The following is a 57,671-nucleotide window of genomic DNA, read 5'->3' on the forward strand; positions in this document are numbered from 1 at the left end:
GATGATGGGCAAAGTAACGCTATGAATACTAAGCAAAAACGTAAGCTGGATAAGATAGATCTCAACATTCTGAAAACCCTGCAGGAAAATGGCCGCATCAGTTACGTCGACCTGGCGGACATTGTCGGCCTCAGTACCACCCCCTGCATGGAACGGGTTAAACGGCTGGAAAAAGATGGCCTGATTCAGGGCTACTATGCCCGCATCGACCCTCAGGCAATGGGTTATGGGATGCTGGTATTTGTCGAGATATCACTCTCCTACCAGTCACCGGATGCCTTTCTTAAGTTTAATAAAGCGGTTGCATCCCTGCCCTACGTGCTGGAATGCCATCTGGTGTCTGGCGATGCTGACTTCCTGATTAAGGCACGCATTGCCGATATGTCTGAATATCGTGCGCTACTTGGCGAGATGTTGCTGACCCTTCCCGGCGTAAAAAATTCTAAGAGCTATATCGTTATGGAAGAGGTGAAAGAGTCACTCAGTCTGCCGATCAATCCAAGCCAGCCCCGATAACCGGGTTGCAGTCAGACCCAGACTGGCTATCTGCCGATCTTAATCAGGCTGCACATAAACACAGCTCACATCAATAAAGCATCCAGAGCGATCTATGGGTCATATTATCGATACACCGCTGGGACAAACGCTCAGTGCAGGTACACCAACACTATGGCTAAACCCTGACTATCAGGCTGACAGTCAGGGGCTTGAACACAAGCTTAGCCTCAGTGACATCCATCAGGCTGACCAGCGGCTGCGGCGTTTTGCGCCGCTGTTAGAAACCCTGTTTCCTGAACTGCATGAGAGTCACGGTCTGATTGAATCAAAACTCCTCTCAGCGTCTGCTCTGCACCGGCAGCACTATCCGGATCTATCAGGCAGGCTGATGATCAAGGGAGACCATGCTCTGCCAGTGGCCGGTTCGATCAAAGCCCGTGGGGGAATCCATGAGGTGCTCTGTCACGCGGAACAACTGGCACTGCAACATGGCCTTATTTGCGGCCCGGATGATGATCTCCTGAAGCTCCTCAGCCCAACAGCGAAAGCCCTCTTTAGTGCCTATGAAATTGCGGTCAGCAGCACCGGCAACCTGGGGCTGAGTATCGGTATTATCAGTGCAGCACTCGGCTTTAAAGCGGTGGTGCATATGTCAGTGGAAGCCAAACAATGGAAAAAACAGCGGCTACGTGATCGCGGCGTAACGGTGGTTGAACACCGCGAAGATTATAGCGCCGCCGTCACCGCTGGCCGGGCCGCATCGAACGCCGATGCCAACAGCTATTTTGTCGATGATGAAAACTCCTCCAGACTGTTTTTAGGCTATGCGGTTGCGGCTTTACGCTTACAGCAACAACTGCATGAACAGCAGATCCAGGTCGATGCCGAACACCCGCTGTTTGTCTATATACCCTGCGGGGTTGGCGGTGCTCCCGGCGGTATCAACTTCGGCCTGAAACAGGTTTTCGGCGCACATGTGCACTGTTTCTTTGCCGAACCGGTTCAGGCGCCCTGCGTGCTGATCGGCATGCAGGCAGACCATAAAGATCAGCCGGAATCGGTCTATCAGCTCGGGCTTAACGTCGACACAGAAGCAGATGGGCTGGCCGTCAGTCTGGCATCCGCCTGGGTATGTTCGGTCATAGAGCCGCTACTCAGCGGTGTTTTTACCGTCACCGACGATGAACTGTTCCGTCATCTTTATCTGCTCAGCCAAAGTGAAGGTATTGAGATTGAACCGTCGGCAGCAGCTGGATTTTCCGGCCCGTTCTGGCTGACCGGTACAGAACCGGGCAAAGCCTATCAGCGCCAACAACAGCTTGAAGCGGTGCTGCACAATGCAACACATCTGCTATGGACCACCGGCGGCTTGTTTGTGCCGCCAGCGGAGATGCAAAAGTTTCAACAACGCGGTGCGCAGCTCGCGCGGGCCTGAAACCTGTCATTCTCAACCGGCCCCGTGCACAGACGGAATGAAGCAAGCCCCCACCTCTTTTACGACGATTGTCGAAAGAGCCCGAAAAACCCGAACACTACCGGAGTCAGCAAGAAAAAATCTAACGACTGTTCTATCTGATCCACGATTTCCGACTACACTTTAATCTGAAATTGAGCAGGAACAGGTCGATGACAGAACTAGGACAGCCAGCAAAATTGTCATCTGAGAGGATACGGCGGGTCAGCCCCGATTTTACCGCCCGCTATCTGCCAGAGCTGGCCCAGCTGGAACAACTCATCCATACCCATGCGCAACAGTTAAAGGTCAGGACTCTGGCCGTTATCGAGCATCAAACAGTCAGTCAGACCAGCAGTCAGCGGTATAAGCTGCCCATCTATAGTCTGCGCCTCGGCTCGGATAACCCAGACCTGCCAACACTGGCATTTGTCGGTGGCGTGCATGGGGTCGAACGGATCGGCACCCGCTTGCTACTCACCTTTATCAGCTCTCTGCTGCAACGCTTGCAATGGGATCGAGGGCTGAATCATGAACTGCAACATTTACGACTTATTTTCTGCCCTCTGCTGAACCCGGCCGGGATGGCTCTGGGTCAGCGCAGCAATGCCAATGGCGTCGATCTGATGCGCAACTCACCGGATAATGCCACCGACAAAGTGACCTGGATGGTCGGGGGTCAGCGGCTAAGCAACCGCCTGCCCTGGTACCGCGGAGAGGAGCACAGCCCGATGGAAGCTGAGGCCCGGGCGCTATGTGACTGGGTCCATGATGAGCTATTTGGCTCACCGCTGAGCATTGTGCTGGATTGCCATTCAGGTTTTGGACTGCGTGACCGCATCTGGTTTCCGATGGCAGGTTCTCGTGAACCGCTACAACACCGGGCGGATATCGCTGCGCTGATTCATCTTTTTGAAACAACTAACCCCCATCATAATTACATTATCGAACCCCAGCACCACAGCTATCTCACCCACGGTGATCTGTGGGATTACCTCTATCATCAGTCGCTTAGCCTGGAAGATAAGGTCTTTCTACCACTGACACTGGAGATGGGGTCCTGGAGCTGGGTGAAGAAAAACCCCCGACAGTTGATCTCATTTATGGGCCTGTTTAATCCCCTGGTGCCGCATCGTGAAAAACGCACCATGCGCCGTCACCTGTTACTGCTGGAGTTTCTGATCCGCAGCAGCTGTGCTTATGAAGCCTGGCTGCCGGCAACTCCGATGAGCCGACTGCGCTACGAAATGGAGGCTAAGCAACGCTGGTATGGCTGAACAACACTGGATATTACTGCGTGGACTGTGCCGGGAAAGCCGGCACTGGGGTTCATTCCCGCAACAACTACAAAAACGGCTGGCCAATACCCGGGTCAGTTGCATCGACCTGCCCGGTAACGGTAAGCGTTATCAACATCACACCCCCACCTCAGCGAGCGAACTGATCGACGATCTGCATCGCCGTCACCGCCCGGAGCAGCCAGTATTTTTGCTGGGTCTGTCGCTGGGAGGAATGGTCGCCTACCACTGGATGCAGGAGTACCCGGATGACCTGCAGGGGATCGTGATGATCAACAGCAGTCTGTCTCCCTGGAACCCGCCTCACCAGCGGCTACAACCCGGCGCGCTGCCTAAACTGATGCGGGCGATGCTCACCAAAGGTTATCCACGGGAGAAGACTATCTTCGATCTGACCTGTGAATCCCAGCGTTACCGCGGAGAAACCCTGTCATTCTGGCAGATGTACCAGCTGGAGTATCCGGTGAGCTTCGCTAATTTCCGCCGTCAGCTACAGTTAGCCATCGCCTGCGGCGGACAACCCTATCCACCCAAGAAACCAGTACTACTGCTCAGCGGCGCTAAAGATAAGCTGGTCAATCCGCGCTGTTCGGAACAACTGGCGGACGCCTGGCGCATGCCTCATATCCGCCATCCGGAGGCAGGGCATGACCTGCCCCACGATCAGCCGGAATGGCTGATACAGCAGATCAGTCAGTGGCTAATGAATTAAAAGGTTTACTCACGCGCCTTGAATATGTGCGTTCAGCAGCTCCATAAACAGATCCCGGGGCTTATTCAGCGGCCCGGAACGACGACTGATGGCCGCCACCTGAAGATTGTAGAACCGGCTTGTGGGCAGCAAAGCCCGCATCCGCCCCTGTGTCACCCACTGCCGGGCAAACTTCTCAGCCAGAAACCCCACATAGACACCGGACAGAATCATGGTCGCCCGGGTTTCATAATAATAGGCTTCGGCGGCTTTATTCATCTCCGCCAGCTGCAGACTCGCTTCCTGACTGGTCAACACCCCGGCATGTACCAGTTTGCACTGTTTCAGAGACGCATTCAGCAACTGCTCATCCTGCTCATGAAACAGCGGATGCCGGTCACCACAATAGAGCAGCGATTTGTCTTTATATAGCAGCAAAAAATCAAGCCCCTCGATATCCCGGTGATGGGGAATAAAGCCGACATCGGCCTCACCATTGATCACCCGCCGTTCAATCTCACCCAGAGGAGCCGTGTCAAAGCTGATATAGACATCCGGTGCCAGTGCCGCAAACTCGGCCAGCACCTCATCCAGACCACAGCGTTCATCCAGACTGATGGTGTCGGAGGTGAGAATACGCACCTCACCGGTCATCTGCTGATGCAATGCGTTAACGGTAGAACGAAACTCGGCCAGCCGGGAAAACAGCTGCCGGGTAGCGTTATAGATGGTCAGCCCCTCCTCCGTCAGTGCAAAACCGGAGCGGCCCCGCTGGCAGAGTTTCAGTTTCAATCGCGCTTCAAGGTTGGTCATATGTACTGAGATAGTTGAACGGCTGACATTCAGCTCGACCTCTGCCGCGGAGAAACCACCGCATTCGACTACTGTTTTAAAAACCCGCAGCAGACGGATCTCGTAATCCCCCACCTTGCCCATGCTTTGCAGCGCTTTGCCTGCCATCTGACCACCTCAACTAAGTTTTACAAACATCAAAGTAAGCATTCAATGTTTATCATTTATAAGACTTTAACACTGGCGTTACTATGACTCCATAAGGCCACTGTTTAAACGTTACCGTTCTATGTTGAGCTAACCTCAGCAAGCGGCCATTACTGATAACTTCAACAGGATTTTCCCATGAGTACGAACATCAATATGGATGCGTTCTGGATGCCGTTTACGGCAAACCGGGACTTCAAAAACCAGCCACGTCTTATCGAGCGGGCGGAAGGTGTGATGTATTACACCAACGAAGGTCAGGAGATTCTGGACGCCACCGCAGGTCTGTGGTGTGTTAACGCGGGCCATGGTCGCACTGAGATTGCGGATGCGGTAAGCCAGCAGCTGCGTCAGCTGGACTATGCTTCACCGTTCAACTTTGGCCACGAGATCGGCTTTGAGTTTGCTAACCGGCTGATTAAGCACACCCCCGCCGGGCTGAACAAAGTGTTCTTTGCTAACTCCGGTTCCGAAGCCGTAGAGTCTGCCCTGAAGATCGCGCTGCAATACCAAAAGTCCCGTGGCAAAGCAGGCAAGACCAAGTTCCTCGGTCGTGAGATGGCCTACCACGGGGTTAACTTCGGCGGCATCTCTGTGGGCGGTCTGACATACAACCGCAGCGGTTTTGGCCCGCTGCTGCCGGTTGATCACCTGCCACACACACTGGATATCGCGAACAACGCATTCAGCAGAGGCCTGCCTGAACAGGGTATCGATAAGGCTGAAGCACTGGAGCAGCTGATCCACTTTCACGGTGCAGACAGCATCGCTGCCGTTATCATCGAACCGATGAGCGGTGCTGGCGGCGTTATCATGCCACCTCAGGGTTACCTGAAACGGATGCGTGATATCTGTAGCCAATATGACATTCTGCTGATCTTTGATGAAGTGATCACTGGCTGGGGGCGTCTGGGTTCAGCTTTCGCCGCAGAGGAGTTTGATGTCATACCGGATATGATCACCTCAGCTAAAGGTATCACCAATGGTGTTATCCCTCTGGGGGCCGTCTTTGTTAAAGATGAGATCCATGATCAGATCGTCAATAACGTGGCTGTCGGCGGTATCGAGTTCTACCACGGCTATACCTACTCTGCACACCCGGTTGCCTGTGCTGCCGGTCTGGCAACCCTGGATATCTACGAGAAGGAGTGCTTGCTGACCCGCGCCAGCGACGAGATAGGGACACAGTTCGAAAATAAACTGCACAGCCTGAAAGACGCACCAAAAGTCATTGATGTGCGCAACTACGGTCTGGTCGGAGCCGTCCAGTTTGATGCATCGGTTGCCGCTAACGGCCCCGTTGGTCTGGACTTCCAGAAAGGCTGTTTTAAGCGCGGCGTGATGGTGCGGACGATGGGCAATATCGTTGCCTTCTCCCCGCCACTGACCATTGAAGCCAGCCATATTGACCGTCTGGTGGATGTTCTGCGCGATACTGCAGAGGAGATGTTCGGCTAAATCGAACCAGATAATTGCACCTTATTACCGCGTCAAACCTGCCGGAACCGGGATGTCCCCCCAGACAACCCGGTCTCTTTATACGGACCTTCTGGCAGGAGGTCCGTTTTTTTATCATTCAGTGCGATACTAACCACGCCGTACATTTAGTTATCTGAATGCGCAGGACCGCCCTGCTCACGCAGCAACTGTTCAAAATCTCCCCGGCTGACCGGTTTAGAGTAGAGATATCCCTGGCCATAATCACAACCCAGCTCCTGTAGCAGCCACTCCTGCTGCTCAGTTTCGATCCCCTCCGCAATCACTTTTATACCCAGGTTATGAGCCATCATAATGATCGCTTTGCACAGAGTGTAAGCATCAGATGTCAGCGAAAGATTGCGCACAAAGTACTGATCAATTTTGAGATAGTCAATATCATATTCACTGATATAGGCAAGGCTGGAATAGCCAGTGCCAAAATCATCCAGCGAAACCTGCACCCCCGCATCTTTAAAGGCGATCATTTTTGCACGAACTTCTGCAGAGGAGGTCATCATCATCCCCTCGGTAATCTCAGCAACAATCGAATCTCCGGACAGCCCCATCGACTCAAGCTGCTCCAGCCAGTCAGAGATATTGCTATCGAGACTATCAAACTGAATCGGCGACACATTCACACTGACCTGAAAGCGCGAATCATAACGACTCTGCAACATCTGCACGGTCTTTGCTGCTTCTTCCAGCACCCAACTGCCAATCCCGGTGATCAGCCGGGTTTCTTCGGCAATGGCAATAAAATCGCCTGGCAACACCAGTCCTCGTTGCGGATGCTGCCAGCGAATCAACGCCTCAGCCTTACGGATAGAGCGATCTTGCAGTGAAACGATGGGCTGATAGTAAAGCACAAACTGGTGCTCTGTCAGGGCCAGACGGAGATCGCTGATCAATGACATCCGTTGGTTGGCGTCCCGCTGCATCTCCCGGGTGAAATACTGAAACCGGTTACGCCCCTTCTCTTTTGCAACATACATCGCCTGATCAGCGGACTTGATCAGATCTGCTTCAGTCTCTGCATCGTCGGGATAGAGGGTAATGCCAATACTACTGGTGATATATGCGGTTTCATCCTCCAGCTGATAAGGTTCGGCTAAGCTATGCAGCAACTCCTCACAGATTGAATCAACTACATGGGGATTTCTAACCTGGCTGAGAATAATAGCAAACTCATCCCCGCCCTGCCGCGCCACCGTATCAACTGAACGAACGCAGTGAGAGATCCTTACCGCCGCCTGTGCCAGCAGCTGATCACCATAAGCATGGCCCAGTGTATCGTTGACCTCTTTAAACAGATCAAGATCAAGAAACAGGATCGCGGTCGGCAATCCACTGCGATCAGTGTGCTGCATCTCCTGTCTGATCCGGTCATTCAGCAGTTTCCGGTTAGGTAAACCTGTCAGCGAATCCAGATTTGCCTGTCGCCAGATCAGATCTTCCGCATTTTTCTTCTCGGTAAAGTCAATAAACATCGCCACCCTCTGCTGTGGATTGCCACGATTATCGTAAACGGTATTCACGGTTAACCACTGCGGGTAGATCTCGCCATTCTTGCGACGATTATAGATCTCGCCCTGCCACTGACCGGTAGTATTCAGCTGATCCCAGAAAGCTTTATAGAACTCAGAGGACTGATGCCCGGATTTCAGTATTGACGGAAACTGACCTTTTACCTCCTCAAAGGTATATCCGGTCACTGTCGTAAATGCCGGATTTACCCCAATAATATGTCCCTGAGCGTCGGTCACCATCACCGCTTCACTGATCGAACTGTAAACAATAGAGGAGAGCTGCAGCGACTCCTCTGCCAGTTTTTCCTCGGTAATATTTCGCACAACCATAATAGTCTGAGTGCTTCCGGCCAGCGGACACAAGCGTGCTTCAAACTGCTTCACCCCATCAGGAAACTCAAGGCTGTACTCCCAGACCTGATAATGTTCGCCCTGTTTCAGCCGGGTGAAATGGTGACGGAAAGTCTCCCAAACATGGGCAGGCAAAAGATCCTGAATAGCTTTTTTCAAAAACTGTTCCGGCTGAAGGTACAGATCAGCGCTCTCGCGCGCTCTGTAATCGATAATCAAACCGTCATTATCAAGTCTGAAGTAAATATCAGGTAATGCGTCAAAGATTGAATTAAGTTCTTCGTTTCTGGCTATCGCAAGCTGCTCTGCAGCCAGACGTTTATGGGCCATATCGACAAACTGATTCTGCAACTGCACCAGTTCACCAGCCCCCTCCACTTTGGAAAAGCTGGTCAGATGTCCTTCTGACAATGATCGTGTTGCCCGGGCAAGCTGGGAGAGTGGATTAAGGACGCTGCTATTCAGCCCCGTTATCGCCAACAGCAGTGTCACCGCCATTAAACCCGATACCAGCAATAGAGTAAGATAAAACTCCTGATTTGCTACCGCGATGGATTCCCCTACCGGAATACCAACACTCATAGAAAGCGTCCCCCCCGCGGAGGTAACGTAAAGCGGCGCGGTCAGAATCACCCGCAGGACACCATCGTCGCCCTTAACCAGCTGATCACCTGTTCTTTGCCCTGTGACATCGCTCAACAATGATGAGGAGTGCCCCAGCAAATCATGATTGGGGGGATAATTAGCAATGACATTTCCATCGGTATCAGAAATAACCGCTACGGCGTTATCCGGCAGCTTTACTTTAGCCAGCTGAGCGTTCCACCAGTCAAGAGACACAACAGCGACAACAGCACCCACTACCTTACCCTTGTCAGCAACCACCGGATAGGCAAAGTTGAGGCTCTCTAACGAGGCGGCTCGGTCATTCTGAAACTCACTGATTGCGAATGTGCGATTATGAATAGCTCTTTGAAAATAACCTCTGTCAGCCACATTGATCGCCGCTTTTAAAGGCGAGGCATTGCACAATAATTCGCCATCGGTCTTGGGGACACCCAGATTGGCATAAACGGAACTTAATTTAAGAACATCGGCTAAATATTCCGAGCAGGCGGGGTTCTCAGGGGTCTGCAACACCTTGTGCTGAGCCAGTTTAATAAGGTAGACGCGGGTATCTTCAACCAGCTTCTGCTGATAATCAACAATATGCTCGATAATTGCCGCTGCGTGCTCTCGCCTGTATTCAATAACATGCTCGCGTTCCTCTGCTGCATGATAAAAAACCACAACAATGCCGGGTAGCATTACCAACAGAATCAAACCAAACAGGCGGTTTCTGAGTGAATTGAATATTGACAGTCTTTTCATCTTTAGCGAGCATTTCTCAACACAGTTTTCAGGTACATTTTTTTCATTCAAGTTTTTCTAAAAAAGGTTAACTAACGTTCACTATCCATGTAAGGATAGGAGCTATATGCCGACAGGGTGACACATTTCACAGAGCCTCGCTAATCTTGTGATCTATATCACGGCATAGCGATATGAAAACCCGACAAGACAGAAAAACGTCAGTAACCACGGGACATCCCATGAAACGCTATTTTGAAAACCTGGCGAAAGCGCTGCTGGGGCAGAGCTATAATTCGCTGGCCGAAAACGAGCAGAAAGTCATCAACAGCATTGCCGAACACACCACGGTTTCTGAAAACGTCAACACCGCCTACAGTGACAGCCTGACGAGCGGACAGAAAATCGCAGATATGGTCGCCCGTTTTGGGGGTTCCTGGTGGTTTATCTGCCTGTTTTTTCTATTTATCGTCGTCTGGATTATCACCAACAGCTACCTGCTGATAGATAAACCTTTTGATCCCTACCCTTACATACTGCTGAATCTCGGGCTATCAAGCCTCGCCGCATTTCAGGCACCGATTATTATGATGTCACAGAACCGTCAGGCGGCAAAAGACCGTATCAAACAGGATGCCACCTATGAGATCAACCTGAAACTAGAGCTTCAGATAATGCGTCTGCATACCAAGCTGGACGAACTGAGTTCCACCATCGCCACCACCGCCGCTCAGACCCCGGAGACTAAACCGTGATGAAATACCTTATCGTTATAGTGCTGATTATCACCTATGCCATCGCACTCCGTTTTATCAACCGGAACATCAACCGGCTGGGTGAACTCAAAGGCACCGATCAGTACCGCATCAAATACATCGCCAAAACACTCAATATCGCCCTGACACTGCTGTTTTTTACGCTACTGGCGCTGCTACTCGGAATCCACTACACCCAGCTATCGGTGTTTCTCTCGTCAGTGTTTGCAGTGATTGGCGTTGCGATGTTTGCCCAGTGGTCAATTCTGAGCAATATCACCGCCAGCCTGATAATTTTCTTCGGCTTTCCCTACCGGGTTGGTGACTATATAAAAATTGTGGAAAAAGATGAAGATATCAGTGGAGTCGTGGATGAGATTACCCTGTTTCATGTCATCATCCGTCGTCAGGGGGAGATCATCACCTACCCGAATACGCTGATTCTGCAAAAGCCGGTGATTAAATTTGATGGCAACAGACCACCTGTGAATACCATAGCAGCAGAAACACCTGCCGCCGACAAACCTTTGGCCAACCCTTAACACACTTAGTTCAGGCACAGGGCTGATTCAAAAACGCCTTAAACTGAGGGGTTGGCGCTGATTATTTCGCACACTTCATCAGAGATATTACGAAAGCGATGGGGCCGGTTACTGTTGAAATAGTAGCCGTCCCCCGCTTTCAGGTGATACACCTGAAAACCAACGGTCAACTCTATCTCACCACTGATAACGACTCCGCCCTCCTCCCCCGGGTGCTGTAACATCTCCGGCCCGGTTTCTGCACCCGGCTCATAACGCTCTTTCAACAGATCCATAGAACGCCCCTTATTACGGGCACCGATCAGCTTCAGGCTGAGATTATTAGAGCCGATCTCGGGCATCTCTTCGGCCTTATAGACCACACTTTCCGGCTCGATCTCCTCGATCTCCAGGGTAAAGAAATCACCGATAGAGATGGGAATGCCCGATAACACCTTCTTGAGCGAGCTGACCGAAGGACTTACCCCGTTCTTCTCGATCATAGAGATAGTACTGTTAGTCACACCCACCCGCTTAGCCAGCTCCCGTTGAGAGAGCCCCTTCATCTTGCGAATCGCTTTTAAGCGCTCACCCACATCCATCTGTTCCACACCGATTTCCGCCGTCTTGTTTCGTTATTAGAATAATCGCCTGCACCAGAACACTACCAAGTGTGCGAAATATTTTATAGAAAGAACCGGAGGGAGTAAAAAGAATCGCGAGCGGGAGCGCGGCAGAGCAGTGCGTTTAAGGGGCGATGCGAACCACGAGCGACGGCTTTGAAATCAAGCCGTCGCCTCAGTTAGTGCTGTCAGGTTTTACATCAACCCCAACATCTTGGGGAAAAACAGCGACAACTGCGGTACTAAGCTGGTGATAATCATCACCGGCAGGCCGACAAATGCCATCAATGCAATAGCCGGCATAACCGCTTTATGAATTGGCACCTGACCAATACGACAGGCCATATAAAGAATGGGAGCAACCGGTGGACTGTTAGCTCCGATCACCACTGAGCAGGCAACAATCGAGGCATAATGTATCGGATCCACACCACTGGTCACCATTAGCGGCATAAACAGCGGAGCAACTACAACCGTCACAGAGACATCATCCATAATCATACCGGCGATAATCAAGAAGATGTTCACCGCAATCAGAATCATCAGCGGATCTTTCACCAACCCGGTAATCACCTCGGTCAGCTCCTGAGGAATTCGCTCAGATGCCAGTATCCGGCCAATCATGAAACTAAATAGCAGGATAAGAATCACCGTCCCGGTCGTTTCTGCTGCCGCAATCACACTCGCACTTAAGCGCTTAATGGTCAGATCACGATAAACAAAAAAACCGATCACGATAGCCACGAAGGCAGCAATCGCGGCCGCTTCGGTCGGCGTACAGATCCCGCCATAGATACCGCCTAAAATAATCACCGGCAGCGAGAGTGCTGGCAGTGCCTGAAATGCAGCAACGCCTTTCGACGGCAGTTTTTCCAGACCATCCTGAGCCCCGGCAGAGACCTCCTGAAACAGGCGTCCAACGCTAAACCGGTTCGCCATTATCAGACCCGCGATCAGCAGTAAAGCAGGCCCGATTGAGGCGGCAAAACAGGCTGCTACCGACTGCCTTGTTACCACCGCGAACAGAATCATGGTGATCGACGGAGGGATCAAAATGCCAAGAAGTGAGGAGATCCCCAGCAACGCAGAGGAGTACCCTCGCGGGTAACCGCGCTTCTCCAGCGGGCCGATCATAATGGTGCCAATCGATGCAACAGCGGCGGTGGCAGTACCGGCAATCGCGCCGAAAATACCAGACGCCAGGACCATTGAAGCCCCCATTCCGCCTTTGCGTTTACCTACCAGAACTTCAATAAAGTTCACCAGCCTGAGTGCTATCCCCCCACTCTGCATCAGGTAGCCAGTGAGCACAAATAGCGGTAGTGCAATCAGAATAACTGAATCAATAGAACGATACCCCTGCAACATCAGGGTATTAAAGTTAGCGTCATACGCGAATGCCAGATACGCCAGTACGCCGGCAAACGACCAGGCGACCGGCACCCCAACAATCATCAGGAACAATAAGATTCCTACTGCGATTAATCCTTCCATCAGCGAATATCCTGCTGGTTTGCTTCGGCGATAATGACCGGCTCAGGGTGATAACCGATCAAACATTGAATAAAGTCCCTGAGGGCATAAAGGGAACAGCCAATACTGGCGAACATAATGGCACTCTGCGGTATCCACAGAGGAATCGACAACCCAGGAGTATGCTGGGGTCTGCGCAATCCCCAGGTGAGCATCCGGTAAGCAAGGAAAACGAAGAAGCAGGTAATCACCAGCGTCACCAATGAGATGAAGCACTGATGCAGCCGACGAATCTGTCGATCACGAATACTGGTCTGCAGGAAATCAACTACCAGATGCTCCCGTTTACGGCTGGCAATCAAGCCACCCACCATATACAGCCACATACCGAACAACATGATCAGCTCCAGCAGTCCAATAATCGACCAGCCGAATATATAACGGGCCACAACCAGAAACAGCATCAGCCCCACCAGCATAAGGCTGCTGAGCAGCGCTACGGCATTGAGCATCCAACCGACCTTCTGGTCTAATCCAATAAAAAAACGCATAATCATGGTACTACCTCGAAAAACAAAAACGGCGGAACAATCTCTGCACCGCCGTCCGGGACTTTAAGCGTTATAACGGAGTCGCGTTTGCCCGAATAGTATCCATAATTTCAGAGCCGATCTCCTGATCCATCAACGGCCATACTTTCTCACGGGCAGCACGGGCAAACTCTTTTATCTGCTCGTCTGACAGCTCGAAGTATTTCATTCCCGCTTTCTCAGCTTCTGCAACGTAGTGCTCGTCCTGCTCTTTTGCCGCCTTAAACTGATCCATCATCACTTCATTGGCAGCATCAGCGACAACCTTCTGCTCAGCTTCAGTCAGTGCATCAAATGACTCCTGGTTCATACTCAGAACACCGGTCATGAAAAAGTGCTTAGAGCGAACGTAGTAGTCGAGCAGATCACGGAAGTACTCATAATCCCAATAAATAACATTACCCGCTTCACCATCAACAACGCCGGTCTGCAGTGAGGTGTAGACTTCGCCCCAGTCGATGGCAGCAGTCTGATAACCCAGTGCCTGCATTGTCTGAGGTGCTGGGAATACGGTCATGGTACGTACTTTAAGCCCTTCAGCTTCGGCAATAGTCGTGGCATATTTACCCCGGGTTGCGACGCCGTTGAAACCTTCAGGCCAGGGACCAAAGAACTTCAGACCGATATCTGAGTAGATACCGCCAAGCATGTTATTAACCCAGCCTCCAGGGCTATAAGCTTTGAGCGCTTCATCCCAGGAAAGCGTCATATAAGGGGTGTAGATAACACCGATGCGCTTATCATATGAGGTCATTGGCCAGTTCAGCATCACATCAACATCACCGGCAACGTGCAGATCGAATACTTCATTCTGACTGCCCAGCTCATTCTGATAGAACACTTTAACGTCGATATCACCACCAGAGTTTTTCTCAATCAACTCCGCCCAGTGCTCCAGCGTATTGCCTGCCGGAGACCCCTTAGCTCCCGAATCGGTCGCCATTTTCAGCGTCACTGCCTGTGCTGAACCAGCCATCAGGGCACTGGTCGCTACCAGGCTGGTCATGAATGAAAGTAAGCCTCTCTTACTAAAGACTGACTTTCTTTTCGGCGTATCAATTTTGCTCATCTCTTTTACTCACCGCTGTTCTTATCGTTGATATAACCACTGCATCACTACAGCAGAATTCACTGTTTTTTTTCCCGGGAACACATAGATATCAGTAATAAAGATCGATGGTCAATGACAGCTAATACAACAAATTATTCCTAGTTTAATTAAAAAATACAGAACATATTGATGCATATACAGATAAATTCAGACTTATAATTCACTTATTTAAACTATGGTAATCTGTTTCACTTAAACTGATTTTACCGGCACTTCGCAAACAGATAGATAAGGTGTCGTTTCTAAAATAGTGAAAAAATGCAGATGTAAAAAAACGACCATAAAGCCGTGAAAAAAGATAAATACAAAAATCGGGGCCAAAACGGTGACAAAAGCGTTAAAACGGGAGGCTAAAGCTAAAAAAAGAGTCCGGTGGCTCGCCTCAACACGCCTCTCAGCTACGCGCCGGACAGATATCGGTAAGAGCAATCAGTCAGATGAGGGAGTTAGCTGTTAGCAGCTAGCGCAAAGCGCCAGCGGCGTAGCAGTTAGAACGGGAAAAGGAGAGCAGCCAGACAGAAATCTGGCTGCCAGGGCTATGTCGTCAAATAGAGATGGAACCAAAACTGGGTTCTGCCTGAGCCGAGTTGAGCACCGCGACCGAGCGTTTCATGCTGGCAAAGAAACCGTTTTCCTCGGGTGATTCGGTAATGTCGTTCTGCTGTTGCGATAGCGGTAATCCACCTTTGCGCTCATCGCGGGGGGAGATACCAATATGTTTACGATAACAACGACTGAAATGGGGGGTTGAGACAAATCCGCAGGCGGTGGATATCTCGACAATCGCCATGCTGGACTGTTTCAACAGCTGCCGAGCCCGGTCAAGACGCAGCTTCAGATAGTAGCGCGATGGCGAACAATTCAGGTATTTAAGAAACATCCGCTCCAACTGTCGGCGCGAAACATCAACAAATGCCGCCAGCTCATCAAGCCCGATCGGTTCTTCCAGGTTGTTCTCCATCAGCTCAATCACATCCACCAGTTTCGGCTTGCTATCACCGCAGTTATGCAGCTGTCGCAGCGGCACCCGCTGCTGGTCAAACTCACTGCGAATGCGATCACAGATAAACATATCAGACACCGCCATCGATAGTTTTGGTCCGTGCTGCAGAGTCACCATATGCAGGAACATATCCATGGGTGAGATACCACCGGATGAGGTCATGCGGTTTTTGTCGATGGTAAACAGACGATTATTGCAGTTCACTTTCGGGTAATGTTCCTGCAGGGACGCCATACACTCCCAGTGGGTGCTGCAGTCATAGCCATTCAGCAACCCCGCATGGGCCAGCAGATAAGCGCCGGTACAGATCCCCCCCAGAGTCACTCCGCGGCGGTTCATTAACTGCAGCCAGCTAACCTGCTTTTGTGTAAAGCTACGGGTAATATCGACACCACCGCAGACAATCAACAGGTCCAGTTCGGGCATATCAGCGATTGAAAAATCGGGCGTAAAACTTAAGCCATCACTGGCGCTCACCGGAGCCCCGGTTTCAGAGACCATGTGCCAGCTGTATAACTCATGTCCCGAGAGTTGATTTGCCATTCTCAGGGGCTCGATGGACGAAGCCAGCGCAATCATAGTGAAGTTATTCAGCAATAAGAAACCCACGCGGGTGACTTTCTGGTAATCCTTAATTGGATCTAAAGCTGTAGATATGGTCATAGTAGTGCCCCCTTTTTAACGCTTAATACGCAGTAGATGCAAAGAGCCTAGCAACGTCGCACCGGTGCTACTCACGTTAGTTTCTTATTTTTTAGGACAGAATGGCTGAAAGAAATACACAGAACGCTTAATTCATTCGCCGGCATGGTCGTTTTTATTCAAGTATTTTTCACTGAAGTCTTATCGTTTTGCTCAACCACTGGCTAGATATTATTTGATTTAGATCAAACGAAGAATATCTGTAAACGACCTTGACTAAACATTGTTTATCTATGAGCGACACTCTCAACCCACTTCATTGATTTACATCAGTTATAAATCGGGGCAAAGCAAGCCATAACTGGCGGAAAAAAGCCCATTTTTATTGGGCAGCCGCCTTTAGCATGTCGGTTCTGAACAACTCCAGCGCGGTAGCAGGCAGTCGCGGTCAGATACGACAGCCTATGATGGTCAGACACCTGTTCACAGGTGTCAAAACAGAAAAACACAATATTGGATACAAAATAGCATTTTTTAAATACCATAAAGAACTATTTTTAATATATTGTATCCAACGCACACAATTCAAAGTGTTCCAATAATAAAATAACAGGAGTAGTGACCATGTGTAGCAATCATGCCAACCGTGGTGTTGTCTATAAGGGGCCGGGTGAAGTCGCAGTAGAGGCGATCGCCTTTCCAGAGCTGTCACTGGGTAAACGCAAGTGCAATCACGGTGTTATCCTGCGGGTACTGACCACCAACATCTGCGGTTCTGACCAGCATATGGTGCGGGGCCGTACCACTGCCCAGGCGGGTCTGGTGCTGGGTCACGAGATCACCGGACAGATCATCGAATGCGGTAGCGATGTCGAATTTCTCAAACCTGGCGATATCGTGTCAGTCCCATTCAATATTGCCTGTGGCCGCTGCCGCAACTGTAAAGAGGGCAACACCGGTATCTGTCTTAATGTTAACCCTGCCCGTCCTGGCGCGGCTTATGGTTACGTCGATATGGGTGGCTGGGTCGGCGGTCAGGCCGAGTATGTCATGGTTCCCTATGCTGACTTCAACCTGCTGAAATTCCCTGATTCCGATCAGGCGATGGAGAAGATCCGCGACCTGACCCTGCTGTCAGATATCTTTCCAACGGGCTTCCACGGCTGCGTGACTGCCGGGGTAGGTCCTGGTTCTACCGTGTATATTGCCGGTGCAGGCCCTGTGGGACTGGCGGCTGCGGTATCAGCACAATTGCTGGGGGCTGCCTGCGTTATCGTAGGCGATATGATCGAAGATCGTCTGGCACAAGCACGCAGCTTCGGTTGTGAGACCATCGACCTTCGTCAGGAAGGCGAGATGGCCGATAAGCTGGAAGCGATTCTGGGTGAGCGTGAAGTGGACGCATTCGTTGACTGTGTTGGCTTTGAAGCGCATGCCTGTGGTTGCAACCACGGTAAAGAAGCTCCGGCAACCGTACTTAACTCCGCCATGCAGATGACCCGCGCAGGGGGTGCTATCGGTATTCCAGGTCTCTATGTAACGGAAGATCCGGGCGCAATCGATGAAGCCGCTCAACACGGTGCCCTGAGCATGCGCTTTGGTCTGGGCTGGGCGAAATCCCACTCCTTCCACACCGGCCAGTGCCCGGTTATGAAATACCACCGCGCTCTGATGCAGGCTATTCTGTTTGACAAAGTTGATATCGCTAAAGCGGTCAACGTACAGATGATCTCCCTGGATCAGGCACCGGATGGCTATGCTGACTTCGATGGTGGTGCAGCGAAGAAATTCGTTATCGACCCCCATGGTTCAGTAGCCGCTTAACAGTTCTGCGGTTATCTCAACAAAAAACCACCGGTCACCCCGGTGGTTTTTTTATTTCAGACCAGCAAAAAACGATCAGATCCAGAGGTCACTGATCGGGGTTGTTTCGCTATAACGATGGCGGATCTGTGCCTGCAACAGCTCGGCGGTCGCAACGGCATCGGTCAATGCATGGTGCTGACCATAATGTGGCAGATTATAGCGCAAGCGGCTATCCCCCAGCCTGATGGATTCCGGCTTAAAGCCTGCCAGACGTTTAATTTTGCTAACGACTCCATGTCGGTGCAGCATCGCTTCCTGCTCCATCGTATCGACGACGGGAAAACAGATCCCCTCTCCCAGCCGTCTTTTAACCGCCGCATCAAAAAACTCCCGCTCAATATAGCGGTAATGAACCACAACAATCTTACCGGCAATCTCATCCAGTACCTCATCCAGAATCTGATTAAGATCCGGTGCACCATTTAACTGGGAATGGGTAATTCCATGAAAAGGTACTGAGGTTTCGGTTAACTCCCGGCGGGGTTTAAGCAGCCAGTAGCGACTATCCCGCAAACGGATCCGGTTCAGGTCAAACGGAACCAGACCAATACTGATAATCTCGTCATGCTCGGCATCCAACCCCGTGGTCTCAAAATCCAGCGCCACGAAAGCGACATCCGTCAGCGGTGTCTCTTCTGCAGGCAACCCCTGCTGATAAAATCGTCGAAGACGCTCATCACGTGCATGGACAGCTAATTTCTCATACTGCGCTGCCCACCTTACCATATTGTCAGCCATAGCAACCTCTACCGGCCGGAGAACGGATAACGGAACCGCAGAAATCGCTGGCTGTTACTCAGCACCTGAAATGCTTCCTTAAGGTTTCGCCGATCAAAATCGGTCAGCATTTCCGGCTTAACATTGTTAGAAGGCTCCTGCCCTGCTTCCAGATCCGCAGCCTGATGGCGAATTCTTACCATCGAGATAAACTCCAGTGCATCCCGTAAATCTGCGGCTTTACCGGGCGGCAAAATATTTGCTTTCTCCACATCATCCAGACGTTCAAATGAGTTTTGCACTTTTGAACCGACCGCCAGCGCATGTACCCGAATCAGATCAGCCAGTGGCGCAGTGCCGCGGCGTTTAAGATTGATTGAGTTACGATGTTGCCCATCCTGCTCCATCACAAAGTTTTTAAAAAAGCCCAATGGCGGGGTTCGATTCAGGGCATTACGGGCCAGACTGGCAAGAAATTTTGGCGAGCGCTGAGACTTGCGGGCAATAAAGGCGTTGAGCTGTCCTGCCCAGTCAGTTTTCCCCCAGACACCATCCAGATCAAAGAATATTGAACAGTTCAACAGTGCCTCAGGCATAGGGTTCTCAATCCAGTCTGAGAAAGTAGCTTCCCACTGCCGCCGGGTTTTTCGCCACTGCGGGTTTGTGGCCATAATATTGCCTGCACAATAGGTGTAACCACATCTATCCAGCCCGTCACTGACAAACTTTGCCAGCTGTGCAAAATACTCACCGTGCTGTTGTGGCTGATAACTATTATCGAGAATCAGTGCATTATCCTGATCGGTCACCACTAACTGCTCATCCCGGGCCATTGAGCCCAGCGCCAGAAAACAGTATGGCAGTGGCGGAGGCCCCAGATGTTCCTCAGCCAGCTCCAGCAAACGCTGCTTAAAGGTTCGCCCGATAACAGACATAGCACTGCCTATCATATGAGAGTTTGCGTCTTCGCTAACCATCCGCACAAAGCAGGCGCTAATCTGTGACTGCAGCTTAGCCAGCTCTTCTACATTGGGCTGGCGCATAATATTGCTGACCATATAGAGACTGCTTTGCGACTCATAACGGACAATATCGGACGTCGCCAGCACGCCAACAGGGCGGTCCTTTTGCAGAATAGGCAGATGATGCAGATTAAAGCGCAACATTGTCAGCATCGCTTCAAACGCATAAGCATCGACATCCAGAGTAACTGGGTTTGCGGTCATTACAGCGGTCACGGGAGAACTCAGATCAAGGCCCGGGGCGACCACCCGGGTACGCAGATCCCGGTCAGTAATAATGCCAGCAAGGGATTGCGTGCTTGATTCATCCCCATCACCCTGCTTTTCAGGCACCTCTTTATGCATGATCAGCAACGATGAAACGCCCTCTTTGGTCATCTTCTGCGCCGCCTGACAAACGGTCGCTGTTGTATCTAACCAGACCGGGGGCCGGGCAATCAGCGCGGTCACTTTGGAGACCATCAGATCACTACTTTCCTGCTTACTGGAAACCGCCTGATGCAGACGGTTATCATCCACTTCGACAAAGTAAGCAAAGGAATCAAACCGCTCACAAAGAGAGCTGAACACCGGCTCTGGAATAAAGTAAATCAGCGAGTCTTCGATCGTTCGGGCTGGAAGTCTCACCCTCTGACTCATCAACAGACTCAGCTGACCAAACAACTCCCCCTCACTCAGCCGGTTATAAAGGTCACCATTACGACGGTAGATCTCCACTGCACCACTGCGGATAACACAGAGATCACTGATCTCATCACCAAATGTAAAAACATCACTATCGGCACGGAAATAGCTGATCTCTACCTCACAGGCAACCTCATCCACCACTTTTTCCGGCAGACTACTAAAAGGGGGGTACTGCTTCAGAAAGGTTGCAATTTCTATCTGCTCTGCTTCCATCGTATCGTTTTATCCGGCTAGGGCTGAGTTAACAACGAAGTGTTGCACAATAATAGTTTGAAGCGAAAAAATCGCCCGCAGGCGATTTTTTTAATCATCAGAACAGTCTGTCAGTATTCAATCACAACATCTGTTTTCGGCACACTGCAGCAAGACAGCACATATCCTGCAGCAACATCATCATCGGTAATACCACCGTTATGGGACATCTCCGTTTCACCCGTTTTAACCAGCACTTTACAGGTGCCGCAAATGCCCATACCGCAGGCTTTCGGGATCAGCAGATCAAGCTTGGCGGCGGCGGTATGAAGTGTCTCACCGGGAGCGATCTGAATGCTCTTACCCTGCCCTTTACCCAAGAACTCTACCCGAAGCATATCTGCCTGGGTCAGCGCATCAGCCTCTTCCTGAGCGATTTCAGCGTTTTCAATCGCTTCCTCTTCAATCTCGACAGGAGTCGCGCCAAAAGACTCCTCATGGTAACGACTCATATCAAAGCCGTTAGCCTGCAGCAATTTTTTGATAGCGTTCATATAGGGCGCAGGGCCACAGCAGAACACTTCACGTTCCAAGAAGTCTGGTGCAATCATCTCCAGCTTAGCCTGGTCAAGATAGCCACGATAGCCATGCCATGCCTGACCATTCTCAATCTTTTCACAGATCAGATGCAGACCAAAGTTACTGATCCGGGAGGCCATATGGTCAAGCTCACGTGCAAAGATAATATCTTTTGGCGTGCGGGCACTGTGTACAAAAGCAATATCAACGTCCGCATTGGTATCAAACCACCAGCGCGCCATCGACATCACCGGGGTAATCCCTACGCCACCAGATAACAGTAACACTTTGGATGAAGGATAATCGATGCAGTTAAACAGCCCTACCGGACCGTGAACGGCAAGCTCATCACCCTCCTTCAAATGTTCATGTAACCAGCTGGAAACCTGTCCGTTCGGGTCTTTTTTCACTGTAATTGAAAAGCTGTAAGGCACCGAAGGCGAACTTGAGATGGTATAGGAACGCATCACCTGCTGCCCCTCAATCTCCAGCTCCAGCGTGACAAACTGCCCCGGTTTAAAAAAGTACATCACGGGCTGTTCAGACATAAAACAGAAGGTGCACACATCCCAGGTTTCATGGATCACTTTGACACAACGGACATTGTGACGACCATTGACCCAGGTCTGGGTATTGACCGGGATAAAGCTTTCGGAGCCAACGGTGGCAGGGATGGTATTTGTCATAGCGTATCTCTCATCTGTGCACAGCTAAAAACGGTTCATTCATCAGGCTGAAAAGCTTGTCCCATACCGGGTTATACAAACGTCAGCCCATCAATCATACTCAATGTATGCATTGTCCGCCCAGCTGATTTTCAAATATTAACCACTAACGACATTTATTTGCTTATTGCGACCATCCCAATATCTACGGGCATTACAGGTCGATTTATGTACTTATTCCTGTCGTTAATAGTCAATCCTGTAAACACACCTTGGAGGAGGATTGACCTCGTAATACCGCCTTTCATTTCAGGGTTATTCCTGAATTTAGTATAAATAGCACAGCAGTGCACCAAAGGAAGATCGAACAAATGAACCAAAACGACCTATTAAATGCTACCTGCTCGACGATCCATGACGCGCGCAAGGAGATGTCCAGCCTGCTTGAGGCTCGTCCGGCTAACTACTCTCTGCCTCAGCCGCTGTATAACGACCCGCTGATGTTCCGGGTTGATGTCGAGGAAGTATTCCAGAAAGAGTGGCTGTTTGTCGGCATGACCAGCGAGATTCCTGCCCGGGGTGATTACTTTACTGTTGAGGTGGCACAAAATCCGGTGCTGGTTGTTAGGGATGCGGATGGCAGTGTGAATGCCTTCCACAACACCTGTCGCCATCGTGGTTCACGTATCTGTTCAGAGCACCGCGGCAAGGTTGCTAACCTGGTGTGCCCTTATCACCAGTGGACCTATGACCTGAAAGGCAACCTGCTGTTTGCCGGTTCAGAAATGGGCGAAAACTTTGAACTGAAAGAGCACGGCCTGAAAAAAGCGTTCTGCAAAACCGCTGGCGGCTTCATCTTCGTGTGTCTGGGTAAAGAGGAACCGGAAGGTGATTTTGATCAGTTCCTGACCACTCTGGAAGAGTATATGGAACCCTACGATGTTGAAAACACCAAGCTGGCGGTGGAATCCAACATGTATGAACAAGCCAACTGGAAACTGGTGATTGAGAATAACCGCGAGTGTTACCACTGTGTCGGCAACCATCCAGAGCTGCTGAACACCCTGCTGGAGTGGGATGACACAAATGACCCTCGCGCTTCTCAGGAATTTAAAGATTACTGCAAAGAGCAGGCTGATCAGTGGGACGCTGAGGGCATCCCCCATGAACACCGCAGCTTTGGCCCTGGCCTGCGCAACCGTATCGTCCGCATGCCGCTGAAGAAAGGCACCAAGGTAATGACCCTGGATGGCGAAACCGGCTGTAAAAAGATGCTGGGACGAATCAAGAATCCACAACTGGGTTCTATGCGTATTCTGCACCTGCCTAACTCCTGGAACCATATGCAGTCCGATCACTTTATCGTCTTCCGGGTGCTGCCGATCTCCGCTCAGGAATCCATTGTGACCACCAAATGGTTCGTTCACAAAGATGCCGTTGAGGGTGTTGATTATGATCCGGAGCGCCTGCGTCTGGTGTGGGATGCCACCAACGATCAGGACCGTATTCTGGGTGAAGAGAACCAGCGCGGCATCAACTCTGTTGGTTACCAGCCAGGGCCTTACTCCGAAACCTTTGAGTTCGGTATCGTTAACTTTATGGAATGGTACAGCGATACCGTACAGAAAAACCTGAAGAAAGACTGATACGTCTAATCGCTAAAAACTTAACAAAACCGATAAACAAAAGGCCGGTCTCTGACGAGACCGGCCTTTTTTATCTCTTTATATTCGTCCGCACCCCAACTGATACAGAATCAGATCAGACACTCCGCATCCAACATACCCGGTGCCAGACGTTATTCCCTGAATAACTCATCATTGAGCAGCAGTGCTAACGCACTTTGCACCTCAGGCAACATGATCGGCGTTTGCTTTTGCAGCTCAGCCAGCAACTGCACACACCCGGCGCGAGTCTGGGCGTCCTGCAGTGGCAACCACGCCAGCAGGGCCCGACTGCACTGCTCAGGCGAACAATCCGGCGCCAACGGCACGCCAGCCCCCAGGATAATATTAAAGTAATCATCCTGATCTATCAGGTCGGTGATCATCATAGTGCAGTTCTCCCCCGGTCTGCATATTCTCGCGGTATTCAAACAGAAAAAGCTGGCACCAGGCCAGCTTTTTTCCTAAACCAAAGCTATCAGACTGGCTTATACCTCGGTCTTCAGTCCCTTGTAGATACTGACACACATCAGCAACAGGATAACCGTAAATGGTAAACCGGTAGTAATCGCTCCTGCCTGCAGCGCTTTAAGTGCTTCAGCCCCGCCACCATACAGCAGTACACCCGCGATAAGCCCTTGTAACACAGCCCAGAAGATACGCTGAGGCACTGGGGCATCAACCTTACCTCCCGCTGTAATCGAATCGATTACCAGCGAACCGGAATCTGATGAGGTGATGAAAAAGACCAGTACCAGGACAATCGCAAAAGCAGAAGAAACCTCTGCCAATGGCAGATTCTCCAGCATCTGGAACATTGCCAACGAAACATCGCCGAGACCATTCGCCAGCGCACCAGTACCACTCTGGATCTGATCCAGTGCCTGGGCACCAAATGCAGCCATCCAGACGGCAGAAACCAGAGTTGGAATCAGCAAAACGGCGATCATAAACTCACGCACGGTACGACCCTTTGATACCCGGGCGATAAACATACCAACGAAAGGCGACCAGGAAACCCACCAGGCCCAGTAGAATACGGTCCAGCCGCTGTAAAATTTTTCATCTTCACGGCCAATCCAGTTACTCAACGGCAGAATTTCACTGGCATAACTGGTAACGGTCAGCAGCAAATTACTAAAGAACCCTGAAACCGACCCGACCAGAATCACAAACAGCAGCAACAGCGCAGCGATACCCATATTGATATTACTCAACAGTTTCACACCGCCATCAAGCCCCCGCACAACGGAGAAAATCGCAATTGCAGACACAACGACAATAACCGCGATCTGAGTAGAGATAGTGTTGTCCACACCAAACAGGAAGTTCAGTCCGCTGGCTGCCTGCGAGGCACCCAGACCAAGCGACGTTGCCAGACCGAAGATGGTCGCCAGAACCGCGACAATATCAATCACATGACCAATCGGCCCCCATACCCGCTCGCCCAGCAACGGATAGAAAGCTGAACGAACCGTCAGCGGCAGACCTTTGTTATAGGTAAAGAATCCCAGCGCCAGCGCTACCACACCGTAAATAGCCCACGGATGTAATCCCCAGTGGAACATGGTCGCGCCCATTGCCGCCACTTCGCCAGCAGGCGTCCGGGCTTCAGCGTTCAGAGGCGTCCCCCACCAGTCGGTGTAATAGGCTACAGGTTCTGCGACACTCCAGAACATCAGTCCAATACCCATACCCGCAGCAAACAGCATTGAAAACCATGACATGCGACTAAAATCAGGTTTTGCCTCAGCTCCGCCCAGGCGTACCTTACCCACCGGAAGTACGATCAGTAACAAGCAGAACAATACAAACACGTTGCCCGCAATCATGAACAACCAGTCGAAGGTCTCAATCGACCAGGTACGCGCACCTTCCAGCATCACCTTAGCGTCTGCAGGAAAGATCAGTGTCAGCGTGATAAAAGCCAGAATGGCCAATGCACTGGTGGTAAAAACGGGGTTATGGATATCCATTCCCAGTACCTGAACATTGTCCTGCCCTGCTTTGTAGTCGGAGGTATATTCCTCTGATTTAGGGCGGTAGTGAACTTCTTCATTCATAGAACTACTCCAGTTTCTTTTTATATAGCTATCAGGAGTTCGCGCAGATCACCAAAGAATCGCCAGAGCCAATGGTAATAAGATATGCAAACTTTTCTGACAGTTCCTGTCATCAACTTTTAACTGCTGTAGCCAGCAACGACTTCCGTTTAATTATTAAACAGGTCGCTTCGATTCTACGGCCAAAGAGAGGCCAACAGCTGACTTATAACGACAGAAAAAATCACAAAATGACCGTTCTCGACAGACAGCTTCTAATGCAGAAAAGAGAATAAAAACAACAAAGCAGATATAAAAAGGAGATCATAACGGCCGTTTTGGCACATATATAATCCATCTTAAGACGAGCATTCAAAGCCCGGATATCGCATGCCAGATTAAACCCTGTTGCAGCTAAATCGGTTTTAGTCTAACAAAACAGGGGGTAAACAGCTAACGCAGCCAAAACTGGCCAAGGCCAAAAAAAACCACTCCGAAGCCGTGAACTCTGGAGTGGTCAACGTTTGCCTGGTGAATCGGATTAGAGATTCAGTTTTCGGGTCAGGCTGTTTCTGATAGAAACAAAGTGCAAGAAGCAGGATCAATAGTACAGAACAAAAACAACACGATACCTACATTAAGCGGCACTTTATTTACAATTAACGACAATTTGCAGCATTGTTACCAACTATCGTCATTTTAAAAAAACAGCATTCTGACCCGGCCGAGCAAAACTCAGCGCAGCACCCCCTCCTCTTTCAGCAGATCGAAGATCGCCTGCGCCTGTTCAGCAGCAGACTCATTCTTCATCACTTTACCACCCTCTCCCTGAGATTTTGCAGTAGCAGCTTTAAAGCGCTCCGCAGCAGTTTTCGCTTTAACAACTTTCAGACGCTTAGGCCGTTTACGGGCCGCCGCCTCATCCCAGGACTGACGCGTCGTATCGACAGAGGAGCTGACAACTTCAATATCCATCAGCGCACGACTGGCAGGACCGAAGGCGCTTTGCCGGGCCTCAGGCGCTGCAGAATCAACACTGGCGATAAAAGGCAACATCACCATAACAGAGCGTCTCTGACCCCGGGGTAGTGCCTGTAATACCTCAGCAACACCCCCTTCAACAGAAACGATATCAGCCACCCGTGGCACTATCGGCCAACCCAGTTTTTCCGCCAGCTGATAGGGCACCATCCCGGAAGACTCGCCACTCTCGGCCCGCACGCCGGTCAGTACAATATCTGCACCGCACTGCTGCAGGTGCTGACCTAACGGCAAAACGGCATCGGCGGCCGGGTCCAGTTGCAACACCCGCACCGATTTTAACCCCATTCCCGCATAGCTTCGCAGACTCTGCTCGCCAGGATCCCCCGCATGCAGTACCGTCAGGCTGTCGCCTGAGCGGTTATCACCAGTCAGCTTAAGACCCAGTTCGACAGCGCGACTATCCTGATCGGACCGGCGCACCCGGCCAGACTGAGGATGTTTACCCACCGACACCAGCGCAACTATTTTCAGTTTGTTGGCCGCGTCTACTTTGAATTGATTAGGCTGCATCCCGATCACCTCCGGCAGATTGCTGGGCACGAAAATCCTCTGCCAGCTTTATCAGTTCACCCAGTATTGCTTCGCTATCACCAATAACACTGAGCGCGGCACGCTTAACCATGTCGCAACCCGCATCAGTGTTGATCGCGATCACCTTGTCACACTGACCAATACCCTGCATATGCTGAATCGCACCAGAGATTCCCACGGCCAGATAAACCCGTGCGGTCACCCAGGTACCGGTAGCACCCACCTGACGGAAGCGTGGCATAAAGCCATCATCGACTGCCACCCGGCTAGCCCCCTCAGTAGCCCCCAAAACCGAAGCAGCAGAGTGGAACTGATCCCAGTTATGGATACCGTTACCCGCAGAGAGAATAAACTCCGCCTCAGCCAGCGAAATCGCATTGGGATCAACCGCAACCTGACCCTGATCTTTCAACTGAGCGATCACCACCGGTACCGCATCCAGCTCCACCGGCAGTACTTCATGACGGGTTTCATCGACAGGATCAGCGCACTCCTCTGCCAGCATCAACAGGCGAGGCGTGTTGCGGGTGATATCCATTGTTCCACCGGCACCACGACAGATAACCGTCTGATTGTCTGCCTGCCATACCTGCACCGCTGGACGCTCGCCAAGCCGGGCAGCCAGACGGGACCCCAGATCGGAACCACCATTGACACTGTCTGGGAATAACCAGAACTGCGGCTTATAAGCAGATTCGACCTGTACCAGTGCCTCTAATCGCTGCTCCGGGCAGTAACCTTCATAGCTCTCATCATCAAGCAACAGCAGACGATCGACACCGGCGGTATCGAAATGTTCCTCTTTACTCTGGCCAAAGCAGACCGCCAGAACAGCACCATTACCCTCAACACCGCTAATCAGCTTATGCGCCTGACCAATAACATCTTTATCATGAGCGGTCAGACGGCCACCCACCATATCCGGCACCACAACGATATAAAAGTCCGGATTTTCAACTTTATGCAGTGGCAGCTGTACATCTTTTGCCGCGCCACTACGACGACCTTTACCGGTTGCGGCGGCGTTACCTTTCAGACGATCAATCCGCTTAATGCCGTTGGGTCCGATAAAGCCAACCTTGTGAGGGTTTTTACGCAACAGTCCGCTCGGTCCACGCACCTCTGCAGTCTCACTGCTGGCGACAGTGCCATGCAGTGGATGCAGACGGTTACGGGCGATCCACTCAGCCCGGGGATCACGGCGCAACACATCGTTTGAGTTATGATCGGACATCAGTACACCTCCCGGGCCAATTGACCTACACTCGAATCAGCGGTCTGATCAACGAGCTGATCAACCAGAATCTCGGCGATATCTTTGACTTGCGGACGCGGTTCAACCACCCCCTCAAGCATCGCCGTACACTGCTGGCAACCCACGGCGACCAGCTCAGCACCGGTACTGCTGGCATCCTCCATGCGCATATCAGCAATACGGCGTTCGCCCGGAATATCAGTGATCGGGGCACCGCCACCACCACCGCAGCAGCGGGAGCGGAAGCCGGAGCGCTCCATCTCTGCAATCTCGATACCCATGGAGCGCAGCAACTCACGGGGCGCTTCATACTCACCGTTATAACGCCCCAGATAACAGGGATCATGATAGGTGACTTTTGCGCCACTGAAGTTATTCAGCTTCAGACTACCCAGCTGCACCAGCTGATTCAGGAAAGTAGTGTGATGCAACACGTCAACGCCGTTCAGCGCATCAGAACCAAAGTCGTTGTATTCATTGCGCAGACAGTGATAAGCATGGGGATCGGTAGTGACGATCTTACTGAACTTATACTGTGACAGCACTGCCAGATTGCGTCTCGCCAGACTCTGGAACGTCGCGTCATCCCCCAGACGACGGGCAACATCACCGCTGTCGAGTTCTTCATCGCCCAATACCGCAAAGTCGACATTGGCCGCTTTCAGCAGTTTGACGAAAGCGCGCAGAATACGCTGGCTGCGCATATCGAATGCACCATCAGAGACCCAGAACAACACCTCTGCCTGTTTCACGTCACGCATCAGTGGCAGGTTCTGATCCGCTGCCCAGTTAGTACGACTGGCCGGTGCATAACCGTTAGGGTTATCGGTGGCGATAATATTATCCAGCACCTCTGCCCCCTTGTTCGGTGTCTTACCCTTTTCCATGGTCAGGTAGCGGCGCATATCAACGATAGCATCCACATGCTCAATCATCATCGGGCACTCTTCAACGCAGGCGCGACAGGTAGTACAGGACCAGAGGGTTTCAGGATCGATCAAACCATCGGTAATAATATGATCCGGACCGCCCTTAGCATTGCCAACCGCTTTACCCGGATAAGGACTACCGGCGTAGTTGGCATCGGTGCCACCCGCCAGACCCACCACCATATCCTGAATCAGTTTCTTTGGATTCAAAGGCTGACCCGCCGCAAAGGCAGGGCACATCGCTTCACATTTACCACACTGAACACAGGCATCGAACCCCAGCAGCTGATTCCATTTGAAATCAGTCGGTTTCGCCACACCCAGCACACCACCAATCTCTTTAGCCAGCGACAGATCAACCGGCTTCAGACCGGTCGAACGACCGCCACCAAAGCGTTCCTGACGGCGATGAAACGCCAGATGCAGCGCGCCAGCAAAGGCGTGCTTCATCGGTCCGCCCCAGGTCATGCCGAAGAACAGCTCGCCCATACCCCAGATAATCAGCGCCGTCAGTACCACGGTCAACAGCACACCGCCGGTGCCCTCTGGCAGCACGCCAGCAGCAGGCAGTGTCAGCACAAAGAAGGCGCCGGCAAACGCCAGCAGACTCTTCGGCAGACGCATCCACGGACCTTTAGAGATACGGCTTGGAGGATTCAAACGACGCTTAAAGACAAACAACGCACCGACAAACATCAGCGCCAATGCTGCTAACAGCGCCCAGGCCAGAATCTGACTACTGATGCCAAACAGATGCACCAGAATAATCAGCAGCGCAGATAACACAAAACCGCCACCGGTTGCCGCATGGGTTCTGGACATATATTTGTCACGCTCGACAATATCGTGCAGATCATGCAGATAACGTCCGGGCATCGCCATGAGACCAGCGATCAGATTAACCTGATCCGGTTTACCAGCGCGCCACAGATTCACCCGGCGTACAGCACCGATGGCTGCCAGAATCAACGCAGCAGCGATCAGTATAGGATTTAACCATTCGAAACTCATACTTCACCCTCGTAACTCAGGTGGAGAGCAATAACTACTCTCATAATCTGACATACCCGTTGTTAACTAACGGAAACAGTAACGTTAATGAGCATTAAAAGCGTAGTAATAGCAAGGCGGCCGGTGCGCAGCGAAGACAGCAATCTTCAACTGGCCCGAAGGCGCCTGTAAAAGCTGGCGGTTGAGCGGAACATAAGTGCTATGGTGCATCAACTGCCAGCTTTTAACACAGCTATTACAAGCGCAATAGCTCAGACAAATTACAAGTCCTTACACAATCTCAGGGCATCATACATCGCGGCATGAACATTACGCTGCGACACACAGTCACCCAGACGCCACAGAATCATGCCATCACCGGATTCACTCAGCACCGGTTGTGGTTTGATATCAAACAGCGCTTCGTTGTCAATCTGACCGTTGTTACGTGACTCACCTTTCAGAGCGTAATATAGCTCCTCATTAGGGCGGGTGCCGTTTTCTACGACAACCTGATCAACCACCCGTTCTTCACGCTGGCCGGTGTATTCGTTTTCCAGCACCGCCACTAAGCTGTCGCCTTCGCGATAGACCTTCTCCAGCAGGAAGTCAGAGGTCATGATCACCTCTTTCTCATAGAGAGAGCGGTAATAGGTTGGGAAAGTGGTACCACCAATGCCTACACCGGGCTTGATATCGTCGGTAACGATCTCTACCAGCGAGCCTTTCGCTGACAGATAATCCGCTGCCGAAAGACCAGAGAACTCACAGATAGTGTCATAGATCAGCACGTTTTTGCCCGGCTCAACTTTGCCGCTGAGAATATCCCAGCTAGAGATAACCAGACCTTCCGCCGCACCCCATTCAGGGTTCTGATCAATAAACGGACGACCACCGGTAGCGATCACACAAACATCCGGCTTGAGTTCGCGAACCAGGGCTTCATCGGCTGCGGTACCCAGACGGATATCAACACCCAGACGTTCTAATTCCATCGCCAGCCAACGGGTAATACCGGCGATCTGATCACGTTGTGGCGCTTTAGAAGCCAGGGTGATCTGCCCACCCAGCTCTTCCTCTTTCTCGATCAGTACTACATTATGGCCGCGCTCTGCAGCCACACGTGCGGCTTCCAGACCACCAGGGCCACCACCGATAACAACCACCTTGCGGATCTGCCCAGTGGTTTTTTCAATAATGTGCGGCAACCCCATATACTCGCGGGAGGTCGCGGTGTTCTGGATACAGAGTACATCCAGACCCTGATACTGACGGTCGATACAGTAGTTCGCGCCCACGCACTGACGGATCTGATCCACCTGATCATTTTTGATCTTGGCGATAATATGCGGGTCAGCAATGTGTGCCCGGGTCATACCGACAAAGTCCACATAACCGGCTTCAATAATACGTTTTGCCTGGTTCGGGTCTTTAATGTTCTGGGCGTGGATAACCGGAACGGAAACCACCTCTTTAATGCCCGCCGCCAGGTGCAGGAACGGCTCTGGCGGATAGCTCATATTCGGAATAACGTTCGCCAGAGTGTTGTGGGTGTCACAACCGGAACCGACGACACCAAAGAAATCCAGCTCACCGGTGGCATCATAATATGCGGCGATCTGCTTCATATCTTCATGGTTCAGACCATCAGGATGGAACTCATCACCGGTAATACGCATACCGACAACAAAGTCACGACCCACTTCTGCACGGACCGCTTTCAGCACTTCCATACCGAAGCGCATACGGTTTTCGAAGGAACCGCCCCACTTATCGGTACGCTTGTTTACCCGCGGCGACCAGAACTGATCGACCAGATGCTGGTGCACTGCTGACAGCTCCACACCGTCCAGACCACCCTCTTTAGCACGTCGGGCGGCCTGCGCAAAATCACCGATAACGCGCCAGATCTCTTCCTCTTCAATCACTTTACAGGTGGCACGGTGAACCGGTTCACGGATACCGGAGGGAGACATCAGGTTTGGCCAGTTCTCACCATCCCAGCGGGAACGACGTCCCATATGGGTGATCTGAATCATGATCTTACCGCCGTGTTTATGCACCGCATCCGCCAGATTCTGGAAGTGCGGAATAATCCGGTCAGTAGACAGGTTTACAGAACTCCACCAGCTTTGAGGACTGTCGATGGACACCACACTGGAACCACCACAAATACAGAGGCCACAGCCACCTTTGGCCTTCTCCTCATAGTATTTAACATAGCGATCAGTGGTCATACCGCCGTCGGTAGCATACACCTCGGCGTGAGCCGTACTGACAATGCGGTTACGAATAGTCAGATTGTTAATCTTAAGTGGCTCAAACAGAACATCAAACTGGGACATAGTCTCTACCCCGATACATTTTAAATGGGAGGGATTGTTAAAATCTTTACGTTTTTAACAATCCTCTCTGCCGATTTTTAAATTTTTTATTTAAGTTTTTACAGTGGAGTTACTTCAAAGTAGCCCACTTCACAGCCTTCCTCTGCAGCACACTGAGTCTGCTCAGCTTTAGTCCGCACAGGGTATCCAAGGCTTTCGGCAATCTGGTCCAGCGCACCGGCAAACCAGCCAGTAAACATGTAATCTACTTTGCGATTCACCTTGCCATACTGGTAAACAAAGGCAGAGTTTTCCAGGCGAACTTTGGCGGTACCGGCTTCGATATCCAGTTCTTCAGTAATAAAGAAACCCCAGCCACGCTGAGACAGACGCTTCATATAGTGATCCCAGACATCTTTACCGGAGATCCCATGTTCAGCCGCTTCTTTCTCACACCAGTAATGTGCAGATTTATAACCCGCCTTGTAGAGAATATCGGCGTAACGTTCAGCACCGATCTCTTCCTCAATTCCCATATGGTTATTGACAAAGAAGTGACGCGGCACATACAGCATCGGCAGCGCATCAGTCGTCCATACTCCGGTTTCATCATCTACTAAAATTGGCATTTCTGGCGCATGTACACCCATCGTCTCTACCTCAAAATTCTTTATGTTTTGTACTAAAAAATATTATTTACGTTGTAAAGCGTTACGAGCGCCGATGAGACAAGACATCAGGCGCAGTCGCGTTAAGAACCCCAGACATCCTTCAACAATGTCATCCAGTTCTCACCCATAATCTTGCGCACCTGGGTTTCAGAGAAACCATCCTTCAGCAACGCTTCGGTCAGATTCGGGAACTCACCCACGGTACGAATACCCTTAGGATTGATAATCTCGCCAAAACGGGTCAGACGGCGGGCATAGCCCTTGTCGTGAGTCAGATATTCAAAGAAATCGTGGCCATGCCCCTGAGTAAAGTCGGTACCGATACCAATGGCATCCTCACCAACGATGTTATAGATGTAACGAATTGCTTCGACATAGTCCTCGATGGTGGCATTCACCCCCGCTTTGAGGAATGGGGTAAACATAGTGACGCCAACAAAACCGCCCTTATCAGCGATATATTTCAGTTCTTCATCACTACGGTTACGGGGATGTTCTTTCAAACCGGATGGCAGACAGTGGGAGTAACAGACACGCTGTTTAGACTCGTCGATCACCTCTTTCGCGGTGTTCGGGCCGACATGGGACAGGTCGCATAGCAGACCATGCTTGTTCATTTCGGCAACGATCTCGCGACCAAAACCGGACAAACCACCATCACGCTCATAACAACCGGTACCCACCAGGTTCTGGGTGTTGTAACACATCTGCACAATGCCGACGCCGAGATCTTTAAATACTTTCACGTATCCGATCTGATCCTGAAACGGGTTGGCATTCTGAAAGCCCATCATCACACCGGTCTTACCTTCACGCTTGGCCCGCCGGATATCTTCGGTGGTGCGCACTTTGACCAGCAGATCACTGCTCGCTTCGATCAGCTCGTTCATCTCAACGATGTTACGCACGGTGCCTTCAAAGTTTTCCCAGAATGCCACGGTGCAGTTAGCCGCAGTCAGGCCACCTTTGGCCATATCTTCAAACAGAGCGCGCTCCCATTTGGCGCAGATCAAACCATCAATCACGATGGCATCATTGTGCAGATCAGCTGCGTTCATCTAGTCATCCTTCCGAATCAGAGTTAACGGCACCCGCTAAAGGTTCAGGCCGCAGGTAAAAAGGCCCATATCAGACCTTTTCATCATTAAGGTCAGTGTAGTTTTTCAGACGAAATGAAAAGGGGCTGGAAACGACTTGCACACTACTAAAAGCGACGACCGGAATAAGAAAGCCGAAAATAAGTTTTAAAGCGGGTCAGATGTTCAAAAGGGGCAAAATATGGATGGCAGATAGTCCGGCATTATAACGGCAAGAGCGCAGGTAGCTTTTCTTTCAGCCACTGCCCCCTTTCCCGATCAACCCTGTGCAACACCTCTCTTAGCTGCAATCCGGCTTCTCTGCTTTTAACGGGCCGGGTAATTGTCATGACGTTCAAACGCAATCTGTATATTTTCAACGGCCAGATCCAGTGCAAGCTGTGGAGACATGCCATTCAGGATGTCGTTCATGGCTTTTTTATAACTGGCTGAAATCTCTGAATAGGCAGGCGTCTCAGGCCGTAACATAGAAAAATGGTTATAAAAATCAAACAGCATTCGCCACTGCCCTTTTTTAGAGTAGACATCTATGCGTTCGGCAACCTCTGCATCGGAGGGAAAGATACCTATGACCGTAGATATAGCTGACTGCTCTTCTGCTGACATTAAAAAAGTGAGCAGCTCTTTTACACTCTGGGAATACTCACAGGTTTCTGTCATTGCCCAATGCCAGGCTCCGCCGCCAGAGACAGGGCCATGACCAAAATCAGGCACGGGAAGTACAGCCAGGTCATCTTGAAAAGCACTGTAATAAGCACTTAAAGCCCATGATCCACCATACTGAATGCCAACATCTCCATTAATAAAGCCATTATCATCCTGTGGATGAGCGTCTATATAGTTCTGATTCACCAGAAACTGAATCCACTCACCAAACTGAACGGCTTCTTTTGAGTTTAAAACGCCCTCTACCGTCTGGTTGTCGCTTCGATCAATCAGGTCTGCCCCCCAGGAGATCATAAAAGGCAGCCAGGCGTAAGGTATCCATTCGGTCGTATCCTGGGCTCTCATATCAAACGGATATTGATATTCACCGGTCGCTTTGACCGCATCCAGAAATGACATAAATTCATCTTTATTCCAGGGATGTTCGATCGTTGGATAACGCGCCCCGATTTTTTTTATCAGCGACTTTCGCGTAAACAGGGCTAACGAAACATCATACGAACCAACCGAATAAACTCTTCCCTGATACATCCCTTTGCCTGACCTGTTGATTGACGCCAACAGATCAGTATCGAGCAGGCCGTCCAAAGGTTTGATATAACCACTCCAGGCGAAATTAGGTACCAGAGGCTGATCAATTTCTATAATGCAAGGCAGCTGTTCCGCCTGAGCTGCTGCCTGTATCGATAAGGTATAGGATGCTTCCGGAATAAAATCTGGCACGATATTCCATTGATCCTGACTTTCATTGAATCGCTTGATTGCCGCTAAAGATGCCTGTATCTCAACATCACTGGCCATATGACGCCAAAGCGGAATATCCCGGGGCGCGCCCATCAGGTTCTCTGCCAAAAACATAAAGACTATTAGCGCCATTGTCGAAATCTTCATAAATATCCCTCGCCGCAATTAGCATGGATCTATGGAATTCACAATTCGGGTATCGCTTACTCTTTACAAAGTTCAATTTTTTCAGACAGCTGTTCTATCGTTAAAGGACGATCAAAGTAATACCCTTGTACCAGATCACAATCATAGTTTAGCAGTTTATCGAGCTGAGACTTCGTTTCTACCCCCTCAGCCACGACGACCAGGCCACACAAACGGCCAATGCCAACTATCATTCGTACCAGCATGTCACTTTGATAAAAATCTAAAAACTTATTAATAAAAGAACGGTCAATTTTTATCTCCGTCAGCGGCAGGCTGTTTATATAACTAAGAGAGGAATAGCCTGTACCAAAATCATCTAATGACAACCCAAACCCCTGCTGTCTTAACTTAGCAAATAATGGCTTCACGATATCAAAACCATGAATGAAAACATTTTCAGTGATCTCCAGAGTAATCCGCTCAGGGGCAATACCAACACTCGTACAGATATCGACTAAATCACGAAAAAAATCTGGCTCAGTTAATTGAACAGGGGAAATATTAACAGACAATTTAAGCGCGTCTTCGCCATTAGAAGAAAGTGCATAGATATCCTCACATGCTCTTCTGAAAATAAACAGATCCAGATCATGAATCATCCCTGACTCTTCCGCTACAGAAATAAACTCGTCTGGAAAAACATTACCTAAAGATGGATGAAACCAACGAGCCAGGGCTTCGACACTCACCAGCTTCTCTTCACGCATGCTCATTTGAGGCTGATAATGAACCGACAACTCCCCTCTTTCAAGCGCACCGGCTAATTCATGCTGAACTTCCATTTTCCGCATAATCTGCACACTGATAACATTACTATAAAAAAGATACTGTCCCTTTTTATCAGCTTTCGATTTATATAATACGGTGTCTGCATTTTTTATCAGCGTTTCGGCTGTAAGACTATCATCGGGACAGATTGACACCCCTATACTGCAAGCGATGGTTAGTGTTCGTCCCTCAATGACAATAGGTAAGCTAAGGGCATTGCGCACCTCTTCAGCTTTATCCTGCGCTGCCTTTTTATCCCTTAATTGCGGAAAACAAAATACGAACTCATCCCCCCCAAAGCGTGATACGCTGTCACGCTCCCTCATCAACGCTTTGAACCGCTGACTAACGGCGATAAGCAGCAGATCGCCAACGTAGTGACCATATAGATCATTAATGTTCTTAAAGTTATCTAAATCAACAAACATAACCGCTAATTTTTCATTTTCTCCCTTTAATAAGTGAATATTCTCCTTAATCTCCTTCAACATCAATATTCGGTTAGGCAGCCCAGTCAAAGCGTCATGCAACGCCATATATTCCATTTTATCTTTTGTATTATTAAGCTCATCAAAGTCGGTATTTATTTTACTTTGAAACATTTCAAATCGTCTGGCGATTAAATTTCCAACATATAGAGAGGACAGCGTCAGCAATACCATTGAGGCAATTGTCAGATAAACCAGACGCATTAGGTTGTGGTAGTTCAACTCATTAAGCTGTTCCTCTTTTAGCCTTAAATTCTTTTCAAAGGCCTGAGAGCTAAATCCTGTACCAATAATCCAACCCCATTCACTAACCTCTTTAACATAACCAACCTGATCCAGGATTACCATTCCACTTAACGTAAGTGGCTTTGAGTAGCTGATATAACCGCCGCCTCCGTCCTTAATCTTATCCTTAATATCTTTTATAAGATCACTATTAACCTTTTCTCCTAAAACGAAATCCAGACCTAAAAAATCATTTATATGATGCGCTAACAATACACCATTTTCATCCAGCACAAAGAAGTATCCACTTTCCCCATACTTATATTGAGAAAACCACTTTAACAGTTCGTTTTTAACATCTTCTTCATAGTCGAGCAGATAATCCGCTATAATAATCGACCAGTCAAAATGCTCGAATTTTTTGGCATAACCTATTTTCTCAAACTCTTTATCGTCGGGAGATCCTGGCTTTTTAAATGTCCATCTTAGAAATCCTTCTCCATTGTTCTGGTTAATCAACAAAGCGTTTCGAATAACATCAGCTTCTTCACTCTGCAACACCCAATCATTGGTCTCTTCTGAGTGAGTATTAGCAGCATTCATAATGGTCTCTCCCTCACTATCTATAATGTAGAAAGAACCTCGCCCATTAAAAATCCATACGGACCTCAACGCTTCGATGATAATCTTGCTAATCTCAGCTTCAGACTTACCCACATTTTGCGCATAGATATGATTCGCAATACCATATGCTTCATAAACACGCTGTTTAGCAGCGTCTTTTAAGTTACTTTCAGCTTTGGATTTTTCAACCAGCAGATGGCTATACACTTCATGAACCTGAGAACGAATCGATTCCTTACGTTGAAAGGTGAGTTCTTCACGAAGGGTTTCTATACTCTGAGCGGCTTGCTCACGATTGTCCTGAATAGCGATGAGATTAACGGCCAGGGCAAACACAAAAACTACAGCGACGGGGGCATAGCGCATCAAGTTTAATAGTTGTTTATTATCAAGCGCTGACATTTAAGGCTACCCGTCCTAATTACGTAGCTCAAATGAGCTTTTGCTAGTCACACTAGTATAGACAACAGGGCAGCCATTTACATGAGCGCTGTCACAGCTTTTGCTCAAACTGGGGAGCATACCGGGCCCCCTGACCTGGCTAACCACAACGCCCCTTCAGGCAGCGTTGGCAGCAGTAATAACGCTATATCCACAGCCACTCAATGATGAGCATTGGTTATGGAGCCAGAACCTCCCCGATGGTTTTCTGGCCCCCCTTTGATGACGGTTTACAATCCAACAACGCCGCTATAAAGCGTGCCCGCAACGATGCCGAAAGCGATGACAAAACGCAGAGTGGAAGGAACCAGCCCATGAGCCAGCTGAAAGCGGTTCCACAGATCGAGTTTTTGTTGCAGCTCATGCTCGTCTCCCGGCAATAAAACGGGATATTCAGCCGGACAACTGCCCCCATCCGGCGCGACGTCAGGCACGGTATTCGCCAACAGATGTTGGGCAATTTTCTCTTCACTCGTGACCAGCTCTTCCAGCGTCGCTGACTTGATTTCACTTAAGGTGTACAGCAGATTATTCATCAGCGTCGAGGCCACTTCACACCATTCGCCCCAGTTCTTTTTGTTAACATCGGCGATATCAAACTCAGGAAATCTTTCTGACCAGTTTTCGAAACCAGTTACCTTAACAATAGGGTCTGGAAGAACAATGTGTGCCGCAGCGTTTGAAATCAGACGCATCTCATCCTGTACAGCGTTGCATACTCTGAGCATGCGTCGCTGTTCAAAATAACCAATTTTCCCGTCAGCGGTGATCACCTCCCAGGTGTTAACTAATAGCGCAACCTCATTTTCAATTTTGGCATGCAGGTGTTCGCTACAATGGAGCAATCGAATCAGGGCCAGCAAATAGTTTTCCCAGCCCTGACCACACTCTCTGGCGCCCTGCAGATGGGCGTTACGACAGCGGGCATCATGTATTTTTAAGCGTTCTGCAACCGTTTGCCGTTCTGAATGAACCTGCTCCAGTGCAACTGGAATCTCGTTCTTTTTAAGTTCGTTACCCCGATGCCGGATAACGCCGCCAGAAGGTTTAAGTTCTCCAGACGCTAATCCCTTCAGGGTATCACTTTCCAGATCCAGACTTCTCGCCAGTTCCAGCTGTTCCGCCAGGGATTCCGGGTAGAGTGATGCAATTGATTCAGCTGCTGAGTCCTGCAAATCGGCTGCTTGCAGCATCTCATCGACACTGGCGAAATGACGCACCGGACTGCGACTCAGGTAGGTGCCGCGATATTTCGATGCAAAGGTACGTTTGCTAAAGCGATCTCTGACGGCATCTTCAGCCGCAACCGGCTCCATTTCAGCAATTTTTTCTGCGTTATAAAAGTTCAGGCTGACTTTCTGGCGTAGCCCGACCGGATCAGCAAAAACCCGCCAGGAAGATCGCTGATCAATTTTTGCCGCGATATAAGCATGTTTAGCGTTGTCTTCCCGGTCTCTGTTAGCCGGGTGTGTCGACCACATTTGCGGTGGCCGGGCCATCTCTTCAGAAAACACCCGGTGTTGACTGACATCCCCCCCATCCGGCTGCGGCACAACACCATAATCCGCATCATTCAGAACCTCACCAATGACACTCACCGCTTTTTTCTGGGCACTGAACAGATCGTTAATAAACTTTCCTTTACCGGCCTCAACGCTCGCGACCCCCAGGGTCGTCTGCCAGGCATTATCAGCGGACTGTAACTTATGCAATGCATTGACCAGAGCATCACTGCCGGTCACCGAGACAGCAACCAGATCGGCGTTAAACTCCATCTCCCTGCTCAAGGCTCGCTCAGCGATAATGACCAGTCGGAACAGTGTATCCATGAGCGAACGAATCGACCATATCACTAAACCCAGAATCCATCCCACCCAGGCTATACGCAGATCGATACGCGAGATAAACCGGACGGCAGAGTCAAGCCAGTCCCGGGTAGACACCATATGAGCGATAATTTGCTGCGCGATATATACCCAGCGCCCGACCATCATCGAGCCCTGGGCAAAATGACCAAACTCATGCGCCAGCACCGCCTTAAGCTCCCCCAGATTGAGCACATTCACCAGACCTAAACCGATAATCAGATTTTTCTTCGAGGGAAAGATCATATTTATCAGTGACAGATCGTAAAACACCGCCGCATTCACATCCGGGGTGATAAACACCCGGTGAGGTCTGGGGGCACCGATCTCATCGGCCAGGGTATGCAAAAAATCGAAGAGTTTCGGCTCATCTTCAGCCGTGACCTCAATACCATCAACACGATCCGACCTGCGCACCGAGAATAACGACTTGATCATGAACAGGGTCAGCAAGGCGGCAATAGCGGCAAACAACAGAACAAACAGATCAGCATGGCCCGCCTGAATTTTCATAATGTTGCTATAGGCGATCCAGCCAAAGCATGCGGCTAACGCCAGATAAAACAACATAAATACCATCAGCCCAGCCATCGCTAACCAGGCCTGGCGTTTATAACTGGCCGTTGCGCGGGTGAGATTTTCTGGCACATCGGCCGGACTGGATGGATAAAGCGATGAATCAGACATTTTACGTCTCCCTGTTATGACTGTTCGTCCTTGTTAATTAATATAGATAACGACCTTCAACCGTTATCACTTAGTCTCTGACAATAATCTATTATCTGACCAGGTTATTACAAACTGTCGTCTGACGACGGTGCAGAAATCCAGCAGTGATAGCGCCCTACGAACTGCACAGACAAGGTGAAAACGACTATGACTGTGCCTGCTTGCAAAGCGCTCAGTGACAACAAGGCTAGTGATAAAAACAACGCCGCAGCTAAAGAGAGCCGGGGAAGTTGGAAAACATCCTTGTTCACTATTGGTGGTGCCTGAACATACGGCAGCTGGCATATCCCTACACCCATGAAACGCACTATCGGGTTCAGAGTTATAATGGATAGCTGACAAAGCTGCAAGAGTTCTGCCGTGTACCAGCAACACTTTCTCGCCACACAAGTACAACCTTGTCGAACCGCCTGTGCCGTCTACGACTGCAAAAAACTAACCTTCAGACAATCTCCCTCAATGGTAAACGCAGGCGCTATCCCCTCGATACTATTTCCCCTGAACTGATCTTCAGAGAAACCGGAAAGATCCGCGCCTATCAGAATGGTGTAAGCCGTATTGAACTCAAAGCCGTCCTCCGCATGGCTATAGAACTCGAAGGAAGTATAAGCGGCGAGCATATATAGCTTGTTAGATACCGTCAGCGCCGTGGTTTTCTGACCTAACTGAACAGTGATAATCCCACCGGTCAGTTCGAGAGTATCGATGGTCACCCCCTGAGAGTGGTCAGCAATATCCAGCTCACCATTGCCAAACAGCTGCACCTTTGCACGGCTACCGCAGGCGTCGTCGTAAAAGACGATGCGCCCGCCCTTGCCGCCATTACTGCCACCATAGGCGATCAGGGTAGCATTAGCGGCGCTGGCAATGCCTGAAAAGACAGTATAACCGCCCACCCCACCCTCAGTGTACGCACCAAGGTTTAACAGTGTTGCCGCGCCAGCGGTGGGCATGTTACTGGCAGAACCGCTGCCGTAAACTGAAAATTCAGTAAACCCTGCTGCTCCCCCGGCGCTCGCCCCAGGGTGATTCCAGATAGTCGCATTCCCGGCGCTGGGAAAGTAGGCCGTTGGCAGAGTAATAGAAAATATCGTATGCCCGGCACTCGACTTACTCTCAATCGTACTGCCATAGTTGATAATGGTGGCACTGGCGGCGGTTGGTGAGCCGTATTTTGCACTGAATTCGAGATGACCACCCCCACCCAGTTCGCCCTCACGTGCACCATAGTTGAAGTATGACCCATCTCCTGCGGACGCGCCCGATGTGGCAACATCAGGAGGATTATTATTAAAACTGGTTACCCCGCCATACGCCCCTGCGGCCCTGGCTGCGTAGTTATAAAAATATCCCTGCCCCCCGGTTGCGGTGGCATCAAATGCGACATCGCCACCGTTCGCCTGGGTGTGACTTCCTCCCCAGTTATAGAAATGACCGTTAGCGGCGCTTGAATCACCATAGAACTGCGTATTACCACCGTCACCGCCTGCTACTGTGCCACCAAGATTGGTGAAGGTTGCGCTATCCGCTGTCGCATCATTGTGAAACACCACATTGCCGAAAGTATCTCCGTCTGCCCCCAGGCTGCCATACACAGTAAAGCGGCCACTGCCGGCCGAGGATGTATCACAAAAACTGACCTCACCGCCAACCGTACTATGCTGCGGTGGCTTAGCGGCACCGGTCCAGACTTTGAATGAAGCCGCCCCCGCAGTAGCACTGTTGCAAAAGCAGATGACGCCACCGCCGTAGCCCTGTTCCGTCTCTGGTCCTACACAATAGAACATATCCGCCCCACCCGCAGAGGCCGAATTAACAAATCTGAGCTGCGGATTTTGATAACCCTGACTCGTTGCAGCAACGATAAACGACTGCTGTTTTTGTGACTGATTAATCACCCCCGGTCCAGCAAGGGTTAATGACGGAGAGGTGGATGTTGCCAGGGTAAACGTAAAGGCCGGGGCATCGGCCGCAAACTCAATACTGTTCACCTGAGCGCTGTTGTCAGCGATAAAACTGATTGCCGTTTGAGCAGAGACGGCAAACATAGCGATATCAACAGGTACGGTTGCAGGATTCCAGTTATTCGCTGTATTCCATGCACCGCTCAGTGGCTGGGCCTTCCAGGTCGCTGTTGTCATCAATGGCTCCTAATATTTTGATCAATCCGTTATTCAGACTATCACGCTCAACAAGCATCAGTGGTTATGGCTTAATGCCAAACAGCAACAGTGCGCTAAGTTAGCGCAGATAACTCAGGCGCAGCATGAACCTGATTACGCCCCATACGCTTGGCACGATAAAGGGCAATATCCGCTTCTCGCAGCAATAGCTCCGTACCATCCAATGCTTCAGGCACGATAGTCGCCGTGCCTAAGCTCACCGTCACCACAGAACCCGCTGAGGAGTGCTCATGCTCAATTGCCATATCCTGCACGGATCGCCGTACAGTCTCCCCGACCTTAGCCACGCCTTCGGCATCTGTATCAGGCAGAATAATCATAAACTCTTCGCCGCCGTAGCGGGCCACCAGATCAGCCGGACGATACAAGGTTTCACGCAACTTCGCCGCCACCGCAATTAAACAGTCGTCACCCGCCTGGTGACCATAGCTATCGTTAAAAGCCTTAAAGTGATCAACATCAAGCATGATAACGGACAGTGGTTTTTTTTCACGCCGCATCCGTCGCCATACTTCAAGCAGATATGCATCACCTTTACGACGGTTAGCTACCCCTGTCAGGCCATCGCAGTCCGCCAGCCCCTGCAGCTCAGAATTAAGCTGTTCGAGCGAAGCGGTTCGTTCAATAACTTTCTCCTCCAGGGTACGGGAGTAATCCTGTATCTGTTCATACAGACGCGCGTTCTCAATTGCCACCGATGCCTGGGCAGCCAAAAGACGAATAACCTCGACCCGCCCTGAGGTGAACACACCGCTGGCCAGGTTATTCTCAATGTACAACACCGCCTCAAAGCGCTCACGTAAAATGGGCACACAGAGCACCGACGCTGGCCGGACCTCAAGCACATAGGGGTCCTGCTGAAATGGTCCTTCAGCGGTCGCATTCTGAAGCACCACCGCTTCGCCGCTGCGGAGAACTTCAGTGATCAGCGTCACCGGCAGAAATATCGGCGCCCCCTGCGAATCGGGTACCAGTGAGCGGCCAGGAGTGTTTGCTACGACTCTCCCTGCAGGAAGAGTCATGGCCTCAACAATCAGCCCGTCTTCGCGTTTAACAACCAGACACCCCCATTGCCCACCTGCGTTTTCCAACAGAATTGACATTGTCTTTTTCAATAGCCGGGCGAGAATCATCTCTTCTGAGATCTCCCGGGATGCTTTCATCACCGACACCAGATCCAGGTCATCTGTCCCGCCCCGGCCATATGCGCTGGCTGTGCCAGAAGACAACTCACGCAGGACCACAAACTCCTGTTCCAGCAAAGCGACTTTACGGTGGGCACCCCAACGATCATAGATCCGATGTGCCGCACGTAAATACCCCTCAGATGAGCGACGTCGGCCAACAGACAAAAGCTGACGCGCCGCACGTTCACAGGCGGTGGCTTCATCCCTTAGAAAACCACTGTTACGCGCTGCATCGATAGCCGTATCATACATATCGAGTGCACCTTCATGGTCACCCTTCAGCCGCAGTAACTCGGCCTCCATGAGGTACTGCAGATGGCGAAAGTTAGTTTCGCAGCTGTTTGCCCAGCGGGTCATGCGCGCCAGATCTCGTACCAGCCGGGCATGCGTTTCCCTCTGCTGTCCGGCATCCATCTCGGGATACAGGGTGGACAGTGTCAGGAACGACGTGATATAGAAACGCACCAGCTGAGGCAGTGACATAGCCGATTTTATCAGCTCATCCTGCGCCCGCACGTGCGCCAGAGCACGCTCATATTCACCGTACAGAAAGCACACCTCTGCACTATAAATATGGTAATTGGCTATCCCGGTCATAAACTGCCGCTGGCGCATCCCCTCAAGGCACAGGGCTTCGTCAAACTGGTCATCACTTAACGAACAGGGCGCATCAGTCAACCCCAGCAAATTGCGTTGCAACTGTAAGAACAGGGTGCCGGAATCCAGCGAATCCTGATAGGCACACTCGCGCACGATCTCCAGATTCTCGGCGTGTAGCCGGCAGGCAGTTTCCAGATCTAAAGAGGGGTCCCAGATCACACAATCCTGAGCACTGTAGGCAAGATAGAGCAGATCACCGGACTGATAACCCGCTTCAATTCCTTTGCGAAACAGAGGAGTCAGACCAGACCAGGGCATGCTCCAGTGATAAACAAACATCGCATAGACATAGATAACCCGAGCCCGCAGACTCAGATCATCCAGGGTTTCATTGATCGCTAAACCGGCTTTAGCATATTCAAACCCCTCTTCCGGCTCATCATACTCACCACAGAGCAACATCCCGTAGGCGGCGTAAGCAAAAGCAGTTTCGGGGCAGTTTCCATGGCGCAGAGAGAGATTAACGGCCTTCATAACAAGGTATGGGAACAGGTTACCGCTACCCGACAGGAATGCTGCCGCAAAGGTTTCCATAAACAGCCTCATGGCCGAATGGATCGCAGGGTCATCAACCAGCTGAGCATTCACCAGCCCGGCGATCTCCCGGCCACCTAAATTCTCTGCAACGCTGCTGCGCTCCCTCGCTATATCGTCCAATCCGGGGTTTTGAATAAACTCCACGCCAAGCATAGTCAGTCCCTGAATGGCAGAAAAAATGGAGTCCTCCATCCGCCCAAGGGTTGCATATTGGCGAGTTCGGGTCGCCAGGATGTGGCTGCGCTGCAGATTGGATCGAGCATTCTCCAGCAGCACCTCAATCCATTCATCCGCTTCATCCACCCGCCCGGTCAGATAGGCACACTGCTGAGTTTCCTCGGCTAATGAGCACATCAGCACCGGTGTATTCTGCCAGGGATCACTGGGTAACAGTTCAGCACTGATCTGAAGATACCTGAGCGCCGCTTCATAGGCAGAAGAGTGTTTAGCACGTATTCCCGCACGCAGATTAAGCTGCGCCAGATAGTGCTGTTCCTCAGCACAGGTTATCAGGCCCCGCCCCTTATTAAGATGCGCGACAATGTCGATCAGCCGCTCATCAGGGACGACACTGCCAACATGCTGCAACATCAGCTGTCCCACAGAGAGGTGCACCGCAGGCAGCAACTGATCATCAATCAACGCGTAAGCGGCCTGCTGCACCCGGTCATGCTGAAAGCGATAGGCTGGATTCAGCAGTGACTCATCAGTCTCACTCGCCAGCGGCTTAGCGTCCTCAGTCGCTGCATCACCCACCAGGCGATAATCGCTATTGAGTGGCAGCACCGTGTGCTGTTTCAGTGCTGGCAGCAATGCTGCGGCCGTCACCTCAATTGAGGCCTCATAGATAGCTGCCAGCGTATGCAGATCGAACGTCCCGCCAATACAGGCCGCTAACTGCAGGACCCGCTGCGTCTGCGGTGTAAAGCGCCGCAGGTTGTCCACCATAAACTCGACAACATCGCTGCTGACACCTGACCAGCGCGCCGCATCTAAATCCCAGTTCCAACGGCCACTCAGGGGATCGGCGGCGATAGCACCCTCTTTATGCAGCTGACGCAACAGTTCATTGGTAAAAAAGGGGTTGCCCTGCGCCTTATCATAGAGCATATCACTCAGTGGCCGGATTTCTTCAGTGCTACGACATAAGGCATCCGCCACCATCCGCTGCACCGAATCCCGATTCAGCTGAGCGAGTTGAAGCTGATGGATATTCTCCCGACCATTCAGATCCTCAAGCAACAGACGCAGAGGGTGACCTACACCAACCTCATGATCCCGATAGGCTCCAATCAGCAGCAGATGACTCAGCTCTCTGGAGGTGACCAGACGGCGAACCAGCTCTAATGTCGGGACATCGCTCCACTGCAGATCATCGAGAAACAGCACCACCGGGTGTCCATCACAGGCAAACACGCGAAGAAACGCGATCAGCACCATCTGCAAACGGTTTCTCGCTTCGGCAGGCGGCAGTTCAGCGACAGCCGGCTGTGGCCCGATAATCAGCGCCAGCTCGGGGACTAAATTAACCACCAGAGCCGCAGTCGAAGTTAACGCATCCAGTAAGCGTTCACGCCAACCAGCGATTTGCTCTTCGGGTTGAGCAAGAATCTGCTGCACCAGACCACGGAATGTCGCGGCCAGCGCAGAATACGCCTCGCCGTGTTGAAACTGTTCAAACTTGCCCTGAACGAAGAAGCCCCGCTCACGCACAAGCGGTTGGTCAACCTCATTCACCAGTGATGATTTACCCACACCGGAGTAACCCTTAACCAGGCAAAAGACATTCCCCCCTGCAACAACGGTTTCAAACAGGCCAAACAGTTGTCCAAGTTCAGCGTCACGGCCATAGAGTTTTTGCGGCACAAGAAATTTCTGAACGGTCTCTTTTTGCCCCAGCTCAAAGGGTTCAATCGGCTGCCCCGCCGCCAGGCGGTCTGCACAACAGGTCAGATCATGAATCAGCCCCCCGGCACTCTGATAACGACCCTCGGGACTTTTAGATAACAGTTTCAGAATAATGGCTGATACAGCCTCAGGCACCTCAGAATCGAGTTCGTGGGGCGCAGGGGGGACACGGCTGATATGACTGTGTACCCACTCCAGTACATTGTCAGCCTGGAAGGGTTGCTGTCCGGTCAGCAGTTCAAACAGCAGGACACCCAGTGAGTAATAATCAGAACGGTAATCCAGATCACGATTCATGCGCCCGGTCTGTTCCGGTGAGATATAGGGCAACGGCCCCTCTAAACACCGCGACAGATGTAGCGCCTGACGTTCCTGATCCAGCTCTGAGGCGATACCAAAACCAGCCAGTCCTATCGCCCCATTGAGCGGATTAAACAGCACATTTCCTGGCATCAACGCTTTATGAACAATATCCTGACGATGAACTCCACCCAGGGTGTGCGCGAGACTCAGCGCAATTTCAAGAAATTCGGCCAGAGGCAACCCACCGTTGCCATTAAGAGCCAGATGAGTTTTGAGTGAACTGTCAAACAGTTCACATACCAGCGCCAGATTCCCACTGCCATGGGAGATCACGGCAAACACCTTACGTACACCGGCAACCGCAATCAATCGTTGGGCGATCTCTCCTTCACGACGAATTTCAGCCACCTGCTGACGGTCAGGAAACTCCGCTTCAAGGGTTTCAATCGCTACCACAGCACCATCTGCTGCACAGCGGGCACGATAAACCACCCGTCCATCTGCGCGAGATATTATCGCCTCAACCTGATAACCTGGGAGTTGCGGCAAAACCTCCTGCACGTAAGATCGCCCAACCAATTCTCAGACACCAAACATGCGATTAAAGGTGGCCAGATAATCTTCATGTGCTGTTTCTAAAAGAGGTTCGCCATGACCGCACAGAGCATGCCTGAAAGATAGCCCTTTCAGGCGTGCGAAATCGTCTCCCGCGGGTGTCGCCACCTGAAGCCAGACCGGGCCGAGATTCGCCGGAGTGAAAAATTCCATCGTCTGCATCAGCTCCCGCGAAGCGTCAGAAAAATACTCATCCGGTGCCAGCCAGTTTTGTAATGCATCACACGCAATCAGAATACCGCCCGCGCGGTCGATACGCAGTATCCCTTCAGGCACCTGCGTGGTGCGAAATTGAAACAGGGAGGCATCTGAAATGGGTAGCACCCCCTCCTCAGTAAGCGTTTGTGTCGCTTGCAGGCCATTGGCTTCATCAACCCCAGGCAGCGTCCAGTACTCAGCACCGTAACGACTGACATAGAACTGATCGTCCCGACCATGTAAACAACCCAGTCGGATTACATCGGTGACACGACCCAGTTGCTCAAGCTCAGCAAGCCCAGCATCACTCAGACGTACACTGTTAATAATAATTAAGCGGTCAGCATCACGCACCACGGTCATATTTCGACTAAACTGCCAATCCATTCCCTGGAGAACGGTTTCCATCGCGCCGCTGACAAAGAAGATATCGGGAAATACCTCTTTAATAGCCCCATGAGCTAGAACCTCAGGATAGTGATCCATTACTTTTTTCCTCAATCTGTGTTGTCGTCGAAGTTGTAATCAAAATGACCCACGTAACGATACTCTCTGGCATATTCATTGAGATAGCAATTAAGGTAGTGTTGCTGCGCGTCATTGATATGACCGCGACAAATATCCTCAAGCGACTCATTACCATCACTGCTATCAAGCCGTTTTATGTGATACAGAGTCATATCCCTTCCACCAAAAAAAATCTTCAGGTAGTCATGCAGAGGTCTTGCAGCTGACATATCAAAAACAGCCCCATGCAACGCGGTATACAACGGCTGCTTCGCCAGTGAAATGGCATTGAAACGGGGGTAGTTTCCCGCAGGCGGTTTAAACAGCGGGTAATCATCGGGCTGATGCACAGGATGAGCCGCCAACTGAGATACAAACTCTGACGCTAAACCTGCAGAGCGGGCCCCGTCAACCAGCAGGTTAAGGTAGCGTTGCGTTGGCAGGCAGGCATTGTTGATAAATTCAGGCATCCCGATATAAGTAAACGCACTGATCTGAGTCCCATCATCAACCTCCACGTCAAGGCTGATCCGGTCATAGCCATGACCATAAGCTTCCATAGCATCCAGTGAGGCAAGCGCTTCGTCCGGGCAGTCATAGAGCACGCCCAGTACCCTATCGTCGGGATTATCAGAGCGTTCAATATTGCCAACCCCTCCCTCATGGCGAAAGAAATGTTGCACATTAAAACGCAAACGCCAGCCACGTAAAACCGCACGCTTCGCGGCCAGAGGCTCAACACCCTTGGCTCGCAGCGAGGTCATGTTCATGTTGGATCCGAAACCAAAATAGCGAAACATCTATACCAACCACCGTGCAACGGAAAGTTATACAGGTCAGCAGTTCCCCTTCGCACGTTGGAACTCTCGGGCGAAGCAATTAAGGAGCAGTTTGCAAGGTGTTACTGCTGCAGCTACAAGCTCTTAACAATACAGTGTTGAGACTCGAAATCAATAGGTTACGACACCAGCCGTACCTCTTTCTCAGAGGAGTTCAGGGAGCAAGCCCCGCAACGCTATGCCGCAAAACGACACGCCCCGGCGCTGACTCAAAACAGCTCCACCCTACTCGGTTTTATGCTTACCGCCGGGAAACGACTTATCATAGGGCGGTGTTAGCACAGGAGCATCGGTTCGCGGTTCTGCCAACTGAAAAACCTGTTCAAAGGTTGGCGCAACATCAATACGATCCCCCAGACCCCACAACGGTTTAGGCACGCCAAACCAGTGCAGCAAAGTGGCCGCAAACGAGGTTGCATCAAATGGGACATCCCCCTCCGCACGGATAACCGTTTGCGCCTGAATCCAGGGAGACACCATAATCGTGGGCACCCTTGGCCCCATCAGGTCATAGGCAAAACCGTTATTCAGATCATTCGGCCAGGGCTTTCTGGCATAGGGCGGCGCCACATGGTCATAGAGACCATTATTTTTATCAAAGGTAATCACCAGCAACGTCTCTGCCCATCCGGGGCCATTTTTTACCGCCTGGTAGATCTCGTTAAGTGCGACCTCTGCGGGTACCAGATCAGCTCCCGGATGATATGAGGTTGCCCCCGTCGGAGCGATCCAGACCGGCTCAAGATAGCTGAAAGCGGGCAGCTTACCGCTCTGGGCGTCCTGCTTAAACTGATCCAGCCCTGCAAGAAAATGCTGCGGATCTGCATCGACTGTTGGAATCTGTCCCTTCAGATACAGCTGATAGGTAAAGATCTCTCCCTCCCAGTCCACTGCATTATAGATCTTCCAGTCGGTGATACCCTGACTCCAGAGAGTCTTCCAGATCGACTGACGATGCGCGGTATAGGGCCAGTATTTATACGCATCGCCCCCTTCCCAGGTTCCCAGCTTATTGAAAGCCGAACCGCTGACAGAAAAGGCGCGATTAACATCGGTGCCACCAGGAATAGAACAAAACCATTGATCCGAAATCGCAAAATTACGTGCCAGACCATTCAGCACCGGCAACTGCGTCGGACTGAAGCTTTCCATCACCTGAGGGTTGGCATTATTGAGGATAAAACCACCCATATCCGGTTTAGCCCGCCCCCAGTATCCGGGAGGCTCGGAAAACATCTGTTGCAGATTATCAGAGGTATCATGAAAAGGGTCCTGATCCAGAGCGATCAGGTCCCACTGCACACTGAGCTTGCCCGCTTTATACTGACTGACAAACACCTTCTGCTCGCCATCGACATTGAAATTATCGCAGCTCGCCCCATCAAAAGGGGCCTGAGAGCCGATATAGTGACACCCCTGATCTCCGGTCTCATATAACCAGCCACAAACATTGTCGAAGGAACGACTTTCCAGCATGTAATACACCACATGCTTAATTTTTGTGCGCATAAAATCGATGCTACCGGGAATATTGGCCCGCACCCCATCAATAGGCAGCGCTGTCTGATACCCCGTCAGTAACGTATTCTGATGAATCCCAGCGGGTAGCTTACCTTCCCGAACAGGCCCGACCAGCGGATCTGAATGCTCAGGATTAAATTCCCACAGCCGATAAGACCCGTCGCGGACATTGCAATCAAGCACATAACGCCCCACAACCGTCAGTTGATGATCGGCATCGATGCTATCCCAACACCCCTCCTGAATAGTCGGCAGAGCCAGCGGCGGATGCTCCTGAGGGTCAAAGCTCCAGAGTCGAAAATATTTCTGATCCGGCAGCCGGTCCAATACATAATTGCCAATTGGCAGCAGAGTATGACCCTGAGTAATGAGCGGGAAGCCCCCCTGGCCGGTATAAGGGTAAGGGATTGGATCAGACTGCCCTTGACAGTCAGGATTGGGATCAAAGTTCCAAAGCTCATAAGTCCCGCGCCCTTTGGCCGGAATCAGACTTAACACAAACCCCGCCATAGGAATGAGATTTAAATGCTGGGCCTCATCCGGGTTATCGCTGTAATAATCCCGATAACCCCAAAACTTTTTCTTTTTCCAGAACCCACTTTGCAACGCTTCTGCATTCAAAGGGTCGGGTAAATTGGGGTCTAACGCTAACAGGTTATAATGATAGCCAGGCGTTCCGCCCTGTTCAGAAAGCGGGCTCCACTGCAGCAGATAGCCCCCTACCTGAGCCATCCTATACCTGTGGTCAAAGCTGAGAGCCGTGGCGGATATAACGGGGGTGAATAACTCATGTCCGGAGGGGTTAAGCCGGTAAAGGCAGTATGAGTTATCTTGCTGATTCCGACAGATCAAAAAGTTATTCGCCGGCGTTTTCTGATCACTCGCAGCCATACCCACCCCACAGTTTAATCATTAACGGTTGAACAGGCCTTTGAGCAGACTGACCCGTTATGGGTAATTGTTATACTATGCAATCAATTTCGTGACCACTCTCAACCTCAAACGCAGTCAGAAAAGCGTAATAAATACAGCCCATGCGGCTAAGTGAAGCACCCTGCTTGAACGAATGCTTATAGCAGTGCATATGTGGTATTTGATATGCACAATGGATGCCTCACAAGAGAAGGCGGCCAGACATCATCACACCGGATCACATTCATTAAGGTTAAAGTTCTTTGGCGCTAATATCGTCTACGGAAATAGCGCTGGAATAGCCTATCGGGCCTGCTTAAAAAGCGCCCAGGGCGAATAGCGCCCCGGACAGTGAAATCCACCTGTTTGCAGATAACAATACTGCTTTGCTTAAGTTAACGATCAAAAACGTTGTAACTTATGCCAGGCTGCAGTGAGAACCGATTCGTTACTGGCTCCAGCAGGTACCGTGAGGCTGATCCTTGATATTCACCCAAAAGCGTTCGCCCTGTCCGGAGTTAGTATTACCATACGATTTAAAATACCAGCCGTTACCCGGTGCATCATGGTGCGAAGCAACCACCCACCCCTTACCAAACTCCGCCTCACAAAAGGCGTTCGCATCACTTAGGGTATTCAATGGATAGCTTGCAGGGGAAACCGGCTGAGTGGTATGAACAACGTTTCCGGCCCATTTATGATACTTACTCTCTGTGACTGACGCGGGCTTCGGTGCATGCAGTTCACGCTTACACAGTACAGGACGCTTGGTGGTACAGAGCTGATCACCCTGACGTGGATTACACTCATTGGCGCCATTCGAATAGCCACAACCAACATCCAGAGTGGCGGTCACCGGGTCTGACCCGATTTTGCGCCAGGTTAATCCTTTCTTCTGTTCAACCGGAGGTTCACGTTTAATCAGATTTCCGCAGGGAGTGCTATATACCGTAAAGTTATTGGCATACGGCGTGTTATATAAAGATGTTTTAGCCCAGATCCACTGGGCATTTGCTGGTAGACCATTGCCAGAAATATTTCCCCAGGGTGAGGTACTGCTTACAGGCCCATGGCTCTGGGTAGGCGAAGCGATTTTCGAACCCAATATTTGCGAGATCAATGCAGTCGCAGGGTATGGCGGGTTAGCATTTGCCCACTGTACCTGGTTGGGAATCTTTGTCGAGAATGCTTTCATAACTGCCGAACCCGATAAAACCGTCCCACCATTACCGCTGATACTGGCAGCTACACCCTGTTTTACTGAGTGATCATCCCAGGCGATAATATCGATGGAGCAGCCCTTTACGTTATCACCTTTCAACTCGTACTTTGCTGATTGAGGTTTACGCCATTGATCACCGTCACTGCTGCGCAGAATCTCTGTAAAGCTATTCCCTTGCGTATGTACCACGATAAAGTCGTTATCTGCCGTAGCCGTCACTGAAATAGTGCTGGCTTGTACCTGGCTAATGGACACAGCACAGATTGCTGAAAACGCCAGGGCATGAATATTGTTCAGTTTCATCAGAAACTCTCCTTAATCAACATAATATCCGAATGCTGTCTGCTAGAAACAACATCCATGAACCCTAAACGCATCCTCCTCTGCTGATAACTGTCGTGAACGACAGGTACGCTGACTTTTCATCCTGTCGTTTACGCCAGTTAGCTATCACTCTGCAGCAGTGCTAAGTTAGCTTTTAAGTCAGATTTTAAGCGGGCTTTTTCTGGCTACAGCTGTACTGATCAGTAATGCGAGGTCTGACCAGAGATGTAATCAGGGTGTCTGAGTGCATCGGCTAAATAGACCTCAAAGACCCATAGGAGGTGTCTAATTTATCTACCTTAATCAGCAGTGACAGTGTTGAGGGTTCCGCAGCGGCTAATGCTCATGTTATTTACGACAGAAGAGTATGAGTCTGACAGTAAGGTAAACGTTTAATAACAGGCATATATGCAACAAACAGCAACCCGATCAATATTTACCCTGATGATGCTTTTTGTTCTCAGCGCTCAGTGCCTGGCTACTGACAAAATGCCTTTAGCTGAAGGCTGGCAGTTCCGGCAAGGGGACAACCCGGCCTGGAGCACTGCAGAGCTGGATGATAACGCCTGGGAGAGCGTGAATGTTCCTCAACTACTGTTTCAGGGGCATGGTACGCCGGTGATCGGTTGGTATCGGATCCACTTTAATGTTGTTAACCCCGACATCGCCAACCGGGCCATTCTGATTGAAACCATACGCCATGCTGATGAGACCTGGCTCAACGGTATAAAAATCGGCGGTCTTGGGGAAACCTACGGTGCATGGGATTTTTTCCATACAAACCCCCAAAGCCTGCCCCGACTGTATAAAATTCCCGACGATCTGCTGCAATCTAAAAACAATGTTCTGGTGATAAAAACCAATGTCGGTTTCGGCCAGGCCTGGGGGGCTATGTTTCCAGGTGGTGCAGGGATTACCAAAGGCGGTGTTTATCTCGGTGACTATGACCGTTTACTGGAAGAGGTACACAAGACCGAACTCCAGATAATAACCCTTGATAGTATTTTTGCAGTGCTGGGACTGGTTGATCTGTTGCTGATTATACTGCTGATTAAAACCGCACTGGGCCCGGTACCGGAATTCAGATGGCTGGTAGTGAACAGTTTTTTTCTGTTGGTCGGTGCGGCTGCTCACGACATCAACTATGTATATTCCATGGATCTGATCAGCACAAACTTTGCGATGATCACCGCGATGCTAATACTCCCCTATTCGACCGCGATGTATTTCTGGAGCCAATACCGGGATCTGAATAGTCGCTACATAACTATACTGACTTTTTCATGGGCACTTGGAGTGATTGCCTTGCTATTGCCCGGTATACCCCCTCTGTTAAAAGAGATCGCCTGGTACTTCTGGAATATACATGCGGTGATCTTCTTCTTATATGCCATCATTGCCGCATTCAAAGGCTTGCTCTATAAACGCATAGGCGCTTATGCTCAGTTTTTCGGCATCATAATCTATGTCGTTTCAATCAGAAGCCAGTGGCTACCGGATGAACTGTTCGGTCACAGAAATATTCAGTTCGGCAGTATTATTTATCGCTATGCACTGCTGTTTGCCTACTTTCAACAACTCACCCACATCCGCCTGGATTTTAAAAAGTTATCCGCACGCGTTGTCGGTATTACCGAAAATGTCCGGCACTCAATGGCCAGGGAGCTGCATGATGGTATCGGCCAATACCTCGCTTCAGCAAAGCTTCAGATCAATCTGGCACAAGAGCCCGAAAAAGCGAATAAACACCTGCAACTGACCCAATCAGAAATCCAGCAGGCCGTGCGGGAGCTTCGTCGCATGATCAATGGCTTACACCCGGTCGTACTAGATAAAGCCGGTCTGATAAAGGCATTGCAATCCGAGTGCGACAGTCTAAACAAAGTCTACGGCATATCGATCACACTGGACGCAAAAGATACCAAAATCGCAAAGCAAAACGAAATACATATCTTCAGAATTCTGCAGGAATGTATTACGAACTCTATTAAGCATGGTGAGTCGACCCGGATAGAGGTCAGGCTTTCAACTCAGAAAGGCTATGTCGTGCTGTCGATTGCGGATAACGGTAAGGGTTTTGATATAAACAATACCGCCAGCTACCGCGAGGATGGTGGCTTCGGTTTTATCAGCCTGCAGGAAAGAATCACGCTATTGAATGGCAGAATAGATATATTCAGTGAACTGGGTAAAGGCAGTCAGGTATATATTAAGTTTCCTATCGCGGACAATTAAGCAGGCACGATCAGTCGATATATCCCTGTTTCAAGGCAACCGCAACTGCATTAGCCCTGCCATTCGCATTCAGTTTGATGCAGGAGTTTGAGATATGAAAGCGCACTGTACGCTCGGAGATATCCAGCTGTCGGGCAATCATTTTATTCGACCCACCTTGTGACGCATTCACCAACACTTCGCGCTCCCTGTCCGTCAGGGTGATCGCCTGCCCATCTTCAGAGTTTAATTCATTCAATGCTTCAACAATCGCGGGTGAAAGAAACTGGTCACCTTCAGCGACCCGCTTTATCGCCAGCGTCAGCTCATCAAACGCGCTCTCTTTAAGCACATAACCGGACAAGCCCAGGGCCAACAGCGACCGGGCCATATTGGCCTCGAGGTGCATTGTTAATGCGATCAGTTGGGTAGCCGGACGATGAGCAGAGACATACTTAAAAATATCGTCCATCGACGCACCCGGCATCGACAAATCCACCAACGCAATATCCGGCGAATATTGCTCAATCAACTGGATCAACTGATCACCAGATAGTCCCGTACCAAGCAGTTGTAGCTCTGCTGATCGGTTTAACAAGCTTTGCAGCCCTTCAAGAAACATTGAGTGATCATCAGCCGCGACAATAGTAATGGTTTCAGACATGATCTCCCCCCTACATCAGAAATACCCAAAGGGACTTTATGCCCCATACCCTTCGAACCCTGCCTGAACAAAAATACCATCCGGCTAAAGCGAGTACACCCGACTCAACTTGCCATCAACCATGATAGCAATCAGCAGCATATCATCTACCATCGAAAAATACCGGATGCGAAAGAAAAGTGTAAAAATGAACTACCAATAACAAGAAGAGATGCGCTTTTTGTTGACGCTATTCGGCGCAATCAACACAAGCTTGTGCTTAGCCGGATAAAGACACCAGTAACGTCATCGCAACACTAAAATGATGACGTGCCATCTAATATAAATGGCGCTACTGATCTCTTTTCCCCTTCAGCGAAACAGGCCCACAGTTGCTGATGGTCATTAAGGTCTTCATAGCCTGCAGTAATAGCTGCTGTTAAAGCCCATCAAGGAACACTTTGGCCGTTGTATATTCAATAAATCCATAAGCGTTATATCCTATGACTTCATTAAAATAT

39 protein-coding genes (1 of these 39 running past the window's edge) are annotated in these 57,671 nt (G+C 50.5%); 10 read left to right on the plus strand and 29 right to left on the minus strand.

Annotated elements, in window-relative coordinates; genetic code table 11:
- The first annotated feature begins 21 nt into the window (after positions 1 to 21).
- The 4 genes from ACQY8X_RS07665 to ACQY8X_RS07680 all read left to right on the plus strand — a co-directional run bounded on the left by ACQY8X_RS07665 (position 22) and on the right by ACQY8X_RS07680 (position 3,961).
- On the plus strand, positions 22 to 516 hold the full coding sequence (locus ACQY8X_RS07665) for an Lrp/AsnC ligand binding domain-containing protein (protein WP_428034598.1): 495 nt from the start codon (positions 22 to 24) through the stop codon (positions 514 to 516).
- A gap of 94 nt (positions 517 to 610) precedes the next feature.
- Positions 611 to 1,933, plus strand: a complete 1,323-nt coding sequence (locus tag ACQY8X_RS07670) for a D-serine ammonia-lyase (RefSeq protein WP_428034560.1) — start codon at positions 611 to 613, stop codon at positions 1,931 to 1,933.
- A 191-nt stretch (positions 1,934 to 2,124) separates the two neighbouring features.
- Positions 2,125 to 3,228: a M14 family zinc carboxypeptidase gene (locus ACQY8X_RS07675; protein ID WP_428034561.1), complete on the plus strand. Its 1,104-nt coding sequence runs from the start codon at positions 2,125 to 2,127 to the stop codon at positions 3,226 to 3,228.
- On the plus strand, positions 3,221 to 3,961 hold the full coding sequence (locus ACQY8X_RS07680; RefSeq protein WP_428034562.1) for an alpha/beta fold hydrolase: 741 nt from the start codon (positions 3,221 to 3,223) through the stop codon (positions 3,959 to 3,961). Before ACQY8X_RS07675 ends, ACQY8X_RS07680 begins: the two co-directional genes overlap by 8 nt.
- Positions 3,962 to 3,970: 9 nt before the next feature.
- Here the strand turns inward: ACQY8X_RS07680 and ACQY8X_RS07685 are convergent, their stop codons facing one another.
- Complete coding sequence (locus ACQY8X_RS07685; protein ID WP_428034563.1) at positions 3,971 to 4,900, minus strand: LysR family transcriptional regulator; 930 nt, start codon at positions 4,898 to 4,900, stop codon at positions 3,971 to 3,973.
- 177 nt (positions 4,901 to 5,077) lie between these two features.
- Between ACQY8X_RS07685 and ACQY8X_RS07690 the strand changes: the two genes are divergently transcribed.
- Positions 5,078 to 6,397, plus strand: coding sequence for an aminotransferase class III-fold pyridoxal phosphate-dependent enzyme (locus ACQY8X_RS07690; RefSeq protein ID WP_428034564.1), 1,320 nt, complete (start codon positions 5,078 to 5,080; stop codon positions 6,395 to 6,397).
- 146 nt (positions 6,398 to 6,543) lie between these two features.
- Here the strand turns inward: ACQY8X_RS07690 and ACQY8X_RS07695 are convergent, their stop codons facing one another.
- Positions 6,544 to 9,666, minus strand: a complete 3,123-nt coding sequence (locus ACQY8X_RS07695) for an EAL domain-containing protein (protein ID WP_428034565.1) — start codon at positions 9,664 to 9,666, stop codon at positions 6,544 to 6,546.
- Between the two features lie 221 nt (positions 9,667 to 9,887).
- Between ACQY8X_RS07695 and ACQY8X_RS07700 the strand changes: the two genes are divergently transcribed.
- Both ACQY8X_RS07700 and ACQY8X_RS07705 read left to right on the plus strand, forming a co-directional pair.
- On the plus strand, positions 9,888 to 10,400 hold the full coding sequence (locus ACQY8X_RS07700) for a DUF1003 domain-containing protein (RefSeq protein ID WP_428034566.1): 513 nt from the start codon (positions 9,888 to 9,890) through the stop codon (positions 10,398 to 10,400).
- Positions 10,400 to 10,942 (plus strand): mechanosensitive ion channel domain-containing protein, encoded by a 543-nt coding sequence (locus ACQY8X_RS07705; RefSeq protein ID WP_428034567.1) that lies wholly within the window; start codon positions 10,400 to 10,402, stop codon positions 10,940 to 10,942. The genes ACQY8X_RS07700 and ACQY8X_RS07705 overlap by 1 nt, the downstream gene beginning before the upstream one ends.
- A 38-nt stretch (positions 10,943 to 10,980) precedes the next feature.
- On the opposite strand, the gene ACQY8X_RS07710 is transcribed toward ACQY8X_RS07705, so the two are convergent.
- The 5 genes from ACQY8X_RS07710 to ACQY8X_RS07730 all read right to left on the minus strand — a co-directional run bounded on the left by ACQY8X_RS07710 (position 10,981) and on the right by ACQY8X_RS07730 (position 16,384).
- Positions 10,981 to 11,523 carry a cupin domain-containing protein gene (locus ACQY8X_RS07710; protein ID WP_428034599.1) on the minus strand — a complete coding sequence of 181 codons (543 nt, stop codon included), beginning with the start codon at positions 11,521 to 11,523 and terminating at the stop codon, positions 10,981 to 10,983.
- A 216-nt stretch (positions 11,524 to 11,739) separates the two neighbouring features.
- Entirely contained in the window at positions 11,740 to 13,038 is a 1,299-nt protein-coding gene (locus ACQY8X_RS07715) for a TRAP transporter large permease (RefSeq protein WP_428034568.1), read from the minus strand.
- Positions 13,038 to 13,574 carry a TRAP transporter small permease gene (locus ACQY8X_RS07720; RefSeq protein ID WP_428034569.1) on the minus strand — a complete coding sequence of 179 codons (537 nt, stop codon included), beginning with the start codon at positions 13,572 to 13,574 and terminating at the stop codon, positions 13,038 to 13,040. Before ACQY8X_RS07720 ends, ACQY8X_RS07715 begins: the two co-directional genes overlap by 1 nt.
- A 64-nt stretch (positions 13,575 to 13,638) precedes the next feature.
- A complete protein-coding gene (dctP, locus tag ACQY8X_RS07725) occupies positions 13,639 to 14,613 on the minus strand; it encodes a TRAP transporter substrate-binding protein DctP (RefSeq protein WP_428034570.1) in 975 nt (324 codons plus the stop codon).
- 649 nt (positions 14,614 to 15,262) lie between these two features.
- On the minus strand, positions 15,263 to 16,384 hold the full coding sequence (locus ACQY8X_RS07730) for a GlxA family transcriptional regulator (protein WP_428034571.1): 1,122 nt from the start codon (positions 16,382 to 16,384) through the stop codon (positions 15,263 to 15,265).
- A gap of 603 nt (positions 16,385 to 16,987) precedes the next feature.
- On the opposite strand from ACQY8X_RS07730, the gene fdhA reads away from it, so the two are divergent.
- Positions 16,988 to 18,187 carry a formaldehyde dehydrogenase, glutathione-independent gene (gene fdhA, locus ACQY8X_RS07735; protein ID WP_428034572.1) on the plus strand — a complete coding sequence of 400 codons (1,200 nt, stop codon included), beginning with the start codon at positions 16,988 to 16,990 and terminating at the stop codon, positions 18,185 to 18,187.
- Positions 18,188 to 18,262: 75 nt separating this feature from the next.
- Here the strand turns inward: fdhA and ACQY8X_RS07740 are convergent, their stop codons facing one another.
- The 3 genes from ACQY8X_RS07740 to ACQY8X_RS07750 form a co-directional block, all read right to left on the minus strand.
- Positions 18,263 to 18,967: a 3'-5' exonuclease gene (locus ACQY8X_RS07740; RefSeq protein ID WP_428034573.1), complete on the minus strand. Its 705-nt coding sequence runs from the start codon at positions 18,965 to 18,967 to the stop codon at positions 18,263 to 18,265.
- 8 nt (positions 18,968 to 18,975) lie between these two features.
- Complete coding sequence (locus ACQY8X_RS07745) at positions 18,976 to 20,868, minus strand: DUF294 nucleotidyltransferase-like domain-containing protein (RefSeq protein WP_428034574.1); 1,893 nt, start codon at positions 20,866 to 20,868, stop codon at positions 18,976 to 18,978.
- Between the two features lie 110 nt (positions 20,869 to 20,978).
- Positions 20,979 to 22,112 (minus strand): FAD-binding oxidoreductase, encoded by a 1,134-nt coding sequence (locus ACQY8X_RS07750; protein WP_428034575.1) that lies wholly within the window; start codon positions 22,110 to 22,112, stop codon positions 20,979 to 20,981.
- Positions 22,113 to 22,462: 350 nt separating this feature from the next.
- Here ACQY8X_RS07750 and ACQY8X_RS07755 point away from each other — a divergent pair, with 350 nt between their 5' ends.
- Entirely contained in the window at positions 22,463 to 23,737 is a 1,275-nt protein-coding gene (locus tag ACQY8X_RS07755; RefSeq protein WP_428034576.1) for an aromatic ring-hydroxylating oxygenase subunit alpha, read from the plus strand.
- Between the two features lie 152 nt (positions 23,738 to 23,889).
- Here the strand turns inward: ACQY8X_RS07755 and ACQY8X_RS07760 are convergent, their stop codons facing one another.
- The 17 genes from ACQY8X_RS07760 to ACQY8X_RS07840 form a co-directional block, all read right to left on the minus strand.
- Complete coding sequence (locus tag ACQY8X_RS07760) at positions 23,890 to 24,144, minus strand: hypothetical protein (RefSeq protein WP_428034577.1); 255 nt, start codon at positions 24,142 to 24,144, stop codon at positions 23,890 to 23,892.
- A 99-nt stretch (positions 24,145 to 24,243) separates the two neighbouring features.
- Positions 24,244 to 25,818 (minus strand): BCCT family transporter, encoded by a 1,575-nt coding sequence (locus ACQY8X_RS07765; protein ID WP_428034578.1) that lies wholly within the window; start codon positions 25,816 to 25,818, stop codon positions 24,244 to 24,246.
- 714 nt (positions 25,819 to 26,532) lie between these two features.
- Positions 26,533 to 27,351, minus strand: coding sequence for an electron transfer flavoprotein subunit beta (locus tag ACQY8X_RS07770; protein ID WP_428034579.1), 819 nt, complete (start codon positions 27,349 to 27,351; stop codon positions 26,533 to 26,535).
- A complete protein-coding gene (locus ACQY8X_RS07775) occupies positions 27,341 to 28,606 on the minus strand; it encodes an electron transfer flavoprotein subunit alpha/FixB family protein (protein WP_428034580.1) in 1,266 nt (421 codons plus the stop codon). The genes ACQY8X_RS07770 and ACQY8X_RS07775 overlap by 11 nt, the downstream gene beginning before the upstream one ends.
- Complete coding sequence (locus tag ACQY8X_RS07780; protein WP_428034581.1) at positions 28,606 to 30,567, minus strand: (Fe-S)-binding protein; 1,962 nt, start codon at positions 30,565 to 30,567, stop codon at positions 28,606 to 28,608. Before ACQY8X_RS07780 ends, ACQY8X_RS07775 begins: the two co-directional genes overlap by 1 nt.
- Before the next feature lie 260 nt (positions 30,568 to 30,827).
- Positions 30,828 to 32,891 (minus strand): dimethylglycine demethylation protein DgcA, encoded by a 2,064-nt coding sequence (gene dgcA, locus ACQY8X_RS07785; protein ID WP_428034582.1) that lies wholly within the window; start codon positions 32,889 to 32,891, stop codon positions 30,828 to 30,830.
- Positions 32,892 to 32,989: 98 nt separating this feature from the next.
- Positions 32,990 to 33,520: a DUF5943 domain-containing protein gene (locus ACQY8X_RS07790; protein ID WP_428034583.1), complete on the minus strand. Its 531-nt coding sequence runs from the start codon at positions 33,518 to 33,520 to the stop codon at positions 32,990 to 32,992.
- A 101-nt stretch (positions 33,521 to 33,621) separates the two neighbouring features.
- Positions 33,622 to 34,599, minus strand: a complete 978-nt coding sequence (locus ACQY8X_RS07795) for a dipeptidase (RefSeq protein WP_428034584.1) — start codon at positions 34,597 to 34,599, stop codon at positions 33,622 to 33,624.
- A gap of 345 nt (positions 34,600 to 34,944) precedes the next feature.
- Positions 34,945 to 36,195, minus strand: a complete 1,251-nt coding sequence (locus ACQY8X_RS07800; RefSeq protein WP_428034585.1) for an extracellular solute-binding protein — start codon at positions 36,193 to 36,195, stop codon at positions 34,945 to 34,947.
- Between the two features lie 56 nt (positions 36,196 to 36,251).
- On the minus strand, positions 36,252 to 38,744 hold the full coding sequence (locus ACQY8X_RS07805; RefSeq protein WP_428034586.1) for a bifunctional diguanylate cyclase/phosphodiesterase: 2,493 nt from the start codon (positions 38,742 to 38,744) through the stop codon (positions 36,252 to 36,254).
- A 269-nt stretch (positions 38,745 to 39,013) separates the two neighbouring features.
- Positions 39,014 to 41,335 (minus strand): M48 family metallopeptidase, encoded by a 2,322-nt coding sequence (locus ACQY8X_RS07810; RefSeq protein WP_428034587.1) that lies wholly within the window; start codon positions 41,333 to 41,335, stop codon positions 39,014 to 39,016.
- 461 nt (positions 41,336 to 41,796) lie between these two features.
- Positions 41,797 to 43,518, minus strand: a complete 1,722-nt coding sequence (locus tag ACQY8X_RS07815) for a hypothetical protein (protein WP_428034588.1) — start codon at positions 43,516 to 43,518, stop codon at positions 41,797 to 41,799.
- A 95-nt stretch (positions 43,519 to 43,613) separates the two neighbouring features.
- Positions 43,614 to 48,704, minus strand: coding sequence for a diguanylate cyclase (locus ACQY8X_RS07820; protein WP_428034589.1), 5,091 nt, complete (start codon positions 48,702 to 48,704; stop codon positions 43,614 to 43,616).
- Positions 48,705 to 48,737: 33 nt separating this feature from the next.
- A complete protein-coding gene (locus ACQY8X_RS07825; protein ID WP_428034590.1) occupies positions 48,738 to 49,454 on the minus strand; it encodes a hypothetical protein in 717 nt (238 codons plus the stop codon).
- Positions 49,455 to 49,465: 11 nt separating this feature from the next.
- Positions 49,466 to 50,275 (minus strand): gamma-glutamylcyclotransferase family protein, encoded by an 810-nt coding sequence (locus ACQY8X_RS07830; RefSeq protein WP_428034591.1) that lies wholly within the window; start codon positions 50,273 to 50,275, stop codon positions 49,466 to 49,468.
- Positions 50,276 to 50,539: 264 nt separating this feature from the next.
- Entirely contained in the window at positions 50,540 to 52,567 is a 2,028-nt protein-coding gene (locus tag ACQY8X_RS07835) for an alkaline phosphatase family protein (protein WP_428034592.1), read from the minus strand.
- A 628-nt stretch (positions 52,568 to 53,195) separates the two neighbouring features.
- Positions 53,196 to 54,272 (minus strand): hypothetical protein, encoded by a 1,077-nt coding sequence (locus ACQY8X_RS07840; protein WP_428034593.1) that lies wholly within the window; start codon positions 54,270 to 54,272, stop codon positions 53,196 to 53,198.
- Positions 54,273 to 54,701: 429 nt separating this feature from the next.
- Between ACQY8X_RS07840 and ACQY8X_RS07845 the strand changes: the two genes are divergently transcribed.
- A complete protein-coding gene (locus ACQY8X_RS07845) occupies positions 54,702 to 56,528 on the plus strand; it encodes an ATP-binding protein (protein ID WP_428034594.1) in 1,827 nt (608 codons plus the stop codon).
- A gap of 10 nt (positions 56,529 to 56,538) precedes the next feature.
- Here the strand turns inward: ACQY8X_RS07845 and ACQY8X_RS07850 are convergent, their stop codons facing one another.
- Both ACQY8X_RS07850 and ACQY8X_RS07855 read right to left on the minus strand, forming a co-directional pair.
- Positions 56,539 to 57,171 carry a LuxR C-terminal-related transcriptional regulator gene (locus ACQY8X_RS07850; protein ID WP_428034595.1) on the minus strand — a complete coding sequence of 211 codons (633 nt, stop codon included), beginning with the start codon at positions 57,169 to 57,171 and terminating at the stop codon, positions 56,539 to 56,541.
- A gap of 418 nt (positions 57,172 to 57,589) precedes the next feature.
- A protein-coding gene (locus tag ACQY8X_RS07855; RefSeq protein ID WP_428034596.1) for a tetratricopeptide repeat protein crosses the window boundary here: on the minus strand, positions 57,590 to 57,671 show its 3' portion. Its footprint extends 1,268 nt past the window's final position; 82 of the gene's 1,350 nt are visible here — the last part of the coding sequence; its start codon lies beyond the right edge, outside the window; it ends in the stop codon at positions 57,590 to 57,592.

The sequence above is a fragment of the Amphritea sp. genome (assembly GCF_050300915.1).
Taxonomy (GTDB): Bacteria; Pseudomonadota; Gammaproteobacteria; order Pseudomonadales; family Balneatricaceae; genus Amphritea.

Bases quoted from the DNA above. Each gene is read 5' to 3' on its own strand.
- ACQY8X_RS07665 (WP_428034598.1), top strand. From the start codon at position 22: ATGAATACTAAGCAAAAACGTAAGCTGGATAAGATAGATCTCAACATT.
- ACQY8X_RS07670 (WP_428034560.1), top strand. From the start codon at position 611: ATGGGTCATATTATCGATACACCGCTGGGACAAACGCTCAGTGCAGGT.
- ACQY8X_RS07675 (WP_428034561.1), top strand. From the start codon at position 2,125: ATGACAGAACTAGGACAGCCAGCAAAATTGTCATCTGAGAGGATACGG.
- ACQY8X_RS07680 (WP_428034562.1), top strand. From the start codon at position 3,221: ATGGCTGAACAACACTGGATATTACTGCGTGGACTGTGCCGGGAAAGC.
- ACQY8X_RS07685 (WP_428034563.1), bottom strand. From the start codon at position 4,900: ATGGCAGGCAAAGCGCTGCAAAGCATGGGCAAGGTGGGGGATTACGAG.
- ACQY8X_RS07690 (WP_428034564.1), top strand. From the start codon at position 5,078: ATGAGTACGAACATCAATATGGATGCGTTCTGGATGCCGTTTACGGCA.
- ACQY8X_RS07695 (WP_428034565.1), bottom strand. From the start codon at position 9,666: ATGAAAAGACTGTCAATATTCAATTCACTCAGAAACCGCCTGTTTGGT.
- ACQY8X_RS07700 (WP_428034566.1), top strand. From the start codon at position 9,888: ATGAAACGCTATTTTGAAAACCTGGCGAAAGCGCTGCTGGGGCAGAGC.
- ACQY8X_RS07705 (WP_428034567.1), top strand. From the start codon at position 10,400: ATGAAATACCTTATCGTTATAGTGCTGATTATCACCTATGCCATCGCA.
- ACQY8X_RS07710 (WP_428034599.1), bottom strand. From the start codon at position 11,523: ATGGATGTGGGTGAGCGCTTAAAAGCGATTCGCAAGATGAAGGGGCTC.
- ACQY8X_RS07715 (WP_428034568.1), bottom strand. From the start codon at position 13,038: ATGGAAGGATTAATCGCAGTAGGAATCTTATTGTTCCTGATGATTGTT.
- ACQY8X_RS07720 (WP_428034569.1), bottom strand. From the start codon at position 13,574: ATGATTATGCGTTTTTTTATTGGATTAGACCAGAAGGTCGGTTGGATG.
- dctP (WP_428034570.1), bottom strand. From the start codon at position 14,613: ATGACCAGCCTGGTAGCGACCAGTGCCCTGATGGCTGGTTCAGCACAG.
- ACQY8X_RS07730 (WP_428034571.1), bottom strand. From the start codon at position 16,384: ATGACCATATCTACAGCTTTAGATCCAATTAAGGATTACCAGAAAGTC.
- fdhA (WP_428034572.1), top strand. From the start codon at position 16,988: ATGTGTAGCAATCATGCCAACCGTGGTGTTGTCTATAAGGGGCCGGGT.
- ACQY8X_RS07740 (WP_428034573.1), bottom strand. From the start codon at position 18,967: ATGGCTGACAATATGGTAAGGTGGGCAGCGCAGTATGAGAAATTAGCT.
- ACQY8X_RS07745 (WP_428034574.1), bottom strand. From the start codon at position 20,868: ATGGAAGCAGAGCAGATAGAAATTGCAACCTTTCTGAAGCAGTACCCC.
- ACQY8X_RS07750 (WP_428034575.1), bottom strand. From the start codon at position 22,112: ATGACAAATACCATCCCTGCCACCGTTGGCTCCGAAAGCTTTATCCCG.
- ACQY8X_RS07755 (WP_428034576.1), top strand. From the start codon at position 22,463: ATGAACCAAAACGACCTATTAAATGCTACCTGCTCGACGATCCATGAC.
- ACQY8X_RS07760 (WP_428034577.1), bottom strand. From the start codon at position 24,144: ATGATGATCACCGACCTGATAGATCAGGATGATTACTTTAATATTATC.
- ACQY8X_RS07765 (WP_428034578.1), bottom strand. From the start codon at position 25,818: ATGAATGAAGAAGTTCACTACCGCCCTAAATCAGAGGAATATACCTCC.
- ACQY8X_RS07770 (WP_428034579.1), bottom strand. From the start codon at position 27,351: ATGCAGCCTAATCAATTCAAAGTAGACGCGGCCAACAAACTGAAAATA.
- ACQY8X_RS07775 (WP_428034580.1), bottom strand. From the start codon at position 28,606: ATGTCCGATCATAACTCAAACGATGTGTTGCGCCGTGATCCCCGGGCT.
- ACQY8X_RS07780 (WP_428034581.1), bottom strand. From the start codon at position 30,567: ATGAGTTTCGAATGGTTAAATCCTATACTGATCGCTGCTGCGTTGATT.
- dgcA (WP_428034582.1), bottom strand. From the start codon at position 32,891: ATGTCCCAGTTTGATGTTCTGTTTGAGCCACTTAAGATTAACAATCTG.
- ACQY8X_RS07790 (WP_428034583.1), bottom strand. From the start codon at position 33,520: ATGGGTGTACATGCGCCAGAAATGCCAATTTTAGTAGATGATGAAACC.
- ACQY8X_RS07795 (WP_428034584.1), bottom strand. From the start codon at position 34,599: ATGAACGCAGCTGATCTGCACAATGATGCCATCGTGATTGATGGTTTG.
- ACQY8X_RS07800 (WP_428034585.1), bottom strand. From the start codon at position 36,195: ATGAAGATTTCGACAATGGCGCTAATAGTCTTTATGTTTTTGGCAGAG.
- ACQY8X_RS07805 (WP_428034586.1), bottom strand. From the start codon at position 38,744: ATGTCAGCGCTTGATAATAAACAACTATTAAACTTGATGCGCTATGCC.
- ACQY8X_RS07810 (WP_428034587.1), bottom strand. From the start codon at position 41,335: ATGTCTGATTCATCGCTTTATCCATCCAGTCCGGCCGATGTGCCAGAA.
- ACQY8X_RS07815 (WP_428034588.1), bottom strand. From the start codon at position 43,518: ATGACAACAGCGACCTGGAAGGCCCAGCCACTGAGCGGTGCATGGAAT.
- ACQY8X_RS07825 (WP_428034590.1), bottom strand. From the start codon at position 49,454: ATGGATCACTATCCTGAGGTTCTAGCTCATGGGGCTATTAAAGAGGTA.
- ACQY8X_RS07830 (WP_428034591.1), bottom strand. From the start codon at position 50,275: ATGTTTCGCTATTTTGGTTTCGGATCCAACATGAACATGACCTCGCTG.
- ACQY8X_RS07835 (WP_428034592.1), bottom strand. From the start codon at position 52,567: ATGGCTCAGGTAGGGGGCTATCTGCTGCAGTGGAGCCCGCTTTCTGAA.
- ACQY8X_RS07840 (WP_428034593.1), bottom strand. From the start codon at position 54,272: ATGAAACTGAACAATATTCATGCCCTGGCGTTTTCAGCAATCTGTGCT.
- ACQY8X_RS07845 (WP_428034594.1), top strand. From the start codon at position 54,702: ATGCAACAAACAGCAACCCGATCAATATTTACCCTGATGATGCTTTTT.
- ACQY8X_RS07850 (WP_428034595.1), bottom strand. From the start codon at position 57,171: ATGTCTGAAACCATTACTATTGTCGCGGCTGATGATCACTCAATGTTT.